Below are 57,671 nucleotides of genomic sequence, written 5' to 3' on the forward strand. Positions count from 1 at the left end.
AGATCGATGATGCCGATGTGCTCGGTCAGCTTCAACCGGTCGGCACCGGCGACCGGAACGCCCGCGTGCTTCAGCGCCTGGATCACGGCGTCGAACGCATTGCCGCGGCGGCGCACCAGGATCAGCATGTCGCCATAGCGCAGCGGCCGGCGCTCGCCCGCATGTCCGGTCAGCGTGCCGCTCTCGACCAGCCGCTTGATCTCGGCCTGGATGCGGCGGGCAAGCTTGACCTCGGGGCTCGTGGCGGCGACGCCGTCGAATGGCGCGCGCCAGCCCTCGATCTCCTGCCGGTCGTCGGCTTCCGCGAGATCCCAGAGCTCGACAACGCTCGGACCGGCATCGCTGAGCGAATTGTGCAGCGGGTGGCCGATGTCGATCGAATGGATGCTCTTGTAGATCTGGGGATCGCGGAAGACGTGGTCGACCGAGTGCAGGATCGTGGCGCCCGAGCGAAACGAATAGGTGAAGGCGACCGGGTCGAACTTGAGCCCGGCAGATTTGAACTTGCGGTCCAACTCCCGCTTGCGCGCATCGAATTCGTGCGGGTCGGCCCCCTGGAACGAGAAGATCGACTGCTTCTCGTCGCCGACGGCGAAGACGGTGCGGCTCAGTCCCTCGCGCGCGCCTTCTCCGGCGGTGAACTCGGAGATGATGTGCGCGACGATATCCCATTGCCGCGGGCTGGTGTCCTGCGCCTCGTCGATCAGGACGTGATCGACGCCGCGGTCGAGCTTGTAATGCACCCATCCCGAGGAGACGCGGTTCAGCATCGCCAGCGTCTTGTCGATGAGGTCGTCGTAGTCGAGCAGGCCGCGCTCCTGCTTCTCGCGGCGATAGTTCGCGGCGGCCGCGGTCGCGATATGCAGCAGGGCCGCGGTGCGGTCGCGCATGGTCACGGCGCGGCGCTTCTCGACCAATCCGCTGAGGCGCTGCGCCTCGTTCTCGAACAGGCGCGCGACCGAGGGATTGTGCTCGCCGAACTTCTTGGTCAGCACCGCCTTGCGCGGCAGCTTTTCGTCGGTGAGGAAGACGCCGAGATAGGCGTCGACCTGCGCCGCGCCCGAAAACACTTTTGCCTCGCGAAGTCGGCGCGCCTGGTCGTTGTCGGACTTGCTGCCGTCCTCGAGCGCAAAGGCGATGTCGTCCCAGCGCGAGCGCGGCAAATACGGGCCGTCGAGAATCTCTGTTTCGACGTCCTCGATGCGGTCGCTTGCGCTCACGCCCAGCGTCGCCGCCATCTGCGCGGCAGCAGCCTCCGCGTCGCCGGCTTCGTCGGTCCAGGCCATGAAATGGTCACGGCTCAGGCAAGCCTCGCGCACGACTTCCTTGAAGGTGACGTCGGCGGCGCTCGCCATCGCCGTCAGCAGTGCGCGGCCGGTGACGCTGTCGGGGGCGCGCGCGGCCTCCAGCAGCACCTTCAGATTGGCGCGCTCCATCATGTCGGTCTGGTCGCGCTCGTCGATGACGGCAAAGCGCGCGGGAACGTTGGCCTCGAACGGAAACTGCTGGAGCAGGCGAGTGCAGAGCGCGTGGATGGTCTGCACCTTCAAGCCGCCCGGCGTCTCCAGCGCGCAGGCGAACAGCTTTCGCGCTTCGCGGCGTATTTTTCGATCAGGATGGGGAATGCCGACCGCCTTGATCGCCGCGTCGAGCGCGGTGTCGTCCAGCGTCACCCAATGACCGAGCGTGGTGAACACGCGCTCGGCCATGTTGGCGGCGGCGGCCTTGGTGAAGGTGATGCAGAGGATCTTTTCCGGCGGCACGCCTGACAGCAGCAGGCGGATCACGCGCTGCACCAGCACGTGCGTCTTGCCCGAGCCGGCATTGGCCGACACAAAGGCCGACGCGGTCGGATCGGAGGCACGCGCCTGCCGCGCGCGCACCTCGTCCGGGATGGGGCGCGGCAGCTTCACCATTCCTCGATCCCCAATCCGCCGGCCGCAGACCATTCCTTGATCCGGGCGAGGTCGTCATAGGCGCCGTAGCGGTTCGTCCACATCGGCAGGTTCAGCGAGGTGTACGGCTGATTCTCGTCGTCGAAGGCGCGGATCAACGCTTCCAGCTTGGCGCGCGCCTCCGCGGCCGCCGTATCCGGCGGCTGCGGCTCGTCGCCCTGCTTGTATTTGAGCTCGAGGACGCGCTCTTCGCCGGGCGGATTGTTGCCGCTCAGCCGCACATAGACGAGCTGGCTCACGGAGGAGCCCGCGTCGATGTCAGGAAACCCGCCTTCGCGGAGGATGGCGGCCTCGAGCGTGAGCTGCGGTGACAGGCCCATGCGCACCTGCTTGCCGGTCGGCGGCTGCCCGGTCTTGTAGTCGAGGATGGCGTAGCCGCCGCCCTGGCGCCGCTCGATGCGGTCGGCGCGGGCGGAGAGGCGGAAGCTGCGCTCGTCGTCGAGCCTGATCGAAATCTCGCCGCGGGTCTCCGCATTGATTGCCTCGATCGCCGCGCGCCGCGCGGTCTCCCATTCGCCGAACCAGCGCGCGATGCGCTGGAACCGCGGCCACCACAGCGCCCGCGCCTCCGGACGTTCCATCAGCGGCGCAAAATGCTTTTCGCCGATCGCGCGCAACACGCGAGCGGGATCGTCGGGCAGCCGCGTCGCGTAGCTTTCGGTGAACTCGCCGATCGCCTCGTGGATCGCCGAGCCCCGGTCGGCGGCCGAGAGCGGCATATCGACGGGGTCGAGCGCATCCAGCCGCAGGATGTACTTTGCGTAGATCGTATAGGGATCGCGCAGCCAGTCCTCGATTGCGGTGACCGACATCTTCAATGGCCGCGTCGCGCGCGGCGGCCGCGGCTCGGGCTGCTTGATCGGCTCGACCTTGTCGGGCTGGTCCAGCGCACCCGCGAACTGCGCGTATTTTTCGCCGGCGCGAACCGCTGTCTTCCAGAGCTCGTCGCCCGCGACCGCCTCCAGCCGATGCAGGAAGCGCGAAGCCACTGCCGGCGCGCCGCCGGCCTTGGCGGAATGGGTGAGGATCACCTCGCCGCCACCGAGCAGCTGCGCGAAGTCATGGGCGGAAAGGCCGATGCGTCGCTCTGGCAGGTCGAGACCAAGCTCATGCCGCATCGGCCGGCTCAGCCAGGGATCGATGCGCGGCGCCGGCGGCCAGACGCCCTCGATCAAACCGCCGACGATGATGCGGTCGGCCTGCATCAGACGCGATTCCAGCGGGCCGTAAATCTGCAAGCGCGCGCCGGGCCTATCCCGCCGCCGCACGGCGCGATCGCCGAAGGCGGTCTGGAACAGGTCAGGATAGTCGGGCAGCGGCACCATCAATCCGCTGGCCGTGCCGCCGCGCAGGAGATCGTCGAAGGCGGCAGCGAGCGCAAGGCCTTCGCGCTCCTCGAAAGCGAGCGGGATGCCCTGCTCGTCGCGCGACAGCGCGATCATGGTCTCGCGATGCCGGTGCGCGAACTCGGCGAAGTCGTATGGCTTCGACGGCGGCAGGCTCTCGATCGGCGCAAGGGCCTTTTGCAAGGCATCGATCAATGCCTGGATGTGATCGAGATCCTCGGCCTTGAGCCTTGCGCGCGGTTCGGCGCGGTGCAGCGCGGAGGCCTCGCTGCGCCACAGCTTTGCCAGCTCCTCGCGAAAACGGTTGAATTCGCGCAGGAGACCGGCGGTCCCGGCAGGCGGACGCGTGCCACGCAAGACCGCGAGCTCGAGATTCTCGATCGCCGCCTTCCACGCGCCGGGCGCGCGGTCGAGCCGGCACAGCGGATGTTTCAGCATCGCCAGCAGCGTCGGCGGCTCCAACCCCTTCGCCGCGGCCTCTGCGGAGAGGCGTGCGAAGACCCCGGCGGAGGTTTCCATCAGCACGTCGCCGCCGGAATCGTCGAAACTGAGGCCCCATCGGGTAAGCGCAGCCATCACGCGTCGGGCCAGCGCGCGGTCGGGCGTCACCAGCGCGGCGGACTTGTCGAGATGCCGTGCTTCGCGCATCGCGATTGCGATCGCGAGCGCCTCCATTTCGGGATTGGGGGCCTCGACGACCGCGAGCCTTGTCATGCCGCCGGCGATCTTCGCGGCGACATCCGGCTGCTTCAGCCGGTCGTGCCAGACCTCGGTCTTGGCGGAAGGCCGCATCGATTCGGAGACAAGCAGATCGCGGCCGCCTTCTGCAGGCGGCTGGAGAATCTCGACATCGCCGCGCTTGATGCCGAAGCGCTCCAGCAGTGCGTGCATCGCGTATTGCGGATGGTTCGATGCCGGGTGCTCCACGAATTTGCCGAACCCGTCGCGCACGCCGCCGATGCTGCGCCAGGCATCGTCGTCGAGATCGGTGTCGAGGCCGGGCAGCACCACGGCGCCATGCGGCAGCGAGGCGACGGCATGCAGGAATTTCGCGGTGGCCGGCATCGAGCCGGTCGAACCCGCCGCGATCACCGGTCCGTGCGGATGCGCGGTCAGCCGTTTGGCTTCCGCCGCGATCAGGAGATCGCGCCGCGCCGCCGGTTCGATCCGGTTGATCTCGGCGAGATGCTGGGGCCAGGCGATGCGTGCGATGCGCAGGAATTCGAGCGAGTGCTGCCAATAGCGGTCGAGCATGTCAGGCACGAGGCCGTCGAGCGCGTTCCAGTCGACGCCGCGCGTGACCATGTCGTCGATCAGGCGCGCGAGATCGCCGGCCAGCGCCAGCGTCGAGGCGGGGCTGCCGACCACCAGCGGCGACAGCACCGGGCCCTTGGCCCAGGCGGCGACAAGCTGCGCCAGTGTCAGCCGGCGTTCGAGCTCGCCGAGCCGCGGCGGAATCTCGAGCGGCGTCGCGCCGGAAAACTGCTCGGCTTCATCGGCGAAGGCGAGCTCGTCCTCGTCGATGTCGCCGAGCGCGACGATGCGCGGCAGCACGACGGCATCGGTCTTCATCTCGTCGAGGAAGATCTCGCGCACGACGCGCATCGCGCGCCGCGTCGGCAGGTACAGCGTGGCGTCCGCCAGCCGCGCCGGCTCCTTGCGCGCTTCGAATCCCTCGACCAGCCGTCCCTCGAGCAGGGCCGCAACGACCGTGCGCAGGAATGGAACTGAGATGGGAACGCTGAAGACGCGCATGAGCTGCCTGATTCGAAGGATCAGGCAATATAGGGAGGCGAGGTCGAATGGTCATGGGTGGAGGGGAGATAGTCCCCGTTGTTCGACGGACTAGGCGAGGTGCCGTAGGGTGGGCAAAGGCGCACTTGCGCCGTGCCCACGACTTTTCCCCGACGGCATCAGGTGGTGGGCACGCTTCGCTTTGCCCACCCCACGGCACCGTCTTCGAGGCTGACCTTAAGCCACGCTCTCCAGAAACGCCTCTTCCGCGGCGTGCACGGCGTCGGGGGTGCCGACATGCATCCAGACGCCGTCGAGGCGGAGGCCGAACAGCCGCTCCTGCTCGCCCGCGCGGTCGAACATCTTGGTCAGCGAGAATTCGCCCTGCGGCGCGCCATCGAAGATCGACGGCGACAGGATCGCAGCACCGGCATAGACGAACGGAACGACCTCTTTTTCCTTGCGCTTGCGCAGCGCGCCATCGGGCAGCATGCCGTAATCGCCCCGACCGCTATAGCCGATGCTGGTTGCGGTCGGCGCCATCAGCAGCAGGATGTCCATCCGCGCGGGGTCGAAGTTCTCGGCCAGCCGCGTCAGGTTCGAGCGCACGCCGTCGATCCACAGCGTGTCGGAATTGACATGGTAGAATGGCGCATCGCCGAGCAACGGCAGCGCCTTGACCACGCCACCGCCGGTGCCGAGCACCTGGTCGCGTTCGTCCGAAATGGTCACGCGCGGATGCTGGCGCGAAGCGGTGTGATCGATGATCTGATCCGGCAGGTAATGCACGTTGACCACCGCGTCGGTCACGCCGGCCTGGCCGAGCTTGTCGAGCACGTGGTCGAGCAGCGGCTGGCCGGCGACCGGCACCATCGGCTTCGGCATCTTGTCCGTCAGCGGACGCATGCGCAGGCCGAACCCTGCGGCGAGCACCATGGCTTTGGTCGGTTTGACGGACATCCTTCGCTTTCTCAGACCTTCGCGTTCGCAGCAATCCTAACACGAGGTTCGATCAGCCGCACCGCATCTCAACCGCCTTAACCACCCGCCGTGACGGTTGTACGACGGGTGTTGCCGTCATGCCCCGACGGCTGTGGAACGCGCCTTTTTCTTCTTGTCGCCGACCTTCAGGAAATTGACGCCGATCTGGTCGCCATTGACCCAGGCGAGCTCGCAGCGCCGGTAGGCCAGCCCGGTGGACGACAGCAGCAGGAAGAATTCTTTCAGATGCAGGCCCTCGACCGAGCCGTCGATGGTCAGCTTGGCGCCGCTGTCGGAGACGTCCTCCATGGTGCATTCGCGCCGCCAGGTCCCGTCGATACCCATCATCTGGGCCGGAATCCCACGCTCGAAAACGACCCGGCTGTTGCCACGCTGGTCAGTCTTTACCGCCATCTGCCCGCTCCAGCCCCGTAATCTCCCGGCTGCCTCGCCGCCAGAATACCGCCGTCTTGGCTAACAGCCGGTAAATCGGGGTCCGAATCAGGCCTATGGCGAACTTTGGGGCGGAGGGACGTTGGCGAGATACCAGTCGCGCAGGAAGCTCAGCGCCGGGTGGGCCAGCGAGCGCTGGAGATAGGTCCAGATCCGCGGCTGGTGGCGCAGATAATGCGGCTTGCCGTCGCGGCGGTTGAGCCGGGCGAAGGTGCCGAGCAGGCGCGTGTTCCGCTGCGCCGACATGATGGCGTAGAGCTCGGCAAAGCCGGGCGGATCGAAGCCTGCATCATTGGCGCGGCGTGCCTTGATGTAGCGCGACAGCAGCGTCAGCTCGATATTTTCAGGCACGTCGATGCGGGCGTCCTGGAGCAGCGAGACCACGTCGTAGGATTGCGGCCCAAGCACGGTGTCCTGGAAATCGATCACGCCGACTCGCGCGATGCCGGTGCGATTGCCGAGCCAGATCAGATTGGGCGAATGATAGTCGCGGATGATCCACGTCCTCGGCGCAGCCAGCGGCTTCTTCAGCAGCTCGCGCCACATCGCGAAGAACTCCGTGCGCGCCGCCTCGCTCAGCGGCGCATTGCGATCGGGCAGATACCATTCCGGCATCAATCCGATTTCGATCAGCATCGCCTCGACGTCGAAGATAGGGATTTCGTAAGTCTGTCCGTCCAGCGGCAGCGTCTCCGGCAGCGTCTTGCCATGCAAGGCGGCCAGCGCGTCGGTCGCGGCCTCATAGCGTTCGGCGATCGGCCGCGGCGGATCGCCTTCGATCACGCCCTCGCTGCCGAAGTCTTCCGAGATCAGGAAGCCATGGTCGAGATCGAAATGATGGATCACAGGCGCCGACAGTCCCTGCGCGCGCAGGCCTTCGTCGATGGCGACGAAGGGTTTGATATTCTCGGCGAGATGCACCGCGGCGCTGTAGGATTTTCCGTTGTAGACGGCCGCACCATCGGGCCGTTGCGGAGAATTCATCAGGATGACGACGCCGTCGCCGCGCAGCAGCCGTGCATAGGAGCGCGTCGAGGCATCGCCGGCCATGCGCTTGCGCGTTGCATCCATGTAGCCCGATGCGTCGAGGAAGTCGCGCAGCGCCTTCAGCCGCGCGACGGTGACTGCGCTCTTGCCGTAACCGGTGATGTCGGCGGCGCGCGCGTTCGAGCCCAGTGCGGGACGGTGCGTCAGCGCGATGTCGATACGATCGGCGGGCAGGGCCGACGGTGCGCGCTCCGGCCATTCGATCAGCACGAGCGCGGCTTCGGGCAGCGGCGACAGGCCGATCTCCTCGAGCTCGCTTTCGTCCTCGACGCGGTAGAGATCGGCGTGCAGCACCGGGAAGGGCGGCAGCTCGTAGCCCTGCACCAGCGTGAAGGTCGGGCTCGGCACCTCCAGCTCCTCGTCGCCGGCGAGATAGCGGATCAGGCTGCGGGCCGCCGCGGTCTTGCCGGCGCCGAGATCGCCGGTGAGGGTGATGACATCGCCGGGGCCGACCAGCAGGGCGAGATCAGCCATCAATTGTGCGGTGGCCGTCTCGTTGTGGAGCGCGACGGAGAATGTGGTGGGCGCGATCATTCGGCGGCGTCGCGATGCGCCGCCTGGTCGGTCGGGAAATCACAGATCACGACCGTGCCGCGGCCGACGATCGAATCCACCCGCACCTTGCCGCCATGCAGCTCGACGAAGGAGCGCACCAGCGACAGGCCGAGCCCGGCGCCGCGGTGACGCGAGCCCTGCGAGCGGCTTTCGAACCAGTTGAACACCTTGTCCTTCATGTCGGCAGGTATTCCAGGCCCGGAATCTGTCACGGTGAAGACCACGCTGCGCTCGGTGCGGCGCGCGCTGATACCGACGGTGGAATCCTGTGGAGAAAACCCGACGGCGTTGGCGAGGAGGTTATAGAGCACCTGCACCACGCGTTTCTCGTCGCCGACGAAACTGCCGACATCGGGCGCGATCTCGACCTTGAGGCGGATGCGGTCGGTGGCGAGCCGGTCCTGGATGCCCTCGGCGGCGAGCTCGATGGTCTTGCTGACGTCGACGGGCCCGAGTTCCAGCTTCATCGCGCCGGCGTCGATGGTGGCGAGATCGAGGATGTTGTTGGTGAGCGCGAGCAGCGCGTTGGTCGACTTGGTGACGTAGTCGAGATATTCGGCCTGCTTCGGCGTCAGCGGCCCGGTGGAGGGGTCGCTGAGGAAATGCGCGAAGCCGATGATGGTGGTCAGCGGCGAGCGCAGCTCGTAGGAGACGTGGTGGACGAAATCCACCTTCATCTGGTCGGCGGTCTCCAGCGCCTCGTTGCGCTCGCGCAGCGCGCGCTCGACATTCTCGGTGTCGGTGATGTCCTGGAACGTCAGCATGGTCGCGCCGTCATGCAGCGGCCGGATCATGCCGTCGAGCACGCTGCCGTCCTTGCGCTCCAGCTTCAGCGGCACGTCGGCGCGGCTCTCGATCGAGGTGACGGCCTCGCGGATCTGGCGCCAGACCGCGGGGTCGTCGAACAGCTGATGGCACCAGCCTTCCACGGTCTGGATGTGCGGCTCGTCGCGCATGGCATCGCTCGACAGCTTCCACATCCGCACGAAGGCCGGGTTGAACAGCTGCGCCTTGCCGTTGCTGCCGAACACCGCGACGCCCTCGGCCAGGCTGTCCAGCGTCTCGCGCTGGACGCGGATCATGCCGTCGAAGCGGCGGGCCAGCTCGAGGCTCTCGGTGACGTCGTCGAACAGATAGGTGACGCCGCCTTCCGGATTCGGCGTGGTGACGACCGAGAGCGCGCGGCCATCCGGCAGGTACCAAGTGTCCTTGGCAGCCTCGACCGCGCGATAGGCTTCGTGCAGTTTTACTTTCCAGGCCCGGAAGTCCGGCTGCTCCGGCAGTTTCCGCGCGGCACGGAGCTGGTCCAGAACGCTGGAATCATCGGGATTGGCGTCGAGGAAGGTGCGGTCGAGGTCCCACAGCCGGCGATAGGAATCGTTGTAGAAGGCAAGGCGACGCTGGCCGTCGAACACGGCAACGCCCGAGGAGAGCTGGTCCAGCGTACGGCGATGCGCCTCCGCCATCCGCACCAGCGCCGAGCTCAGCGCATCGGCCTCGCTGGCATCGATGGCGACGCCGACGCTGCCGCTGCCGACATTGACCGCGCGCACGTCATAGATGCGCCGCTCGCCGCCGATCACGATCGGCAGCCGCGAGGTGAAGCTCGCGGCGTCCTTCAGGCCCCGCTCCATCGCGGTGCGGTCGGCGCTGTCGAGCAACTCGAGCTTGCGCTCCTGCGCGTCGGTGACGCTGGCCGCCTCGGTCGCGCGGACATAAGCCGGGTTGGCGAACGTAAGCGCGCCATTCTCGCCCTTGGCCCAGATCGGCCACGGCGCGGCGGCGGCGAAGCCGCGCAGCATCTCGGTCTCGTCCGAGAGCGCCTTGTAACGCAGATTGGTCTCGGCCAGATCGCGCCGGAGACCGGAGAGCTCGCGAATCCGGACGATGGCCTGGCCGCCGATGGCGCGGCCGATCGCTTCCAGCGTGTGGCCATGCGCGGTGGTCAGCGTCAGCTGGAACCCGTCGCCGCGGTCACGCAGCGCGTCGACCGCGTGGTCCATCTGCAGTGCCGGTTCCGGCGGCAGCCAGGTTCCGAAGGCCAGCACGCGTTGCGGCGAGGAGTCGCGCGACAGCACCATGGAGATGTCGCCGGAAATCTGCGCGCGATTGTCGCCGGCCGGCCAGGAGATCAGGATCTGCGGCTCGGCGAACAGCAGCGCGCCGAAGCGGTCGGCTTGCAGCTGTAGTTCCCCGATCCGGGCGCGCAGCCGCGCCTCGTTCTTCGCGGTCCGCACCCGCGTCCGCATCAGCAGGATCGCGGCCATCACCGAGAAGCCGAGCAGCGCCAGCGCGGTGGCGAGCACCGCGAGTTCCTGCCGGTTGAAATCCAGCATGATGGAGAGGGTGTCGATGAGGTCGGCGGCCTCAGCCGGCGCAGCCGGCAGTAGCGCTGCGAGAGCGCCTCCCAACAGGCCGTCGCGCGCAAGCGATGTGCACGACAGCAGCGTCCGACGCATCGACACGATCACGCCTGACATAGTTGCCCCAAGACCGCACGAATCTACGCGCGGCGACCCCCGTCGCGCGCGAATCAAAAGACAATACCCTCACCGTGACTCCGCCGGTAAGAGTCCAGATCGTGAACGTAAAAAGCGGTCCCTAAAAAATGCCGGGCGGGGTGTTCCAGCGCACGTCGTTCTTCGGGATGATTCGGCTGGGATTGCCGCGTGTTAGCGTCCGGTCGAGCCGAAGCCGCCGGCGCCGCGGTCGGTGGCCGACAATGTCGCCACCGGAACCAGCGTGGCCTGCACCACGGGCGCGACCACCATCTGGGCGATGCGTTCGCCGCGCTTGATCACGAAGGGTGCCGCGCCGTGATTGATCAGGATCACCTTGATCTCGCCGCGGTAGTCCGCATCGATCGTGCCCGGTGAATTCAGCACGGTGACGCCGTGCTTGGCCGCAAGCCCCGAACGCGGCCGCACCTGGGCTTCAAAGCCGGGCGGCAAGGCGATGGCAAGCCCGGTCGGCACCAGCGCATATCGACCGGGTACGAGTGTCATCGGCTCGCCCTCCGGCACGGCCGCCATGAGGTCGAGGCCGGCGGCCTCCGTGGTCTGATAGGCCGGCAGTGGCAGGCCTTCGGCATGCGCCAGCTGCTGCAGCTCGACAGTGACCTTCGTGCTCAAGATGCCGGCTCCAGGGATTTGTCGGTCACGCTCTTGACGATATGCGCGACCAGTTCGATGGCGACTTGTTCCTTGGTCATCACCGGCCAGGAATCAACTGCAATCTCGCCGTCCTTCTCGCCATTCTTGCGGCTTATCAGGTGAACCGTGTTGCGGTCGCCGCCCATCACGCCGGTGGCGGGAGAGACGTCGTTGGCGACGATCCAGTCGCAGCCCTTGCGGGCCAGCTTCGACTTGGCGTTGTCGATGAGATGCTCGGTCTCGGCGGCAAAGCCGATCACCAGCGGCGGACGCTGGTCGGTCAGCTTGGAGATCGTCGCGAGAATGTCGGGGTTCTCGACCAGCTGAAGCGGCGGCATGCCGGCCGAGGTCTTCTTCAACTTCTGCTCGCCCTCGTTGGCGACGCGCCAGTCGGCGACGGCGGCGGCGAAGATCGCGATGTCGGCGGGCAGCGCGGCCTGGACCTGCTCCAGCATCTGCCGGGCCGATTCGACATGCTTCACCGTCACGCCGGCGGGGTCGTCGAGATCGACCGGCCCGCTCACCAGGATCACCTCGGCGCCCGCGGCCTGCGCGGCGGCGGCAATGGCAAAGCCCTGCTTGCCGGAGGAGCGGTTGGCGATGTAGCGCACCGGATCGATTGGCTCGTGGGTAGGCCCTGCGGTGATCAGCACGCGCGTGCCGGCGAGGGGCTTGGGCACCGGCGGCCGCAGCAGGCGTTCGGCGGCAGTGGCAATCTCGATCGCTTCCGACATGCGGCCGACACCGGCTTCGCCCGCCTCGGCCATCTCGCCGGAATTCGGGCCAATCAGCACCACGCCGTCGCGCTGGAGCTGGGCGACGTTGCGGCGTGTCGCGGCATTGTTCCACATCAGCGGATTCATCGCCGGCGCCAGCAGGATCTTGCGGTTGGTGGCGAGCAGGATGGCGCTGGCGAGGTCGTCGGCGTGGCCGTTCGCCATCTTCGCCATCAGGTCGGCGGTGGCCGGCGCCACCACGATCAGGTCGCAGTCGCGCGCCAGGCGAATGTGGCCGGCGTCGAACTCGCTCTGGGGATCGAACAGGTCGGTATAGACGCGCTCATGCGACAGTGCGCTCGCGGCCAGCGGGGTGACGAATTGCTGCGCCGCCTTGGTCAGCACGCAACGGACCTCGATGCGCCGCTCTTTCAGCCTTCGGATCAGGTCGAGCGATTTGTAGGCCGCGATACCGCCGCCGATGATCAGGGTGACGCTGGCCTCGGGAAGGGCGCCGATGCGCTGGGGCGTGGTGGCGGCTGATGGTGCCGGCGGCGCCGAAAACGGCGTCAGCGGCTCCTCGCGGCCCTCGATCAGCTCCCGCAGGATGACCCGGACCTCTTCCTCGACCGACCTGTGGTTCTTGGCCGAGCGCAGGCGCAGATAGGTTTTGACGCCTTCGTCGAGCTTGCGGATGGTCAGGCTTGCCATGACGCCTCTCCAGCGCGGAATGATAGCGATGCTATCATTCGTATGATTGCAGTGCAATCATAAATTCCGGACGGCGATCAGGATTCCGATGAAGGTCGCGGCGATGATCCACAGCGCGACGGTGCGCCAGCGGTTCTTGCGGCCTTCGCTGCGGCCCATCGCGGCGATGCTCTCCGGCGACAGCCGGATGCCCTCCCGCGTCATGGTTTCGAGCTGCTCCAGCACCTTCACGGACCGCTCGGCGATCTCGGGCAGGCGCATCAGCACGCGCGCGATGTCTCCGGTCCCGGCGAGTGCGCCCTCCACCCGGCCGATCGGGCCGAGATTGCGCTCGATCCATTCGCGCACCACGGGGTCGGCGACCTTCCAGATGTCGAGCTTGGGATCGAAGCCGCGCGCGACGCCCTCGACCACCACCATGGTCTTCTGCAGCAGGATCAGCTCGGGCCGCGTGGTCATGTCGAACAGGCCGGTGACCTCGAGCAGCAGCGTCAAGAGCCGCGCCATCGAGATCTCTTCCGCCGTGCGGTTGTGAATCGGCTCGCCGATGGCGCGGATGGCTTGCGCGAAATTCTCGACCGAGTGATGCGCGGGCACGTAGCCCGCCTCGAAATGCACCTCGGCGACGCGGCGATAGTCGCGGGTGATGAAGCCGAGCAGGATCTCGGCGAGGAAGCGACGCTCCTTCATCCCGAGCCGGCCCATGATGCCGAAATCGACCGCGACGAGTCGTCCCGCGTCATCCAGGAACAGATTGCCCGGATGCATGTCGGCGTGGAAAAAGCCGTCGCGCAGCGCGTGCCGCAGGAAGCTCTGGATCACCTTGCGGCCGAGATCGGGCAAGTCGACCTGTGATTCCGCCAGACGCTTGTGATCGTTCAGCGCGATGCCGTCGATCCACTCCATCGTCAGCACGTTGTGCGTGGTGCGGTCCCAATCGACCTCAGGCACGCGGAAATCGGGATCGTTGCGCGTGTTCTCCGCCATCTCGGACAGCGCCGCGGCTTCCAGCCGCAGATCCATCTCCATGGCGACCGAGCGCGACATGGTGTTGATGACCTCGATGAGGCGCAGCCGCCGCGCTTCCGCCGAATAGGTCTCGGCCTTGTGCGCGACGAAGAAGAAGTCGGAGAGATCGCGGCGGAAGCGTACGGCCACGTTGGGCCTGAGCACCTTGACCGCGACCGATCGCCGGATCCCATCATGCGAGACCTCGGCGCGATGCACCTGCGCGATTGAGGCCGCCGCAACGGGAGGGCCGAAGCTCACAAACACGTCCTTCAGCGGCCGCTCCAGCGACGTCGCGATCGCGGCTTCCGCTTCGTCCTGCGGAAACGGCGGCAAGCGGTCCTGGAGGCTTTCGAGGTCACGCGCCATGATGACGCCGACGACGTCGGGGCGTGTGGCCAGGAACTGTCCGAGCTTGAGATAGGCGGGGCCCATCCGTGTCAGCGCGCGCGCGATCCGCGGGCCGTGCTTGACGCCTCGCCGTTCGACCAGGCGCGCCAGCTTCAGCGCGAGCTGTCCCGGCGGCGGCACCAGGCTCGGGTCGACCGAACCGAACACGCCCTCGCGCGCGAACACGAACGCGGCGCGGATCAGGCGCGAAATGTGGGTGAAGGCAGAGATCACAAACGCCAGCCCGAATGCAGTGCGACGATGCCGCCGGAGAGTGTCTGCCAGCTGACGCGGGAAAAGCCGGCCTCGCGGATCATCTCGGCGAAGGCGTTGGGCTTCGGAAACTTGCGGATCGATTCGACGAGATATTGGTAAGACTCGGCGTCGCCCGTGACCATGCGCCCGAGCGGCGGGATCACCTTGAACGAGAACAGATCATAGATCCGGTCGAGCCCGGGCATATCGACCGTGGAGAACTCCAGGCAGAGGAAGCGGCTGCCGGGCTTCAGCACGCGATAGGCCTCGCGCAGCGCAAGGCCGATCTGCGGCACGTTGCGGATGCCGAAAGCGATCGTATATGCGTCGAAGCTGCGGTCGGCGAAGTCGAGCGCTTCGGCATTGCCTTCGACGAAATCGACCTGGGTCTCGAGATGGCGCTTGGCGGCGCGCTCGCGGCCCACGGCGAGCATGTCGGAATTGATGTCGCAGACGGTAGCATGGAAGCCCGGGCCTGCGGCCTTGGCGGCGCGGAACGAGATGTCGCCGGTGCCGCCTGCGACGTCGAGCAATGCGAATGGCCGGTCGCCCCTGGGCGGGTCTAGCGCGGTGATCATGATGTCCTTCCAGACCCGGTGCAGGCCACCGGACATCAGGTCGTTCATCAAATCATAGCGCGACGCCACGCTGTGAAACACGTCGTTCACCAGCGTCTGCTTGTCCCCCAGGGGAACGTCCTTGAAGCCAAAATGCGTGGTTTCGCCCGGCCGATCCATTACTCTACTCCACTGGGCGGACCATAGCGCGCCCGCCGCAATGGCGCTATCACACCGCCCTCATAAGGTGAATGCCTGACCATGCCTGAATTGCCCGAAGTCGAGACCGTTCGCCGCGGCCTTCAGCCTGTCATGGAGGGTGCGAAAATCCTGGTCGCGGAGGCCCGCCGGCCGGATCTGCGCTTTCCGTTCCAGCCGGATTTCGTGGCCCGGCTCAAGGGCCAGGTCGTCACCGGGCTCGGCCGGCGCGCAAAATATCTCATGGCCGACCTCGCCTCCGGCGATGTGCTGCTGATGCATCTGGGCATGTCGGGCTCGTTCCGCGTCATCAAGCCGGATAACGAGGCCGCCCCCGGCGAGTTTCACCATCCGAAGGGCAAAGATTCCACGCACGACCATGTGCTGTTCCGGATGTCCTCCGGCGCCGATATCGTCTTCAACGATCCACGCCGCTTCGGTTACATGAAAGTGATCGCGCGCAACGCGCTCGAAGACGAGCCGCTGCTGCGCGGGCTCGGCCCCGAGCCGCTCGGCAACGAATTCGACGCCGCGATGCTGGCGCGGTCCTGCGAAGGCAAGACCACCAGCCTGAAGGCGGCGCTGCTCGACCAGCGCGTGGTGGCGGGGCTTGGCAACATCTATGTCTGCGAAGCGCTGCATCGCTCGCATCTGTCGCCGCGCCGGATCGCCGCGACCCTGTCGACCAGGAAGGGCGAGCCCACGGACCATGCAAAGCGATTGGTCGGCGCGATCCACACCGTGCTGAACGATGCGATCAAGGCCGGCGGCTCCAGTCTGCGGGACCATCGCCAGACCTCGGGCGAGCTCGGCTACTTCCAGCATTCGTTCAAGGTCTACGATCGCGAAGGCGAGAAATGCACGACGCCCGCTTGCGGCGGAATCGTGAAGCGCTTCACCCAGAACGGCCGGTCGACCTTCTGGTGCTCGAAGTGTCAGAAATAGCAGACCATGCGGACGCCCCAGCTTGAAACCGAACGGCTGATCCTGCGTCCGCTGGCGCTAGCCGACGCTCCGGCGATCCAGCGCCATTTCGACAATTGGAATATCATCCGGCATCTCGCTGCCGTCGTGCCTTGGCCGTATCCGCCGGACGGCGCGGAGAGCTTCGTTCGTCTGCAGCTCGACAAGATCTCAGCGGGCGAGGAACTCCACCATTGGGTCCTGGTGCTGAAGGGCGGCGATGGCGAGGCGATCGGCAACATTCATTTTCGTCCCTATGCCGACGGCGCCAAGGGCAATCGCGGCTTCTGGCTCGCCGAACCCTATTGGCGGCTTGGCTTGATGACGGAAGCCATCGGCGCGGTGAACGATTTTGCCTTTGTCACGCTCGGCCTCGAACATTTCCACGTCTGCAATGCGGTCACGAACGAAGCCTCACGCCGCGTCAAGCAGAAGACCGGCGCGGAATTCGTCGGCTTCATCGAGCTCGCCCATCACGGCGGGCAGACGAAGTCCGAGAAATGGATCGTTCGGAGAGAGACCTGGCTGCGCTCGCAACGACGAGGATAGCGTCGTCCCCGGAAACGCGATGCGAAGCAATCCGGCCGGGCTGGTGGCCGGATTGCTTCGTCGCTGGGGCCCTTCCGGATGGTGAAGGGCCGACTGCCGTCTGAGCGATCGCCCCGCTCAGGACGCCAGGGTCGTGGTCTCGTCCGCCGCAAGCTCGGCGGCGGCGTGCAGCATGCCGTCCGCAACCGACATCACCTGGTCGATCAGGACATTGGTCGTGGCTTCGAGCTCGAGCCGGGTCTCGATCCAGCGCCAGAGGCCGCGGATCTCGTCCGCCGATTTGCCGTTCGGCGCGAACTCGCTGACGGCGAGCCCGCTCGCGAGCGAGTCCTGGTGGTCATTGCGCATCACGATCAGCGGGCGCGCGAGCACTTCTGCGAGATCAAGCGAAGCTTCCTCGGCGAGCGTATTGGCGGCGTTGTCGATGCGCTGGCCACGGATCGGCGTCTGGTTGAGCACGAAGCTGTAGGGCCGCTTCCAGGCGCGGGCGACGCTGAGCGTCGAAACCGTCGCCTCGATATCGGCAACGCTCGGGCGGGCCGGGATCAGGCAGAGATCGGAATGGCGGATCGCCGCGGTGGTGGCGGCGGAAAGGCCGGCCGCGGTGTCGACGATCGCGAGCTGCAGTCCGCCGTCCGCCAGCATCTTCAGACGCGGCTCGATGTCGGCGGCATGGTAGATCGGCTCGACGACGACATCGTCGTTGTTGCGGCGGCGGGCCCAGTTGGACAGGGTGCCCTGCGGGTCGGTTTCGATCAGGCGAACGGTGAAGCCAGCCTGCTTGGCTGCCAGCGCGAGGCCGATGGCGAGCGTGCTCTTGCCGCTGCCGCCCTTTTGGGTGGCCAAAACGATCGTGTGCATTTGAAGATCAATCCTTTGGAGTGCTTGGGTCAGGAATACGCCACGCGAACGTGCATCGATTTCGATGCTGAGCTCTTCTCGCTCAGGACGTGCCGGCCCGATCCAAAGGGGATCGCGGAGGTCCGAATCAACGGCAATGATGATGGCGGAATAGGGAATGCCAGCTAATCCGTACCATTACTGGACCAGTAGTCGTACGTATGATGTGCTCGCTGCCGTGCACGGAAAGGGCAAGCGAGATGAGCGACAACTGGCGCGACCGGACGGCAACCCATTTTGACTGCCAGAAGATGCCGGCGGTCTCGAGCCGCGGCATGGTGGTCAGCAACCATCCGCTGGCTTCGAGCGCGGGCGCCGAGATGCTGGCGGCCGGTGGCAACGCCATCGACGCCGCGATCGCAACACTGTTCACGCTGACGGTGGTCGAGCCGATGATGGTCGGCATCATCGGCGGCGGCATGGCGCACATCCGGCTGGCCGACGGCAGCCATCGCATCATCGACGGCCAGAGCACCGTGCCCTCGGCCGTTCGTGACACCACCTACACCTCGAAGCCCGGCTCGGCGCATGACGTGTTCGACACCGTCGGCAACGAGAATCTCAACGGACCGAAGGCGGTGGCGACGCCCGGCTCGCTCAAGGCCTGGTGTGAGACGCTGCAAAGGTTCGGCACCATGGGCCTCGCCGACGTCCTGCAACCCGCCATCAAGCACGCCGCCCGCGGCTATGCGGCGACGCCGTACTTGCACGAATGCATCAGCGAGAGCGCTGCCGAGATGCTCAAGGACAAGCCGATTTCGGCGATCTACTTGCCGAATGGTGAACCGCTCAAGGTCGGCGAGCGCGTGGTGCAGGCCGAATATGCCGAGACCCTGCGCTATATCGCCGACCACGGCGAAGCCGCGCTCTACGAGGGGCCGCTTGGCGACATCCTCGCCGACTATATGGAGAAAGCCGGCGGCTTCATCCGCCGCAACGATCTCACGGCTTACAAGACGGTCGAGCGGCAGCCGATCCGCGCTGACTATCGCGGCTGGACCATTTTAGGCCCGCCGCCCCCCGCCGCGTCCGGCGTGCACATCGCGCAGATGCTCAACATTCTCGAGGGCTACGACATCGGCGGCCTCGGCTTCGGCACGCCAGAGACCATCCACTATCTCGCCGAGGTGCTGAAGATCGCCTTCGCCGATCGTGCCGCTGCCAGCGGCGATCCCGATTATGTCGGCGTGCCCGTGGAGAAGCTGACCTCGAAGGCTTATGCCGAGGAGCGCCGCCGCGCCATCGACCCCGCGCGCGCCCAAGCCTTTGGCGCCGGCGTGTCGCAGCTCGAAGGCGCGCATACCACGCACATGACGGCAGCAGATAGCTTCGGCAACGTGGTCGCGACCACGCAGACCATCAACAATCTGTTTGGCGCCAAGATCATGATCCCGGGCCTCGGGGCCATCGCCAACAACTACATGAATTTGTTCGATCCGCGACCGGGCCACGCGCTGTCGCTGGCGCCGGGCAAGCGCGTCACGACCTCGATGTCGCCGATGATGGCGCTGCGCGAGAGCAAGCTGCGCTATGCGCTAGGCCTGCCCGGGGGAAAACGCATCTTCCCGAGTGCGATGCAGGCGCTGGTCAACCTGATCGACCACGGCATGAGCCTGCAGGAAGCGGTGGAGGCGCCGAGGGTCTGGACCGAGGGCAATGCCCTCGAGGTCGAGCAGAAGGTGCCGGAGAACGTTCGTGCGAAGCTCGCGGCGCTCGGCCACACGGTGCAGCCTGTCGCAACGGTCGCCGGCGGCATGAACGGGATCGCCTTCCACGACGACGGCACCATGACCGGGGCTGCCTGCTGGCGTGCCGACGGCACGCCGGTGGGGATTTCGGGCGGGCTTGCGAAGAGCGGGATCAGGTTCAGGCTGAGCTAGGTCTCGTGCCCCGGACGCGGCGCAATGCGAAGCAGTGCGCCGCAGAGCCGGGACACGCGAATTGTGTTTGTGGCTCGCCGTTATTTCCGCACGCAGATCACGCGGACCACGGCGGCCTTGGCGTCGGCCGATGTGCCGTTGGCGGTCACGCCATTCGCCTTCAGGAAATCACGCACCGTCTCCGCCGAGACCATCACGGCTTGCGAGGTCGGCGCCGATGTCGCGGGCCCTGCCACCATGGCCGGCTTCAACAGCGCAACGCCGGCAAACTTTCCGTCGCCGTCGATGGCCGGGCCGCCGGAGAATCCAATTGCCGGCGGCGGCGACAGCGCAGAATCGCTCGATGTGACCGGCGCCAGCGCGGCCTTGACGACCGACACGCCGGCGGCGCCGCCCTGGCTCTGGGGATCGGCAATGCCGACGACATCCACATTCGTCTTCGCCACGCCGCCGGCGAGGCCGAGCGGCTTCAGGCCGCGTGCGCCGTAGATGTGCAGCAGGGCAAGACCATGCTCCTTGTCCTCGGCGAGACGGTCGGCGCTGCCGTGGCCGGCGATCGTGATCGCGAGGCAGCCGTCGGTGACGAGGCGGTCGGCCAGAATCGCGCCGTCATCGCTGACGACGACGCCGGTGCCGTATTCGACGGTCTTGCGCGGCGGCGGCCCGGCTTGCGGGCCTGCCGGGAATGGATTGAACGCGCTCGACATTGCGATCACGACCGGCTCGACCGTGTTCTCGGTCGCCTGGTCGTAGAGGATCGTCATGGTGCGGACCTCGTCGCCCTTGAAGGCACCGCGGACGTAAAACTTCTTCAGGCCCTGCAAGCCCGACAGCACGAAGAAATCGGGCTTCACCACGGTGTAGTCGACCTTGCGCCCGGAGGGCTCCTTCTCCAGCTCCGCGAGCTTTGCCGTGGTCGGGTTCGCCTCCTTGCGGCGGCTGAGCAGGACCTGCACGGTTCCCGTCGGCGACGTCCATTTCGAGCCGTTGGCATCGCTCGCCTGCTGAGGCACGAGCTTGGAGGGGATGCCGAGCCGCGCGCCGCTGGTCGGCTCCGTCACGATCTTCCAGCCGACGCCGTCCTGCTTCTTCCGCGCCGTCTCGGCGAGCGCGGCGCGCTCCTGCGGATTGAGCACGCCGGTCGGCTTGCCGCCCTTTGCCTTCTGGTATTCCTTGATGGCGTTGACCATGCGCTCACTGACGTCGCCGGTGATGGCGCCGTTGTACTGGCCGACCCAGGCGAGGTCGGATTGCAGCGCCTGCCGCTCGGCTTTCGCCATCGCATCCGCCGTTGCCGCCGGCGTCTGCATCGCGGGAGGCTGGATCGGCACGGTCTGCACCGTCTTCGGCTTGGTGCCGCCGACCTGCGAGGTCGTCATCTGGGCGTTTGCACCCGTGGCAGCCGTAAACATCAAGGTTGCCGCAAGCATCGATCTCATGACAAATCCAACCAGCCCATTGAACGCAATGGTATTGAAGCACATCTCGTTGGTCGCGAACAATCTCGGGGTGGTTCAGGAGAAGATCAGGTGCTGAGCCCGGACGAACTCGAACGTTATGCCCGCCATATCGTGCTGCGCGATGTCGGCGGACCGGGCCAGGCCGCGTTGAAGCGGGCCTCCGTGCTGGTGATCGGCGCCGGTGGCCTCGGCGCGCCAGCCCTGATGTATCTGGCCGCGGCCGGCGTCGGCACGCTCGGCGTGGTCGACGACGACGTGGTGTCGCTGTCCAATCTCCAGCGCCAGGTGATCCACACCACGCCCGATATCGGCCGGCACAAGGTCGAGAGCGCCGCCGAGCGGATCGCGGCGCTCAATCCGCATGTCCGCTTCGTCGGCCATGCCGCCTGGCTCAACGCCGACAATGCGCTCAGCCTGATCGGCGATTACGATCTCGTGCTCGACGGCTCCGACAATTTCTCGACGCGCTACCTGGTTTCGGACGCCTGCTTCTTCGCCAAGCGGCCGTTGATTACCGCTGCGCTCGGCACCTTCGACGGCTCGCTCACCACCATTCGCGCGCATGAGAAGAACGAGCAGGGCGAATTCAATCCGACCTATCGCTGCCTGTTTCCGGAAGCACCGCCGCCCGGCACGGTCCCGGCCTGCGCGGAAGCCGGCGTCATGGGTGCGCTGGCGGGCGTGCTCGGCTCGATGATGGCGCTGGAGGCGATCCGCGAGATCGTCGGTTTCGGCGACGGCCTCGTCGGCCGTCTCCTGATGATCGATGCGCGCGCGATGCGCTTCGAGACGCTGCGCTATGCGCGCGATCCCGTCAATCCGCTCAACGGCGACGGGCCTGTGGTTGCCGACCTCAGCGCCCATCGCAGCTGATTGCGGCGGCTACGCCGAGACCGGCTTCTCGCTGTCGAGATGCGCCATCTGCTCGGCCGCATAGCGCGTGCCGGACGCGACGTTCGGCGGAAAGGCCTTTGCCAGCGCCGCGAGATGCGTCGGGGTCAGCGCCACCTTGGTTGCGCCGAGCGCTTCGGCGAGACGGTTGCGGGTACGGGCGCCGACCAGCGGCACGATCGCCTTGTCCTGTGCGGACACCCAGGCGATTGCGACCTGCGCCGGCGTTGCGCCGATCTCCGCGGCGATGATGCGCAGCCGATCCACCAGCGCCAGATTGGCATCGAGATTTGTACCCTGGAAACGCGGCGTCATCAGCCGGTAGTCGCGGCCGGTCTTGCCGGATTCCTTCGACCAATGACCGCTGATCAGGCCGCGCGCGAGCACGCCGTAAGCCGTGATGCCGATGCCGAGCTCGCGGCAGGTCTTGAGGACGTCGCGCTCGATGCCGCGCTCGATCAGCGAATACTCGATCTGGAGATCGGCGATCGGATGCACCGCATGCGCGCGGCGGAGCGCGTCGGAGCCGACCTCGGACAGGCCGATATGCTTGACGTAGCCGGCCTTCACCAGATCGGCGAGACCTCCGATCGTCTCCTCGATGGGGACGTTGGGATCGAGCCGTGCAGGGCGATAGATGTCGACGTAGTCGGTGCCGAGCCGTTGCAGCGAATAGGCGAGGAAATTTTTGGTCGCGGCCGGCCTCGTGTCCATTCCCGCAAATTCGCCGGCCGGTCCACGCAACGCGCCGAACTTCACGCTGACCTGCACTTTGTCGCGCGGCACGTCCTTCAGCGCCTCACGGACCAGCATCTCGTTGTGGCCCATTGCGTAGAAATCGCCGGTGTCGAGCAGCGTGATGCCGGCATCGAGCGCCGCATGCACCGTGGCGATGGCCTCGCCGCGATCGGCGGGACCGTAAACCTCGGACATGCCCATGCAGCCAAGGCCGAGGGCTGAGACGGTGGGGCCGCTTGAACCGAGTTTGCGCTGTTCCATGATGGCTCTCCTCGAAGAAGCGGCGGATGGCGCCGCGTGACAAGGCCACATATGCGCCAGCGCGATTGCGCCGATAAGCTGGACAATCGAGAAAGGCTTGTTCAAAATAATAAACAATGGCCGATCCCGATCTGCGCGATCTCGACGCCTTCGTGGCGGTTGCCCGCACCCGCAATTTCCGGCGGGCGGCGGTCGACATGCGCGTGTCCGTGTCGAGCCTCAGCCAGCGGCTGCGCGACCTGGAGGAGCGCCTTGGCGTCCGCCTGATGAACCGCACCACCCGCAGCGTCGCGCTGACCGAAGCGGGTGAGCTGCTGCTGTCCCGCGTCGGCCCGGCGCTTCGCGATGTCGGCGATGCCCTGAACCAGGTCCGCGGCCTTCGCGAGGTCGCCTCGGGCCGCCTGCGCATCAACGCACCGCCGCCGGCGGTCGATCTCGTGCTGGCGCCGATGGTCGGTCCGTTTCTGGGCGCGCATCCGCAGATCGATCTCGACATCGTCTCCGAAAGCGGCTTCGTCGATATCGTCAGCGGCGGCTTCGACGCCGGCGTGCGCTATGGCGAGCATCTCGCGCAGGACATGGTGGCGGTCCCGCTCAGCGGCCCGCAGAGTTACGTCGTCGTCGCCTCGCCCGACTATCTCGCGCGCCGCGGCAGGCCGAAGCATCCGAAGGATCTGCTCGACCATGATTGCATCCGCGCGCGCTACTCGAGCGGCGTGATGCACGATCTGGAGTTCGAGAAAGCGGGCCATGTCGTCAAGGTCGATCCGCCCGCAAAGCTGATCTCGACCAATATGAACCTTGCGATGCGCGCCGCTCTCGACGGCGTCGGCATCTGGGCGACGCTCGATGGTTATGTCGGCGAAGCCGTGAGGTCCGGTGCGCTGGTCAGCCTGATGGAAGATTGGTGTGAGCCGTTCCCGGGCCCATTCCTGTACTATCCGAGCCGGCGCCAGACGCCGCCGGCGCTGCGCGCGTTCATCGATTTCGTCGGCGATCGGCGCAAGCGCGAGACGCGCCGACAGTAGTCTCTACGGGCAGGAGATGACGTTGTGGCGCGCGAAAGCCGAGGCCTCAGAGCATGCTCGGCAGCACGCGATCCGGCGGCTTGTGGGCGTCGAGGAAGGTGCGGATGTTGATGATGACCTTCTCGCCCATCTCGACGCGGCCCTCGATCGTGGCCGAGCCCATATGGGGCATCAGCGTCACCTTGCCGGCCTTGGCGAGACGCACCAGCTTCGGGTTGACCGCGGGCTCGTGCTCGTAGACGTCGAGGCCGGCACCGGCGATCTCGCCGCCTTCGATCAGCTTGATCAGCGTGTCCTCGTCCGTCACCTCGCCACGCGCGGTGTTGACGATGTAGGCGTCTTTCCGGATCAGCTTCAGCCGCCGCGCCGAGAGCAGATGATAGGTCGCCGGCGTGTGCGGACAGTTCACCGAGATGATGTCCATCCGCGCCAGCATCTGGTCGAGGCTTTCCCAATAGGTCGCGCCAAGCTCTTCGGCGATCTTGGGCGCGACGGGACGGCGGTTGTGATAGTGGATCTGAAGGCCGAAGGCGCGGGCGCGGCGCGCCACCGCCTGACCGATGCGACCCATGCCGATGATGCCGAGGCGTTTCCCTCCGATGCGATGACCGAGCATCCAGGTCGGCGACCAGCCCGCCCAGGGCTTGCCTTCGGTCAGGATCGAGGCGCCTTCGATCATCCGCCTGGGCACGGCCAGGATCAGCGCCATGGTCATGTCGGCGGTGTCCTCGGTCAGGACCTTTGGCGTGTTGGTGACGGTGATGCCGCGGGCATGCGCGGCCTCGACGTCGATATTGTCGACGCCGTTGCCGAAATTGGCGATCAGCCGCAGCTTGCAGTCGGGCTGGTTGACGATGTCGGCGCTGATATGGTCGGTGACGGTGGGAACCAGAACGTCGGCGGTGCGCGCGGCTTCCGCGAGCTGCTCGGCCGACATCGGCGTGTCCTCGAGATTGATCCGCGCGTCGAACAATTCGCGCATCCGCGTCTCGATCGAATCCGGCAGCTTGCGCGTCACGACGACGAGGGGCTTTTTCTTCACCGACATGTCCTGCTCTCATGAGGCGTCGCAGGCCGCCTCTGTCGCCAAAGGTCGGTCGTTGAGGCCTCATTAACCCGGTTGTTCGACACTGCCCTTGCCGTGTCCGTCCCCGGCGTTTCCTTCAAGCTCTCCCGAGATTTCCGGCCGGAAAATCGGGGCAAACTGGTTGTTCAAGTGCCCGTCCTCTCTAGCAGAAGGCCGGGCCAAGACAAGAACCACGGGTTTAAGGCTTTGGGAACACCCGCGTGGGGCGGGAAAGGGCTGACGCGGCAGGTTTTGGATTTTGGAGTGAGGACCCGGCTCGGCCGGGTCGTCGACGGGAGACGGGTTGATGGCGTTGGGGCGTTTTTGTTCGGTGATGGCGCTCGTTTGCACCTGGTTGAGCGCCTCGGTCGGCCCCTCGCATTCGGCCAAGGACAGCACTCCGCAGACCGCCAGCGGCCTGCCGGTGCCGCGCTACGTCAGCCTCAAATCGGATCACGTCAACGTCCGCGCCGGCCCGACCAAGGACAATGACGTGGCCTGGGTCTATACCCGCGCCGGCCTGCCGGTCGAAATTACCGCCGAGTTCGAGAACTGGCGCCGGGTGCGCGATTCCGAGGGCGCCGAAGGCTGGGTCTATCACTCCCTGCTCTCGGGCCGCCGCACCGCGGTCGTCACCATGAAGCACAAGGACGAACTCGCCCCGATCTATGACCGCGCCGATCCCGACAGCGCGGTGGCGGCAAAGCTCCAGGCCGGGGTCGTCACGCAGGTGAAGAAGTGCACTGCAAACTGGTGCCGCGTCACCGGCAACGGCTTCGATGGCTGGATCCAGCAGGAACGCCTCTGGGGCGTTTATTCGGACGAGCAGGTCAACTGACGCCGCAGGCGTCATCCCGGGATGACGGCGCAAAACGACGATGGCCGGGGCTAAGCCCGGCCATGACGATCAATTCAGTGATTTCAGGCTGATCTCAGCGCTTCTTGCGCAGGCGCACGACCATGTCGATGCGCGCGATCTCGTACCCCTCCGGCACCTCCGGCATCTTGGACAGCGCCAGATGCGGATCCTCGATATCGACCAGCTCATGGCTGTTCTCGAGGTAGTAGTGGTGGTGGGTGGTGACGTTGGTGTCGAAATAGGTCTTGGTACCGTCGACGCTGACCTGGCGCAGCAGGCCGGCATCGGTCAGCTGGTTCAGCGTGTTGTAGACGGTCGCCAGCGACACCGGGACCTTGGCCAGGGTCGCTTCCTCGTAAAGCATTTCAGCCGTCAGGTGACGCGCACCCTTGCCGAACAGCAGCCAACCGAGCGCCATGCGCTGGCGCGTCGGACGGAGCCCGGCGGACTGGAGCATTTCGTTGACATCGTGCCAGGGGCAGCCGGTCAAAGCCGGCTGGCGGCCGGACAGGAGGGCCGCGGCGTGGACGTCGTCGTCGTGATGGGGCGCGGTATTCTCGCTCATTTCCAGATTTCGGGCACGCGTGAACAATATCTCTCCGCAATATAGGAAGAGAAAGATGCAGATGCAAGTTTCTCGCAACTAGAGAGGTTCTAATCAGCCTTGAAGGTTCTGAGCAGTCTTGGAACCGAGCCCGGATCGCGTCATTTTACCTTCATGGATGCGCTTTGCCACCCGAAAAGGCCTGTGTTAGAGAGCGCGCGGTTCCGCTTAGCCGATTTTGGCGCAGCCGGGCATGGAGGCCCGGTCGGCAGTCCATCCGGGGCATGCGGGAGCCGCGCCTGACGGTGGCAATCGGCGTTGCTCTCCGACCGAGACGGGGCCCATTTTCGCCAAAAAACGCCGCTCAACCGGAATTCAAACAGAGGCTCGTGCATGCTGAACAGGCGCAACGGTTACGAATACGAAGATCTGCTGGCCTGCGCTCGCGGCGAGATGTTCGGCCCGGGCAATGCCCAGCTGCCGCTGCCGCCGATGCTGATGTTCGACCGCATCACCGAGATCAACGACGATGGCGGCGAGTTCGGCAAGGGGCTGGTGCGTGCCGAGCTCGACGTGAAGCCCGATCTCTGGTTCTTCGGCTGCCACTTCAAGAACGATCCGGTGATGCCCGGCTGCCTCGGCCTCGACGCGCTGTGGCAAATGGTCGGCTTCTATCTGGGCTGGACCGGGGGCGAAGGTCGCGGTCGCGCGCTCGGTCTGAACGAGCTGAAGTTCAGCGGCCAGGTACTGCCCGAGGCGCGCAAGGTTGTGTACAACGTCGATATCAAACGCGTGATGCGTTCAAAGCTGGTGCTCGGTATCGCCGACGGGTGGCTTTCGGTCGATGACCAGATTATTTATCGCGCCAAGGACCTGAAGGTCGGCCTGTTCAAGCAGGGCACGAGCCTGGGCTGAGCGCATCATCACGTAGACAAAGAGCAAAGAAGACAACGAGCAGGGCGAGGCTGTCATGAGGCGGGTTGTGGTCACCGGGATGGGCATCGTCTCGTCGATCGGAAACAACACCCAGGAAGTGCTTGCGAGCCTTCACGAGGCGAAGTCGGGCATTTCTCGGGCTGAGAAATATGCCGAGCTCGGTTTTCGTTCGCAGGTGCAAGGCGCACCGACGCTCGATCCCGCGACGGTGGTCGACCGTCGCGCCATGCGTTTCCTCGGCCAGGGCGCGGCGTGGAATCACGTCGCGATGGAGCAGGCGATTCAGGACTCCGGTCTGAGCCCTGAGGAAGTCTCCAACATCCGCACCGGCATCATCATGGGCTCCGGCGGTCCCTCGGCACGCACCATCGTCGAATCCGCCGACATCACCCGCACCAAGGGCCCGAAGCGCGTCGGTCCGTTTGCAGTGCCGAAGGCGATGTCGTCCACGGCCTCCGCGACGCTTGCGACCTGGTTCAAGATCAAGGGCGTGAACTACTCGATCTCCTCGGCTTGCGCGACCTCGAACCATTGCGTCGGCAATGCCTATGAGACGATCCAGATCGGCAAGCAGGACGTTATTTTCGCCGGCGGCTGCGAAGAGCTGGACTGGTCGCTGTCGGTGCTGTTCGACGCCATGGGCGCGATGTCCTCGAAGTACAACGACACGCCGGCCACGGCCTCGCGTCCCTATGACGTCAATCGTGACGGCTTCGTCATCGCCGGCGGCGCCGGCGTGCTGGTGCTGGAAGAGCTCGAGCATGCCAAGGCGCGCGGCGCCCGCATCTACGGCGAGATCGTCGGTTACGGTGCGACCTCGGACGGCTACGACATGGTGGCGCCCTCGGGCGAAGGTGCCGAGCGCTGCATGCGCATGGCGATGTCGACGGTGAAGACCAAGGTCGACTACATCAATCCGCATGCGACCTCGACGCCGGCCGGCGATCCCCCGGAGATCGATGCTCTCCGCCGCGTGTTCGGTGCCGGCGAAAAATGCCCGCCGATCTCGGCAACCAAGGCGCTGACCGGCCATTCGCTGGGCGCGACCGGCGTGCAGGAGGCGATCTACTCGCTGCTGATGATGAACAACGGCTTCATCTGCGAGAGCGCCCATATCCAGGAGCTCGACCCTGTGTTCGCCGACATGCCGATCGTGCGCAAGCGCATCGACAACGTGAAGATCGGCACCGTGCTGTCGAATTCGTTCGGCTTCGGCGGCACCAATGCCACGCTGGTGTTCAGCCGGATGGATGTGTGAGGCCAGCACGCTGTCATGCCCCGGCTTGACCGGGGCATCCAGTACGCTGCGGCCTCTCGACCTAGCACAGCTGTCTCGGAATACTGGATGCCCCGCCTTCGCGGGGCATGACCTCGGAATAATGGAGTTACGAGGCAATGGAAGGTTTGATGAAGGGCAAGCGCGGTCTGATCATGGGCATCGCCAATGATCATTCGATCGCCTGGGGCATGGCCAAGACGCTGCATGCGCATGGTGCCGAGCTGGCCTTCACCTTCCAGGGCGAAGCCCTCGGCAAGCGTGTCAAGCCGCTGGCGGAGCAGCTCGGCGTGGATCTGGTGCTGCCCTGCGACGTCGAGGACATCGCCAGCGTCGATGCGACCTTCGAGGTGCTTCGCGAAAAATGGGGCAAGCTCGACTTCGTCATCCACGCCATCGGCTTTGCCGACAAGAACGAGCTGAAGGGCCGCTACGCCGACACCAGCCGCGAGAATTTTTCGCGCACCATGGTGATCTCCTGCTTCTCGTTCACGGAGGTCGCAAAACGCGCCGCCGAGCTGATGACCGACGGCGGCAGCATGATCACGCTGACCTTCGGCGCCTCCGAGCGATCGATGCCGAACTACAACGTGATGGGCGTCGCCAAGGCGGCGCTGGAAGCCTCGGTGCGTTATCTCGCCTCCGATTTCGGACCGCGCGGCATCCGCGTCAACGCGATCTCCGCAGGTCCCATCCGCACGCTCGCAGGCTCCGGCATCGGCGAGGCGCGCGCGATGTTCGCCTTCATGCAGAAGCATTCGCCGCTTCGCCGGGGCGTCACGCTCGAAGAGCTCGGCGGCTCGGCGCTGTACCTGCTGTCCGATCTGTCCGGCGGCGTGACCGGCGAGATTCATTACGTCGATTCCGGCTACAACATCGTTCTGATGCCGCGGCCGGACGATTTGAAGGCCGAATAGGCTTCCGTAGCCCGGATGAAGCGCAGCGAAATCCGGGACAGGCTCATCCACTGATCCGATCGCCCCGGATTGCGCTGCGCTCCATCCGGGCTACTGGCCTTTCCTCCCGCCCCACGATCATGGGGCTGACTCGCCGATAGAACCGTGCTTGGTGCTCCGCGGTGGCGCCGCAGGCTTGTATCTTCCTGCGGTGCGGGAGGGGTGATCGTGCCAAGGCTGCATGCGATGTGCCGCGCGAGCGCGCTGGCGTCCGTTGCGGGCGCGATGCTGCTGTGCGGCGGTTCGCGTGCCCAGGCGCAGTCGGCGATCTGGGACACGACCCTCTCCAACACAAACTGGTACGTCCCGACGGCGCAACTGCTGGCCTACGCGTCGCCCAAGACCGGTTTCTCCAACCCGGTCCCGATCGGCGACCAGACCCTGTGGTCGCTCGCGACCGCGACCAATGGCGCGTTCACGGGAACGAGCGTTGCGCAGCTCAAGATCGGGCCCGCGCTTCTGACCGATACCTCGACCATCCAAGGCTTCGTCACCACGGCGGGGCAGATCACGATGCTGTTCACGCCGACCGCCGGCGGCGCAGCGACGGTTGGTCTCGGACACATGAGGACCGTGGGTGGCGTGACGTCGATGGAGATGCAGATGATCACGGGCGACAGCGTGCTCGTGACTCATTGGGCCTACATGCTTCCCTACGATCCCGCGACCTTCACGCCGCCGGCTTCGCAGCCCGTGCCCGCCAACTCCGTGCCGCAATGGGCGTGGACCTCGGGCACGCCGTGGCGGATCACGAGCAATTCCTTGTTCGGCACCTCCGCGCCCGGCCGCTTCGTCATCACGAACTACCAGAACGGATATTTCTGGGGCGCGGGTGTCGCACCCGCGGGCAGCAATGCCGCCAACTTCACGCTGCTGGGATCTGTGACGCCGGAGGGCAACGTGCTTTTCAACACGCTCTCGAAGGGCACGCTCGCCAGCCTCTATGGCGCGGCCAGCGGCGACGCCTCGGGTGCGCAGATGCTCGTCAGCACCTATGATCTCTCCGGCAATCCGACCGGCGGCATCGCCGCTCTCTCCCTGGTCCGCCCCTATGCCGAGACACTTCAGGCGCAGAACAGCCGCGTGGGCTTGGGGGCGGCCGACATGCTCTATCGCTTGTCGGCGACCTCGCTCGGCTGGACCGGCAGCATGGCGTCAGGCTTCACGACGCTCGATAATCTCAGCGGGTCCGGTCTCGTCAATGCGGTCAACCAGACCTTGCCCGTTCTCACCGGTGCAGCATCGCAGGCGACCTATGCCACGCAGCGCGTCTTCCAGCAGACGATGGCGGGGCGACTGGACGATATGCTGGGGCTGAATGCCGGCATCACGCCCGAGCGACATTTCTGGATGAAGCCGCTCGGCGGCAGCACTCGGCAGAGCGGTGTCGATGGCGTCCCCGGTTATAATGCCTCCGGCGGCGGCATTGCGGTCGGTGCGGACGCGACGATCTCCGCGCGCGCAATGCTCGGCGGCGTGTTCGCCTATTCGCATCAAGCGATCACCGGCAGCGACAACGCCGTCCCGAACCGACTGGCCATCGATTCCTATACTGCGGGTCTCTACGGCGCTTATGCACTCGGTCATGGCATCCAGCTCGATGGCCAGCTCGACGGCGCATTGAACGAGAATGGCGGGAGCCGCTCGCTGACCTTCATCAGCAGCACGGCTGCGGCCGGCTATCGCTCATACAGCGGCCATGCGGGCGCCGGCCTCCGCAAGCTGATTCCGATCGAGCCGGGGCTTATGATCGCGCCGTCGCTGCGGCTGGACTATGGCCAGGTTCGCTCGCCCGCCTATCAGGAGGGCGGCGCGGGTGGCTTCAGCCTCAACGTGGATTCGCAGACCTATCGCGAGCTGACGCTGACGGCAGGATTGAAGAGCGCCTACCAGATCACCAAGCAGGTCCATCTCACCGGCGAGATCGGCGTCGGCTACAACACGTTGAGCCAGGGACTGCAGATCAAGTCGGCGTTTGCCGGCGGCGGCGATGGCTTCGTCACCAACGGCCTTGCGCTATCGCCCTGGATCTACTCGACCGCGCTGGGCCTCGTCGCGGCCGACGGCAAGGGGTTCGATCTCGGGCTCCGCTACGGTGTTGCCGCGACATCCTCCGGGCTGCTTCAGCAGTCCGGGCTCGCCGTCCTGAAGATCAGGCTGTAGGCGCCGCGGGACGGCTTTAGCCGGCCGCGATCTTCTCCGCGCGCTGGAATGCCGGCCGCGCCGTACAGCGCGCCAGATAGGCATCGAAAGCGGGGCGCGACGGCACCATCTTGAACTGGCGCACCGCGAAGTTCAGGCCCGACCCGATCGTGACGTCGGCTGCCGAGAATTCCTCGCCGAGGATCCACGGCCCCTTGGCGAGTGCGGCCTCCAGCACGTCGAACACCTGCGTCGCGCTGCCCTAGGCCGCGGTCGAGGTCGGGATTTCGATCTTGGTGAAGATCTGGATGATGGCGGGCTCGATGCAGCCAGGGGAAAAGAACAGCCATTGCAGATACCGTCCGCGGCGGGGATCGCTCACGGCCGGCGCCAGCCTGGTCTCCGGATAGCGATCGGCAATGTAGGCGCAGATCGCAGCGGCCTCGCCGAGCGCGACGTCGCCGTCGGCGAGCGCCGGCACTTTCCCCATCGGATTGACCTTGAGAAAGTCCGGCGCCTTCTGCGCGCCGGTCGAGATGTCGGTCAGCACGCGCTCATAGGGCAGGCCGCTCTCTTCCATCAGCCAGAGCGTCGTGAACGAGCGCGAGCGGGGCGACCAATAGAGCTTGATCATGGCGCGGAACCTTTCGAAGGCGAGAGGCGAACAGCGCGCAATTCATGCCGCGTTTGTCCGGCATTCGCAACGCACTACGTCTAGGTAGAAGCCAAGCCGCGTGAACGACATCTGGGTCAATGTGCTCCGGTGTCGCTTTGGCGTGCTGCGGGTCGACGTCCAAGCAAGAGCGGCAACGTCTTGTCGAGGCTTTCCGCCAGCATGGCGCGCACGCCGTCGCGCAGTGCGGGATTGTCGGCGGCATCTTCAGGTCGCGTTGGAAACGATTCTGCGGGCAACTCGCGATAAGGGCCGCCGACGAGCTTGCCCAAGAACTTCTGCACCGCCAGCGAATGATCCAGGTTGATCAGCGCGGAGCTCTGTCTGACGATGGCAAAGGTGCGCCCGTCAAAGATACGGATAAACGCCAGGGCGTGGAGAAAGATGCGACGCCCGAGCACCACATCCTGGTTGAGGATGCCGAAGCCGCGGACCGTATAGCTTGATGACCCGATCGGACTGATTGCATTGAGGATCTGGATGTAGTGCCGGCAATTCGTTCCTTTCACGGCCTCGCGCATGTATCCGGCCAGCTCCGCGTTGGGGTCGCGGACCAGCCTGTCTTTCCACGTGTCCTTTGACTCATCGCGGGGAGGAAATTTCGCCGGGTTGTAGGGGATTCTCAGAACGGACGCGCCGGCAGGGATCGCGGCGCGAGTCCGCGCGTAGATCAGATCGCTCAGTCCCCAGCCCGGGATCGGGACCACCGTCTTCTTGTTCTGAAATATGGTCAGGCCGGTGGTCTGCACGGTGAACTCATCGCCGGTGGTGACGACGACACCGAAGTCGCATGAGCTGCCGGCGACGGGAGCGGGCTTGCCCGTCGCTTCACGCCGCGTGGTCAGCTTGCCATTGGCTTGTTTGACGATTGGTTGTGCCGTCTCCGGTTGGGCTTGTGCCGGCGCCTGAGTTGAGAAACACCACGAGATGATCGTAATGACGAGCAGCCGGGCGACGATGCTGAACGCGGCTGTGTTCGCAGGCGCAGCCAAGCTTGATCCTTTGGCGCGTCGTGTCGGCAAAGGCGCTTACTCTTCCTTTAGATAGCCCGGGAGGTTGCGGTCGAGCCTTTCGACGACGAGCGCACGCGTTCTCTCGCGCAACGCCGCGTTGGTCGAAGCTGTCTCGGGCGGATCCGGGAACAGCGAATTGTCGAGCTTCGTGATCGGGTCTTCAAACAGACGCATGCTTGTGGCGAGGTTCGCGCCGATATCCGTAAGGGGGCGCTTGATCTGTTCGTAGCTGCGGCCGTCAATCAGCGTGATCGCAACATTGGCGAAAAGGTGTGAGTGCCGGATCAAGTTGCCGAGCCCCTGGTTGTAGGTGCCGATGCCGTTCAGCGTCATGTTCGAGTTCGGCAGCTTCGTCTTGAAAGTGGTTGCGACGAGATAGCGATCGCAATTCGCATTCGCGGTGAACCCCTTCACGATCACCGGCAGAGTCTCTTTGGGGTCCGGGATGAAGATCGCCTTCGCATGATAGAAGGGATCGAAGGCGCCCTTCGGATAAGCGATCCTGCGTATCGAGGAATCGTTGTTCGTTGCCGCGCGCACGCGCGCGAAAACGAGATCATCGAGGCCCCAGTCGATCGGGACCTCCTTTGCTTCCGCCTCGAAGATTGTCACGCCGAACTTCTGTACGGAGTAATGCTCGCCGATTGCCGAGATTACGCCGAGACGGCACGGACCGCTGTTCACCTGCTCGGCCGGTTTGACTGCCGCAGCTTTCGGCTTCGTCGCCGCTTTCTTGACGGTCGGCTTTGAGGGAGGCGTGGGTGGCGCAGTGGTTGCAGGAGGAGTTTGAGCTGCTGCCAGAGCGAGAGAAGACAGCAAGACGATTGCGGAAGCAGCAAATCGAATCATGGATTCCAGGGCATCAGCAGCGCGAGAATATCGATCACCCACCCTAGATTAGGACGGTGACAACCGCAAGCTGCACCCGCGTGTTGCTGCCTATCCGGCCGGCCGTTGCCGCTTCCACCGGTAGTACTTCATCATGAACCCGTTCGACGGTTCGATCTCTTCCCTCTCGTACACAAAGCCTTCGCGCTCGTACCAGCGCCAGGCCTTTTCGTTCTCGCGCACGCAACGGAGATGCATTTCGTCCGGCATTTGCGTGCGGGCGAACGCGAGCAATTGCCGGCCGACCGAGCGGCCCTGATAGCCGGGCGCGACGAACAGCATGTCGAGGTAGAGTTTTGGCACATGCAGCGCCAGCATGGCGGCGATGGTGCCGCGATCGTCGGCGACGAACAAGCTCCAGCCATCCGCGATCTCGCGCCGGATGCGTGCGCGCAGGTCTGCCAGCAGGGTGTCGCTGTGCTCGCCGAGGCCGGTCGAGACCCAGCTCTCCATCCAGACACGGCCGACCTCGTCGTATTCGTCGGAACGCGCGGGGCGGATGACGATAGGCTCCGGCATCGGCGGCTCAGGCGCGGTTGCGCGCAGCCGGCCGCGGGCGCGCCTTGCCGGCCGACAGGCACACCACCTCGGAGATCTGCAACAGCTGCCGCGCCAGCGGGCTGGTCTTGCGCCAGACCATGCCGATGGTACGCGACGGCTCGGGGTCGCGGAAGCGCGACAGCGAAACCGATGCGGACCGTGTCTCCACCGGCACCGCCATCTCCGGGATCAACGTCACGCCGATGCCGGCGCTGACCATCTGCACCAGCGTCGACAGTGAATTGGCATCCAGCATCTCGCGCGGCGGCGCCGACTGCATGTTGCAGAACGACAGCGCCTGATCGCGGAAGCAGTGTCCCTCTTCCAGCAGCAGCAGCCGCATCTCGCGCATCATCTCGCGCGAGGGCACCGGCGTGCCTTCGTCGGATCCCGGACGCACCAGCAGAAACTTTTCGTCGAACAGCGCGACCTCGGTGAGCGAGGGCTCGGACACCGGCAGCGCCACGATTGCGGTGTCGAGCCGGCCTTCCACCAGCTCCTGGATCAGGCGGGGCGTCATGGTCTCGCGCACCCGGATGTCGAGTTCGGGATGCATGCGCGTCAGGTTCTTGGTGATCTTCGGCAGGAGATAGGGCGCGATGGTCGGGATCATGCCGATGCGCAGGCGTCCCGCGAAACGGTCCTGCGAGGCGCGGGCGAAATCGCCGAGCTCATCGACCGAGCGCAAAATGTCTCGGACGCGCTGTGACAGTTCCTCGCCGAACCGGGTCAGCGCCACCTGGCGCGCGCTGCGCTCCAGCAGCAGGCCGCCGAGCGCCTCCTCCAACTCCTTGATCTGCATCGACAAGGCCGGCTGCGAGATGGAGCAGGCCTCCGCCGCACGGCCGAAATGACCATGACGGGCCAGCGCATCGAAATACCGGAGCTGACGCAGCGTGACGTTGAGCATCAGAAAATCTTATTGCAGCGATCATTAAAGTCAACTTCCCCTGATCGACCGTGACGCTTAGAGTGGTTCTACCTGGTCAAAAGGCGCGAGTTCGACGCCACCAGAGGAGGTATTCATGGACGACTCTTCGAAGTGCCCGTTTTCGGGCGGAAAGCCCACGCGCGTGAACCGCGACTGGTGGCCGACGCAGCTCAATATCGAGGTGCTGCACAAGAATTCCGGTAAGTCCGATCCGATGGGCGAGGATTTCGACTATGCCAAGGAATTCAAGACGCTCGACCTGAATGCCGTGATCAAGGACCTGACTGCCCTGATGACGGATTCGCAGGAGTGGTGGCCAGCCGATTTCGGTCATTACGGCGGCCTGATGATCCGCATGGCCTGGCACAGCGCGGGCACCTACCGCACCACCGACGGTCGTGGCGGCGCCGGTGCTGGTCAGCAGCGTTTCGCCCCGCTCAACAGCTGGCCCGACAACGCCAACCTCGACAAGGCGCGCCGTCTGCTCTGGCCGATCAAGCAGAAATACGGCCGCAAGATCTCCTGGGCCGACCTGATGGTCCTCGCCGGCAACGTCGCGCTGGAATCGATGGGCTTCAAGACCTTCGGTTTCGCCGGCGGCCGCGCCGACGTGTGGGAGCCGGAAGAGCTTTATTGGGGTCCGGAAGGCACCTGGCTCGGCGATGAGCGCTACAGCGGCGAACGTCAGCTGGCCGAGCCGCTCGGCGCCGTGCAGATGGGCCTCATCTACGTCAACCCGGAAGGCCCGAACGGCAAGCCGGATCCGGTCGCCGCGGCCAAGGACATCCGCGAGACCTTCGCCCGCATGGCGATGAATGACGAGGAAACCGTCGCGCTGATCGCGGGTGGCCACTCGTTCGGCAAGACCCACGGCGCGGGTGATCCGTCGCTGGTCGGTCCGGAGCCGGAAGCGGGCGCGCTGGAGGATCAGGGCCTCGGCTGGAAGAGCAAGCACGCCTCGGGTCACTCGGGCGACGCCATCACCAGCGGTCTCGAAGTGACGTGGACCACGACGCCGACGAAGTGGAGCAACAACTTCTTCGAGAACCTCTTCAACTTCGAATGGGAGCTGACCAAGAGCCCGGGCGGCGCGCAGCAGTGGACGGCCAAGGGTGCCGACGCGATCATTCCCGATGCCTTCGACAAGTCGAAGAAGCATCGGCCGACGATGCTGACGACCGACCTCTCGCTGCGCTTCGATCCGGCCTACGAGAAGATCTCGCGGCGCTTCCTGGAGAATCCGGCACAGTTCGCGGACGCCTTTGCCCGCGCCTGGTTCAAGCTGACCCATCGCGACATGGGTCCGATCCAGCGCTATCTCGGCCCGCTGGTGCCGAAGGAGACGTTGATCTGGCAGGATCCGATTCCGGCCGTGAATCACGAGCTGGTCAGCGATCAGGACATTGCGGCGCTGAAGACCAAGATCCTGGCTTCGGGCCTGTCGGTGTCCGAGCTGGTCTCGACCGCCTGGGCGTCGGCTTCGACGTTCCGCGGCTCGGACAAGCGCGGCGGCGCCAACGGCGCGCGCATTCGCCTCGCTCCGCAGAAGGACTGGGAGGTGAACGAGCCGGCGCAGCTCAGCAAGGTGCTCGGCAAGCTCGAAGCGATCCAGAAGGACTTCAACGCCTCGTCAGGCGCCAAGAAGGTCTCGCTCGCGGATCTCATCGTCCTCGGCGGTACCGCCGCGGTCGAAAAGGCTGCGAAGGATGCCGGCGTCGACGTCAAGGTCGGCTTCACGCCGGGCCGCATGGATGCCTCGCAGGAGCAGACCGACGCGGCGTCGTTCGCGCCGCTCGAGCCGCGGGCCGATGGCTTCCGCAACTATGTCAGCAAGCGGCATCAGTTCATGCAGCAGGAAGAGGCGCTGGTCGATCGTGCGCAGCTCCTGAGGCTGACCGGACCTGAGATGACGGTGCTGGTCGGCGGCCTGCGCGTGCTCGGCGCCAACGCGAACGGGTCGAAGCACGGCGTCTTCACCTCGAAGGTGGGCACGCTCAGCAACGACTTCTTCGTCAACCTGCTCGGCATGAGCGCGCAGTGGACGCCGGTCGCCGACGGCAGCTACGAGGCGCGCGACCGCAAGACCAATGCGGTGAAGTGGACCGGCACGCGTGCCGATCTGATCTTCGGCGCGCATTCGCAGCTCCGCGCCTACGCCGAGGTCTATGCGACGTCGGATGCAAAGGAGAAGTTCGTGGCTGACTTCGCCAAGGCCTGGACCAAGGTGATGAACCTCGACCGCTACGACATCGTGGCGTGAGCAGGTGCGCCTCTCCCGCTTGCGGGGGAGGTGACTTCCCGTAGCCGGGATGGAGCGCGGCGCAATCCGGGACAGCGGTCCCGCATTCCGCGTCGCGTCATGCAGGCTACGGGTTGCGGCGAGGCGATACGTCGAACACAAACAAAAAGGGCGGCCTTGCGGCCGCCCTTCGTGTTTCTGACGTGGCTTGAGCGTTTACTCGCCGGCCGCTTCGCGCGGGGCCTTCTCGCCTTCGCCGCCCTTGTCCTTGCCTTCGAGGTCTTCGCCGGTGGTCTGGTCGACGACCTTCATCGACAGGCGGGTCTTGCCGCGATCGTCGAAGCCGAGCAGCTTGACCTTGACCTTGTCGCCTTCCTTGACGACGTCGGAGGTCTTCTGCACGCGCGCCGAAGCGAGCTGGCTGATGTGAACGAGACCGTCCTTCGAACCGAAGAAGTTCACGAAGGCGCCGAACTCCATCACCTTGACGACGGTGCCGTCATAGATCTGGCCGACTTCCGGATCGGACGCGATCGACTTGATCCATTTGATCGCGGCCTTCATCGCCTCGCCGTCGCTGGAGGCGACCTTCACGGTGCCGTCGTCCTCGATGTTGACCTTGGCGCCGGTCTTCTCGACGATCTCGCGGATCACCTTGCCGCCGGTGCCGATCACTTCGCGGATCTTGTCGGTGGCGATCTTGAAGGTCTCGATGCGCGGCGCATACTCGCCGAGCTCGGCGCGGGCGTTGGTGAGCGCCTTCGCCATCTCGCCGAGGATGTGGATACGACCTTCCTTGGCCTGGCCGAGGGCGACCTTCATGATCTCCTCGGTGATGCCCTCGATCTTGATGTCCATCTGGAGCGAGGTGATGCCCGCTTCGGTACCGGCGACCTTGAAGTCCATGTCGCCGAGATGGTCCTCGTCGCCGAGGATGTCCGAGAGAACCGCGAAGCGCTTGTCTTCGAGGATCAGGCCCATCGCGATGCCCGCGGTCGGCCGCTTCAGCGGCACGCCGGCGTCCATCAGCGCGAGCGAGGCGCCGCACACCGAAGCCATCGACGAGGAGCCGTTGGACTCGGTGATCTCGGAGACCACGCGGATCGTGTACGGGAACTCGTGATGCGGCGGCAGCACCGGGTGGATCGCGCGCCAGGCCAGCTTGCCGTGGCCGATCTCGCGGCGCTTGGTGCCGCCGAGGCGACCGGTCTCACCGACCGAGTAGGGAGGGAAGTTGTAGTGCAGCAGGAACGTCTCTTTGTACGTTCCCGACAGCGCGTCGATGTACTGCTCGTCCTCGCCGGTGCCGAGCGTGGTCACGACCAGGCCCTGGGTCTCGCCGCGGGTGAACAGCGCCGAGCCGTGGGCGCGGGGCAACACGCCGACTTCGGCGACGATGTTGCGGACGGTCTTGCTGTCGCGGCCGTCGATGCGCTTGCCGGTGTCGAGGATGTTCCAGCGAACGATCTTCGCCTCGAGCTCCTTGAACACCGCGCCGATGCGCAGCTTGTCGTATTTCGGCTCCTGCCCTTCGGGGAAATAGTGGGCGATCACCTTTTCCTTGACCTTGCCGACCGCGGCGTAGCGATCCTGCTTGACCGGAATGGCGTAGGCGGCGCGCAGCTCCTGCTCGACGAGGCCGAGCATCTCCTTCTCGAGCGCTGCGTTGTCGATGACGGTGACTTCGCGCGGCTCCTTGGCGGCCTTCTCGGCGAGCTCGATGATCGCGTTGATCACCGGCTGGAAGTGACGGTGACCGAACATCACCGCGCCGAGCATGATGTCCTCGTTCAGCTCCTTGGCTTCCGATTCCACCATCAGCACGGCGTCGGCGGTGCCGGCGACGACCAGGTCGAGCTGGGTGTCGACCATCTCGTCGAGCGTCGGGTTGAGGATGAACTCGTCATTGGCGAAGCCGACGCGGGCGGCGCCGATCGGGCCCTTGAAGGGCGCGCCGGACAGGGTCAGCGCAGCGGACGAAGCCACCAGCGCGACGATATCAGGGTCGTTCTCCATGTCGTGCGACAGCACGGTGGCGATCACCTGGGTCTCGTTGCGCCAGCCGTCGACGAACAGCGGACGGATCGGACGGTCGATCAGGCGGGAGACCAGCGTCTCCTTCTCGGTCGGACGTCCCTCACGCTTGAAATAGCCGCCGGGAATGCGGCCAGCTGCGTAGGTCTTCTCCTGGTAGTCGACGGTCAGCGGCAGGAAGTCGACGCCCTCGCGCGGCGCCTTCGCCGCGACGACGGTGGCGAGCACCACGGTTTCGCCATAGGTGGCGACGACGGCGCCGTCGGCCTGACGGGCGATCTTGCCGGTTTCCAGCTTGAGAGTGCGTCCACCCCAGTCGATCTCGACCGAATGCTTATTGAACATAGATGTCTTCTTTCATGGGTTCTCGAAAGAAGGACGGCTCGAAAAACAAAAACCATGCGCAAGATTGCGGGGCGCTGATCGAAGCGGGTGATCAGCGTCCTGCGATCCTGCCATGGTTTTTGGATTTCGGATGGCGTCCATCCTTTCGGGTCATACGGGCGCCTTGCCCGTTGTGCCCAGCCGCCGGATTGCTGCTGGACTGTCAGTCGGCACGAACGCGAACACCGAACCTTAGGTCTTCGCTCATCATGCCCCGGATCCGGATCGTCGACGATCCGCATCCGGCGTGCGCGCAGCTTCGATCAAAAAGCTTTAAATAAACGCTCTCGCTCGAAACCACGCACGAAAACGCGCGCCGGTGGCGCGCGTGGGAACACTTAGCGACGAATGTTGTGCTTCTCGAGCAGCGCCTTGTAACGCGCCTCGTCCCGCTTCTTCAGGTAGTCGAGCAGCGAGCGGCGGGTCGAGACCAGCTTCAAGAGGCCGCGACGCGAATGGTTGTCCTTCACGTGGGTCTTGAAATGGTTGGTCAGGTTGTTGATGCGTTCCGACAGGATCGCGACCTGAACCTCCGGCGAGCCGGTGTCGCCGGCCTTGGTGGCATTCGTCTTGATGACTTCCGCTTTGCGTTCTGCGGCAATCGACATCGTCAATTTCTCTCGTTGCGACCGGGGCTGGCAGTCAGGCCGGTCAGGTTGAACACACGCTTGGGGATGATTTCGCCATTGCCAACTTCAGCAAGCGCCAAAAGACGGCCTGCCACCGTGACATAGACTGTGCCGCTACAAGTGGGCGCATCCCGTCCGCGCAACAAAACGGCCTGGCCCCGGTGGAGCCTTGCCGCATCAGCCCGAGTGACGGCCAGTGCCGGGATGTCGTCCAGCGCGGTCTCAACGGGCATAAGCGCGTCCGCGAGGCTACCCTCGCCGGACGCGGCTCTATCGCACAAAGCCTCCAGCTGATCCAGCGGAATCATGTCATTTTCGCCAAATGGGCCGACCAGGGTCCGCCGAAGCGCGCAAATATGGCCGTAAGTGCCGAGAATCCGGCCCATATCGCGGGCCAGCGCGCGGACATAGGTACCCTTGCCGCACTCGGCCTCGAACACGGCGTGGTCGTTATCCGGTTGATCCACAAGGGTTAAATGGTGAATTTCGACCGGACGGGGGGCCAGCTCCACAACCTCGCCGTCGCGGGCGAGGTCGTAGGCGCGCTCGCCCTGGACCTTGATCGCGGAATAGCGCGGCGGGATCTGTTCGATCACCCCGGTGAAACGGGGCAGGAGCGCCAGGATGGCCTCCCGGGTCGGCCGCTGGTCGGAGGTCGCCGTCGCACGGCCTTCGATGTCGTCGGTATCACGCTCCTCGCCCCAGCACACGGTGAACTGGTAGCGCTTGCGGCCGTCCATCACGAAGGGAACGGTCTTGGTGGCCTCACCGAGCGCGATCGGCAGCCCGCCCGAGGCGAGCGGGTCGAGCGTGCCGGCATGGCCGGCGCGCTTGGCGTTGAACAGGCGCTTGAGCACCGCAACCGCCTGCGTCGAGGTCATGCCGATCGGCTTGTCGAGCACGACCCAGCCGTGGACGTCGCGCCGGTCGCGGCGAACCTGGTTGCCCTTCTGCTGCTTGTTGGCGCGCGGATCGTTGTTGACGCGGCGCAGCTCCTGATGCGGCTCGGACGTGCCGCCCATCTCCGCAAAATTGTTCTTCTGCACGTCGCGCTGATCGGCCTGTTCGCCGGTGATCGTGTCGTGAGCCGGGTCCATCGTCATCGCTCTTCTTCCCGATCCGTCTCCGGATCCTGTTCCAAATCTTTCTGCACCGCAGGTGTTCGCAAAAGCTTCTCGATCCGTTCCGCTTCGTCGAATCGTTCGTCGACGCGGAAACGAATGTCAGGTGCAAATTTCAGGTTAACGCGCCGCGCGACTTCGCCGCGCAGGAACTTCTTGTTGCGTTCGAGCGCAGCGATGACGATCTCGGTGTCGCGGCCACCGAGCGGCATCACATAGACGGTCGCGAGCTTCAGGTCGGGCGACATCCGCACCTCCGGCACGGTGATGATGTGACCTTCGAGGTCCGCATCATGCACATTGCCTTGCGCCAGAATATCGGCCATCGCGTGGCGAACCTGCTCGCCGACGCGCAACTGACGTTGCGAGCCTCCGCCGGGTGCGGAACTCTTCTTCTGATGATGCCGTGGCATTCTCGAAAATCACCTCGCCATGCCCGTGTTCGAGGCACGGGCATTGTCATGTGTCCTGTTGAAACGAAGAGAGGTGGATGGCCGGAAAAAATCCGGCCATCGCACTCCCGCAATTTCAGTTCAAAAAGATCCGGACGCTTCGGTAAGATTTGGACTTACAGGGAGCGTTGGATCGTCTCCACGCGATAACACTCGATGACATCGCCTGCGCGCATGTCGTGGTAGTTCTCGAAGGCCATGCCGCATTCCTGACCGGACTGGACTTCCTTCACTTCGTCCTTGAAGCGCTTCAGCGTCGACAGCTTGCCTTCGTGCACCACGACGTTGTCGCGGATCAGGCGCACATTGGCGCCGCGTTCCACGGTGCCGTCGGTGACGCGGCAGCCGGCGACCTTGCCGACCTTGGAGATGTTGAAGATCTCCAGGATCGCGGCATTGCCGAGCATGGTCTCGCGCAAGGTCGGCGCGAGCAGACCGCTCATCGCCTTCTTTATGTCGTCCACGAGGTCGTAGATGATGTTGTAGTAGCGGATCTCGATGCCGTTGCGCTTGGCGGCCGCAGCGGCCTCCTTGTTGGCTCGAACCGAGAAGCCGAGGATCACGGCGTTGAAGCCTTCCGCGAGCGTCACGTCCGATTCCGAGATGCCGCCGACGCCGGCATGCAGGATGCGGGCGGCGACCTCGTCGGTGCCGAGCTTCTCCAGCGAGCCGAGGATCGCTTCCAGCGAGCCCTGCACGTCGGCCTTGATGATCAGCGGGAATTCCTTGCGGCCCGCCGTCTTCAACTGCGACATCATCTGCTCGAGCGAGCCGCGCATGCCGGAAATCGAGGCAGCCGCGTTCTCGCGCTTCTGGTGGGCGCGGTAGCTCGTGACCTGGCGGGCGCGGGCTTCGTTCTCGACCACGGCGAGACGATCGCCGGCCTCCGGCGGACCGTTGAAGCCGAGCACTTCGACCGGCACCGAGGGACCGGCTTCCTGCACGGTCTCGCCCTGATCCGAGATCAGCGCACGGACGCGGCCCATTTCGGCGCCGGCGACGATGATGTCGCCGACCCGGAGCGTGCCGCGCTGGACCAGCACGGTCGCGACCGGACCACGGCCGCGATCGAGCTTGGCTTCGATCACGGTGCCTTCGGCCGGACGCTCCGAATTGGTCTTGAGGTCGAGGATTTCCGCCTGGAGCGCGATCATCTCGAGCAGCTTGTCGAGGTTGGTCTTGTTCTTGGCGGACACTTCGACGTCGACGACGTCGCCGCCGAACGATTCGACCTGCACCTCGTGCTGGAGCAGCTCGGTGCGCACGCGCTCAGGCTTGGCATCGGGCTTGTCGATCTTGTTGATCGCAACGATGATCGGCACCCGCGCCGCCTTGGCGTGGTTGATGGCTTCGATCGTCTGCGGCATGACGCCGTCATCCGCCGCGACCACCAGCACGACGATGTCGGTGACCTTGGCGCCGCGGGCGCGCATCGCGGTGAACGCGGCGTGGCCGGGCGTGTCGATGAAGGTGATCTTCTTGCCGCTCTCGGGCGAGACGACCTGATAGGCGCCGATATGCTGGGTGATGCCGCCGGCCTCGCCGGAGACCACGTTGGCATGACGGAGCGCGTCGAGCAGCGAGGTCTTGCCGTGGTCGACGTGACCCATCACGGTCACGACGGGCGAACGCGTCTCGGTGTCGGTGGAATCGTCGACCTGGTCGAACAGACCCTCCTCGACGTCCGAGGCGGCAACGCGCTTGACGGTGTGGCCGAGCTCTTCGGCGATCAGTTGCGCGGTGTCGGCGTCGATCACGTCGGTGATCTTGTGCATCGCGCCCTGCTTCATCAGCATGCGGATGACGTCGACCGCGCGCTCGGCCATGCGGTTGGCGAGCTCCTGGATGGTGATCGCTTCCGGAATCACCACCTCGCGGATGAGCTTTTCCTTCGGCTCGTTCGAGGCGTGGCCCTTCAGACGCTGGGTGCGGCGGCGGAACGAGGCGATCGAACGCTCGCGCACCTCGTCGGCATTGAGCGCGGTGACGACCGTGAGGCGGCCGCGCTCTTTCTGCGGGCCGGGCTTGTGGGTGGTCTTGGGGGCCGCCGCAGGACGCGCAGCGCCGCCGGGACCGCGTCGGATCTGACGCGGACCATCGTCCTCGTCCGGTCCAGCTGCGACCGCGGGCGCGCGGCCCAGCGGGCCGCCGGCCGGCCGTTGCGTCGTGGTTCCAGGGCGAGCTGTCGTCGTTCCCGGGCGTGCCGTCGGGGCGCCGGGCCGCGGCGCGGGCGCGCCAGGCCGCGATGCGGGAGCCGCCGGGGCGGCTGCGGCGGGACGTGGCGCGGATGCCGGCTGTTCGCCTTCGCCAAAACGCTTCTTGGCCTCGGTCTCGGCCTTGCGCTTGGCTTCGTCCTCGTGACGGTGGCGCTCTTCCTCGGCCTTGCGGCGGGATTCGGCGGCTTCGCGCTCGGCGCGTTCAGCGGCTTCGCGGACTGCGCGGCGCTGAGCCTCTTCCTCGGCCTGGCGGCGCTCTTCGACTTCGCGAACTTTCGCATCGGCCAGCGCGCTGGCGCGGGCGGAGCGCTCGTCCTCGGTCAACGTCCGCAGCACCACGCCGGAGCCGGCATTGCGCGGCGGAGCAGGCGGCGCCGGGCGCGAGGGTGCCGGTGCGGGCGCGGCGGGTGCCGGCTTCGCCACCTCGGCGGCCTGCGGCTCAGGAGCGCCGGGGTTACGGCGCTTGCCGCGAGTCTCGACCAGCACCTGCTTGCTGCGGCCATGGGCGAAGCTCTGGCGCACAGTGCCCGTTTCGACGCGCGGCTTGAGCGATAGCGTCTTGCTCGGAACGCTCAGCTTCTTGTCGCCAGGGGTCTTGGTATCAACCATTCAGCAGTCCTAATCCTGATTTATCAGTGTTGTGCGTTGCCGCACCGTCCAATCGGGTCGTCGTTGTCTCTCAGAAATCCTGGCCGGGCTCTTCGGCAGTCTTGTCAGCGTCCGCCATCCGGTATCGGACCAGCATCTGGCTACGTGACAGGAATGACTTGCTCGCCGGGCCCGCGAGCACGGCAGCATGTATCACATTTGACCGGGTCAGTGCCAAATCCAATTCTACCGATTTCAGGGCGGTGATGACGGGAATCTGCGGCTTGGCGCCGCGATTTCCGGCATTTTGACGCGCCAGCATGTCCAATTTGCGGATTCCGTCCGGGGCCCCGTCGCTGGCGTGGATCAGGACCTCGACCGTGCCCTCCCCAAGGGCGCTTTCGACCTTGCCGAAGCCGGCGACGACCTGGCCCGCCTTGGCGGCGATCCCAAGGGCTTCGGTCACGCTCCGAACCAGGAGCGCTTCAATGTCGGCAGGAAGCGTCTGAGGGATGCGCAGCTCGCGCTTGAAGGCCTTGCTAAATTGGTGACGCCGCACGGCTTCCGCAACCACCTCGCGTGAGGCAGTCACCCACATGCCGCGCCCGGGCAGCTTGCGCTTGAGATCGGGAACTATCTCGCCTTGGGGGCATACGACGAAGCGAATCAGCTCGTCGATCGGCCGGACCTCGCGGCTGACCGCGCACATCCGCATGGTCGCGGACCTTTCGGTCCGCGGGCCATGGTCGAGATCGTGGTCAGTGTCTGCAAGCATCCGGGCGACATTCTCCTTCGTCCTTAAGCCGGCTGATCTTCGGTCGCCTCAGCCTCTTCGGCGGGCTTGGCGAGATCGGCCTCGGTGATCCAGCCGGCCTTGACGCGGGCCTGCATGATCATCGCTTCGGCATCGTCGCGGGAGATGTCGATGCCGTCGAGCGCACCCGGGAATTTGGTCTGCTCGCCGCCTTCCTTGCGCTCGGTCCAGCCGACCAGATCGTCGGTGGCGCAGCCCGCGAGGTCCTCGACCGTCTTGATATCGTTCTCGCCGAACTTCACCAGCATCTTGGAGGTGACGCCGGGCACGTCCTTGACGGCGTCCTCGACACCGAGCTCCTTGCGCCTCGCCTCGATCTCCGCCTCCTGCTGATCGAGATATTCGCGGGCACGGCTCTGCAGCTCCTGCGCGGTCTCCTCGTCGAAACCCTCGATGCCGGCGAGTTCCTTGAGGTCCACCATGGCGAGTTCCTCGACCGAGGTGAAGCCTTCGGACGCCAGCAGCTGGCCGACCACTTCGTCGACGTTGAGCGATTCCATGAAGACGCGGGTGGAGTTCTCGAAGTCGGCCTGGCGGCGCTCCGATTCCTCCTGTTCGGTCAGGATGTCGATGTCCCAGCCGGTGAGCTGCGAAGCCAGACGCACGTTCTGACCGCGGCGGCCGATCGCCAGCGAGAGCTGGTTGTTGGTGTCGGGGACGACGACCTCGATGCGCTCGCGGTCTTCGTCGATGACGACCTTGGAGACTTCCGCCGGCGCCAGCGCGTTGACCACGAAGGTCGCGATATCAGGCGACCACGGGATGATGTCGATCTTCTCGCCCTGCAATTCGTTCACCACGGCCTGCACGCGCGAGCCACGCATACCGACGCAGGCGCCGACCGGATCGACCGAGGAATCACGGGAAATCACGCCGATTTTCGCGCGCGAGCCCGGATCGCGGGCGACCGCCTTGATCTCGACGATGCCGTCATAGATTTCCGGCACTTCCTGCGCGAACAGTTTCGCCATGAACTGCGGATGGGTGCGGGAGAGGAAGATCTGCGGGCCGCGCGTCTCGCGGCGGACGTCGAAGATGTAGGCGCGGACGCGGTCGCCGTTGCGGAACACTTCGCGCGGCAGCATCTCGTCGCGGCGGATGATGGCTTCGCCGCGGCCGAGGTCGACGATCACGCTGCCATATTCGACGCGCTTGACGACGCCGTTGACGATGTCGCCGATGCGGTCCTTGAATTCCTGGTACTGCCGGTCGCGCTCGGCCTCGCGCACCTTCTGCACGATCACCTGCTTGGCTGATTGCGCGGCGATGCGGCCATATTCCAGCGGCGGCAGCGTGTCGGCGATGGTGTCACCGACCTGGGCGCCGGGATTGGCGCGCTGTGCGTCCACCAGCGAGATCTGGTTGGAGTGGTTCTCGACCTTCTCGACCACCAGCATGTGGCGCGACAGCCGCAACTCGCCCTTCTTCGGGTCGATCTCGGCGTGAACGTCAGTCTCGCTGCCGTAACGGGCCCGTGCGGCCTTGGCGATAGCGTCCTCCATCGCCGCGATGACGATGCCGCGGTCGATCGATTTCTCGCGCGCAACGGCGTCGGCGATCTGGAGCAGTTCAAGTCGATTGGCGCTGACTGCCATGGCTAGTCTCCTTGGTCAGGATCGATCTCGCCGCGCCGCGCGCGTTCGGCGGCAAGGCGATGTTTCTTGGTGTTGGTCGGAGCCGGCTTCTTCTTCACCGGCTTGGTGTTCTTGGTGATTTTCGCGCTGATCTCGGCGTGCGGCGCCTGTGGCGGCTCAATGCCGAGATTCCTGCGCATCTGGCGCTCCTCGGCCTTGCCGCGGCGCATGGATTCCGCGATCAGCTCGTCGGTCAGCACGAGGCGCGCCTCGCCGATATCTTCCATGGTCAGGAGAACGTCGGGATTGTCGCCCGCCTTGACGTCGTCGCGGTGCAGATGCACGCGCTGGCCCTCGACGGCACCGAGGGTGCCGCGGAACCGCTTGCGCCCTTCATGGGCCACGGCCATGTCGATCTTCACCAGATGGCCGGAATAGCGTTCGAAATCGGAGCGGCGGACCAGCGGCCGGTCGATCCCCGGCGAGGAGATTTCCAGCCGATAGGCACGATCGATCGGGTCGGCGACATCGAGCACGGGCGAAAGCGCCCGCGAGATCGCCTCGCAATCCTCGAGTTGCATCGAACCGTCCGGCCGCTCCGCCATGATCTGCACGGTGCAGCCGGCTTCGCCGGAAATCCGGATCCGGACCAGGCGGTAACCCATGCCTTCCAGCACCGGCGCTGCAACCGCCGACACCCGTGCCGCCACGCCGGGCTCGACCACGAGTCTCGGCTCGGCCAGCAATTCGGCGTCCGTGGAACCAGAGTTCGGTTCGGTCATGTCCAGGATCAGGCGCTCGATGGTTAAGGCTTGGTTACGATTTCAAAGCCCGCTTCGGAACTCTCCCGACACGCGTCGGGCCGCATCTTCCGCCGAGCCGCACTCAGGTAATAAAAAAGAGCGGGTCCTTTCGGGCCCACTCTCACTACGCGGATCGTATGAGAAGATGAATTGGCGCTGATATAGCGCTTTCTCCCCTCCCGGACAAGGCCCATTGCGGGGGCGGAGGGCCTTTTTGCGCCGGTCTGCGGCTCCCCCTGGCGCAACGCTTCTTTCACGAAGCAGGCCTAAATTCGCTGATTGTGGGGCGGCTTGGATCAAGGGCGCGCCCGCGGCGTGCCCCCTTCGAGTTGCGTTTTCATGACCGTTGCCACGTCGCTCATTCCTGGACTGGACGATATCGTCAGACGCGGCGATCCGCGGCGACGCGGCGAGATCGCGCGCGCCATCTCCGAATTGTTCTTCCAGGATTCCGCCAATCTTCGTCCCGAGCTCATCGATCTCTTCGACAATCTCCTGATCGATCTCGTGCCGCATGCGGAGCTTGCCTCGCGCGTCGACCTCGCCGAGCGCTTCTCGCACCTGAACAACGCGCCGCCGCATCTGGTCAATCAGCTGGCGCGCGAAAACGAGATCATGGTGGCCGGCCCGGTGCTGCGCCGCTCGCCCGTGCTCGACGATGCCGCGCTGGTCGAGATCGCGCGGCTGAAGGGTCAGGGCCATCTGCTGGCGATGACGGAGCGCCCCGCATTGTCGACCGAGATCACCGACGTGCTGGTCGAGCGCGGCGATCGCGACGTGGTGCGCCGTGCCGCGGGCAACGCCGGCGCGGCGTTCTCGCCCGGCAGCTATTCCGAGCTCGTCAAGCGTGCCGCGCACGACGGCGTTCTGACGCTCAAGATCGGCCAGCGCACCGATCTTTCGGGCGAGAACCTGAAGCAGCTTCTCGACGGCACGCTCGACGTCATCCGCCGCCGCCTCTCCAGCGTGGTCAATCCCGCGCGCCAGGTCGAGATCAAGCGCGCGATGGCGGCGATCGAGGAAGCCGCGCTGCCGCCGGGACCGCGGCGCGATTTCTCAGGGGCACAGCGCACGGTGCTCACCTTGCATCGCGAGGGTCATCTCGGCGAGAGCGCGCTGCTCGGCTTCGCCAAGGCGAACAAATACGAGGAATCGATCGCCTCGCTCTCGGCGATGTCCGGCGTCCGCCTCTCGGTTCTCGATCGCCTGATCTCAGGCGACCGCTACGATCCTCTTCTCATCGTCGGCCGCGTGCTGAATCTGGGCTGGCCCACGGTGCGGGCGCTCATCCTGCTCTGGTACGGTCCGCACCGCACGCCTGCTGATGCCGACATCGAGGCCGCGCGCGTGAACTTCACGCGCCTGATGCCGACGACCGCCGAGCGCGTCGTGAATTTCTGGCGCAACCGGCAGACGATCTAATACAGGTCTCGTCATGGCCGGGCTTGTCCCGGCCATCCACGTGCTTCGTCCCACGGCAGAAAGTGCGTGGATGCCCGGGGACAAGCCCGGGCATGACGACTGCGGATGGATCGCGCGCGAAAATCTACACCCGCCTGAACCGCAAATAGGCCGCCTTGCGTCCTTCGCGCGCCGCCTTGCGGCCGTAGCGCGTCATCGTGTAGCCCGCCCATGGCTGCCTGAAATCGTCGGCGCGTTCGGCAAGCCAGACGAAGTCCTGCGAGCGCGCAAGATGCGACAGCGTCCAGGCACAGTAATCGTCGATATCGCAGACGAAGCGGAATTCGCCGTTCGGCTTCAGCACGCGCGCCATCGCGGCGATCGTGCGATCCTGAACGAAGCGCCGCTTCCAGTGCCGCCGCTTCGGCCAGGGATCGGGATGGATCAGGTCGATCCGTGACAGCGAATTCTGCGGCAGCCAGGCCAGCAGCTCGGCGGCATCGCCGGCGAACAGGCGGATGTTGCCGATATTGGCCGCCTCGATCTGCGCGAGAATCTTTGCCATGCCGTTGACGTAGGGCTCGCAGCCGATGAAGCCGGTCGTGGCGAAGGTCTGGGCCTCGGCCGCGAGATGCTCGCCGCCGCCAAAGCCGATCTCGAGCCGCACGTCTTCGATTGCGGTGCCAAATATCTCGCGTGCGTCCGCCGGCGTCTCACCGTCGATGTCGAGCGCAAGATGCGGCAGCAGATGATCGATCAGCTCGGCCTGGTGCTGCCTGAGCTTGTGGCCCTTGCGGCGCCCGAAGAAGGCGCGCTCGCTGTCGTCGCGATCTGGATCTGATTTGCGCTCGCTCATCGCAGCGTCTGATACAGGCGATGGAGCAGCCGCGCACGCGGCGCGAGCGAGGAGATGTAGAGCTGCTCATAATGGGTGTGAGCGCCCTTGCCGTCGACGCCGAGCCCGTCGAGCGTTGCAGTATGCGGCGCGGTGAAATTGCCGTCCGAGCCGCCGCCGGTGTGGGTGTCGATCAGCTCGAAGCCGATCTCGCCGGCGAGCGTCTTGGCGTGGTCGAACAGCGAGGCGCCTGCGTTGCTCTTCTCGTAGGGCGGACGGTTGAGCTCGCCCGCGACGGTCACGGTGACGCCGTCGGTCTTCGAGGTCAAAGCGAGGATCTTGCCGACGAACTCGTCTGCGTCCTTGAGGCTCACGACGCGCAGATCGACTTCGGCATAGGCCTCCTCCGGCGTGACGTTGGGGCGCGTGCCGCCGCGCACGACGCCGACATTGACGGTGACGCCGCGCTTCAGGTCGTTCATCCCTTCCAGTGCCAGGATGATATTGGCGATCTCGCGCACCGCGCTGCGGCCGTCTTCGGGCCGCGAGCCGGCATGCGCCGGCACGCCTTTGACGAACACCCGGAAGCGTCCGACGCCCTTGCGTCCGGTGACGATCTTGCCGCCGTCGCGCGCCGGCTCCGTCACCAGCACATATTTGGCCTTGCGCCCTTCCTGCTCGATCAGCGCGCGCGAGGTCGGGCTGCCGATCTCCTCGTCGGAGGTGAACAGGTGGGTGATGCCGAGCGGCGAACGATCGCCGTCGGCGCAGAGGGCACGAAACGCGTGATGGGCGATGTAGGCGCCGCCTTTCATGTCGTAGATGCCGGGACCGAACGCGACGTCGCCTTCGACCTTGAACGGCAGGCGCTCGATGAATCCCATGGGATGGACAGTGTCGAGGTGGCTCAGCACCAGGATGCCCGGCTGGTCCTGGCCCCAATTCGAGCGCGCCACGAGATGATCGCCGCAGCCATCGACGCCTGCGACGCGCTCGAGCGTGACCGGCAGATCGCGGTATTGCTCGGCGACCACCGAGACCAGCTTGTTGACCTGTTCAGGTGCTTCCGTCGGCGTCTCGATCTCGACCCAGCGGCGGATGCCATCGAGAATAGTTTGGGAATCGAACCAATTGGAGCTGGTCATGGGCGCATCTGTGCCTTTGAATCGCATCATCGAAGCGGACGCGCATCAGATCGCGGCCACAAATGACGACATAGGCCAGATTTGGCGCAGTCTCAAATCGCCGCCGGGATGGCGCTTCAGCGCTTGTCGGGACCTTCGCGAGCTGCGATCTGCTCGACGAGATCGACGATCGAGCGGCGCATCTTCGAATCGGTGATTCGCGTGAACGCCTTGGTCAAGGCCAGGCCCTCGGAGGTCGCGAGGAAATCCGAGACGTAAGACGGCGAGGCGCCTTCGCTGAAGCCATCCGGCCCGGGCACGCCGCTCGGGCCGCCCTCGAACAGGAATGACACCGGCACCTGCAGAATCTCGGCGATCTGCTGGATCCGGCTCGCGCCGACCCGGTTGGTGCCCTTCTCGTATTTCTGGATCTGCTGGAAAGTCAGGCCCAAAGCTTCACCGAGCTTTTCCTGGCTCATGCCCAACATGATGCGGCGCATACGCACGCGACTGCCGACATATTTGTCAACAGGGTTGGGCGCTTTCGACATTTCCTCAGCCCTCCAAACACCACCTTCAGCGCAATCAATTGGAGTGCCTCAGGTGCAAGCAACGTCAAATCAAACCCTGTTATTGGGAAACATTGCGGAGAAATTTAGCAATGCACCACTGTCTTTTGCAGTCGGTGCAGAATGGGGAGCCTGCGTGCAGTCTGTCAACCGTGGGAGTACGGTTGTCAAAAGCTTCCGGCCGCGCTGGCGGCGAAGCTGCGATCAGCGCTGCGACTGGGCGACACGCCGGCGAACGGCCAGAAACACGGCCAGCGCGACGAGCATGGCGGCGGGCACGTCGCCCACGCGCGCATAGAGGGTTGGCGGGATCGCGGCGGGCAGGCTTGCATCCAAAATGCCTTCGATTCCAAGTCCGAGGCTGGCAACGGTGCGGCCCACCGGATCGATCACCGCGGAGACGCCGGTGTTGGCAGAGCGGACAAGCGGCAATCCGAGCTCGATCGCGCGCATCCGCGACTGCTCCAGATGCTGATAGGGGCCTGTCGAGATGCCGAACCAGCCGTCATTGGTGAGGTTCACGATCCAGCCCGGACGTTCGTTGCGTCCCGCCACTTCGCCGGGAAAGATTGCTTCGTAACAGATCAGCGGCAGCGCGGGCGGTGCACCGGGTACCGGCAATGCATGGCGCACCGTGCCGGGAATGAAGCCCCCGCGCACACGCGTCAGTTGCTCGAAGCCGAGTTTCTCCATCAACGCCTGATAGGGAAGAAATTCGCCGAACGGCACCAGATGGAGCTTGTCATAGACCGCAAGCACGCTGCCGTCATGATCGATCACATAGATCGAATTATAGGCACGCGTGATCGGGGTACCCCGCGGCAGATCGGGCGCGCGGACCGAGCCCGTGATCAGCACGGTGCCTTTCGGCAGGAGATCGGCGATCTCTGCCATCGCGTCGGCTTCGCGGGTCAGGAAGAACGGAAAGGCGGATTCGGGCCAAATCAGGATCGTGGCATCGCGCACGCCGGTCGATTGCGGGCCGGAGGCACGGTCCGACAGGGCGAGATACTTCTTCATCACTTCCGCCTTGGCGGCGTAGTTGAATTTCGCGTCCTGCTGGAGGTTCGGCTGCATCAGGCGGAGCTTGGCGCCCGATACCATCGTGGTCGGATGCAGCGACAGGCGGATCGCGCCGAAGATGCTCATGACAATCAACAGCGCAATTGCCGCCGCCGGCACGCGCCATTGCAGGCGGCGATCGGGCGCGCGATCGATCAGCGTCGCGGGGCTCGCGAAGATCGCAACGGTCAGGAAGGTCATGCCCCACAGGCCGATCAGCGAGGCGGTCTGCGCCAGCGGCAGCGGCTCGGACAGCGCATAACCGAACGCGTTCCAGGGAAAGCCGGTCAGTGCGTGGCCGCGCAGCCATTCGCTGACGGTGAGGCTTGCCGCGAGCGCAAGCACGCGGGTGGCGTTCTTGGTCCAGAGCAGCCGCGCCAGCGCAAAGCCGATGGCTGTGAAGATGGACAGATAAGCCGGCAGGCCGAGCACGGCGAACGGCGTCAGCCAGGCGAACACGTCGGCATCGACGAAGAAAGCGTAGCCGATCCAGTACAGGCCGGGGACGAAATAGCCGAGCCCGAACCAGTAGCCGGTCAATGCTGCGGCAGGGACGCCGCCATATCGTCCGGCGCCGGTGCCGTCGATCAGCCAGACCAGCACTGGAAAGGTGATGAACAGCACTGGAAAGACACTGAACGGCGCCAGTGCCAGCACCGACAGCGCGCCGCACCCCATCGCGACGACGGCGCGCTTCCATCCCCAGGTGAGGATGATGGCAAGCGCAATCTGCCGAACGCGCTGCAGCGGGCTCACTGTTGGCTGGTCCCGTCGCTTGGCGGCGGGCTCTGCGTGTCGCTGGCGGGCGGTTGACCGCCGTCCGGCGGGGCCTCGCGGCGGGTTCTCTCACGCTGGGTTCGCGGCGCCGGCCGTTCCTTGCGCGTCGCGATGCGCAGCCGCTTGACGCGGCGCGGATCGGCATCGAGCACCTCGATCTCGTAAGTACCGGGGCCGGAGATCACTTCGCCGCGCACCGGCAGGCGTCCGACGAAGCTGACGAGATAGCCGCCCAGCGTCTCCACCTCCTCGCCGGCTTCGCCGGTGACGAAATCCTCGCCGATCACCGAGCGGACGTCGTCGAGGCTGGCGCGCGCGTCGGCGATGAAGGCGTTGTCGGGCAGGCGCACGATCGACGGCGGCTCGTCGCTGTCGTGCTCGTCGTCGATCTCGCCGACGATCTGCTCGACGATGTCCTCGAGCGAAACCAGCCCGTCGCTGCCGCCATATTCGTCGACGACGAGCGCAAGGTGAATGCGCGTGGCCTGCATCTGCGCGAGCAGGTCGATCGCCCGCATCGACGGCGGCACGTAGAGCAGTTTGCGGATGATGCGCGCGTCCTCGAGCGGCATCGCGAGATCAACGGCACGCAAATCGAGCCCGGCCGGCAGCGGCTTCTTGCGCTTGGTCTTGGTGGCTTCCGAGACGCGGGCGCGCGCGGTCATGAAGGCGAGCAGATCGCGGATGTGGACGATGCCGACGGGATCGTCGAGCGTCTCGTTGTAGACCACGAGGCGGGAATGGCCGGCGCTCTCGAAGCGATCCATCAATTCGCCGAGCGGGATGTCCCGCTTCACCGCGACGACGTCGGCACGATGCACCATGACGTCGGCGATGCGGCGCTCGTGCAGACCCAGGATGTTGCGCAGCATGGTGCGCTCGACCGCCGAGAAGCCGGTGTCGTCAGGCGTCGTCGCGTCGAGCACGACCTGAAGGTCGTCGCGCACCGATCCCGCCTTCCAGCCGAACAGCGTGCGGATGGCGCGCAAGAGCCAGCCATCGGCGGTCGGGCGCATCACCTCGCCCTGTGTCACCACGGCCGGCAGGTTGGCCGTGTTGCGCGGATTGTCCTGAATCGGGTCGGACTCCGGCATTTCAGTGTGCCCCCGCGCGGTCTGCATAGGGATCGGGGATTCCAAGGTGAGCCAGGATCTGCGTCTCCAGCGCTTCCATCTCCTCGGCGTCGCCGTCGTTCTCGTGGTCGTAGCCGACCAGGTGCAGGAAGCCGTGCACGGCGAGATGGCTCAAATGGTGGTCGAAAGGCTTGTGTTCCTCGTCGGCCTCGCGCCGCATGGTCTCGTAGGCGATCGCGATATCGCCGAGCATGCGTGGGGCATCGCCGGGCTTCCACTCGCCCTCCGGCTGGAGTGCGGGAAACGACAGTACGTTGGTCGGCTTGTCGATGCCGCGCCAGTTGCTGTTGAGGGTGCGGATGCCGGCATCATCGGTCAGCATCACGGCCACTTCGGCGTCGGCAACGTCTTCGTCGACACTCTCGGCGGCGGCTGCAACCGCGCGCTGGATCACGGCTTCGGAATCGGGCTCGCGCTGCCAGCAATCGGCAACGATGAGAACCTCGGTCATGGGAAGATTGGGATGTGACATTGTCTTTGTTCGGAACGATGGGCGCCGTGTCTGCGCCCCTATGGTCCGGCTGTTGTTCCGTCAGGATTTATCGGCGGCCGGCCGCTGCGGCGAACCTTCATAGGCGGCGACGATCCGCGCCACGAGCTCGTGGCGGATCACGTCCTCGGCTTTGAAATGAACCTGGGCAATGCCTTCGACCCCGCTCAGGAGCCGCGTTGCTTCGGCCAGGCCCGAGGTCTGGCCGTTCGGCAGGTCGATTTGCGAGGGATCGCCCGTCACGATCATGCGGCTGTTCTCGCCGAGGCGGGTCAAGAACATCTTCATCTGCATCGACGTGGTGTTCTGAGCCTCGTCCAGGATGATGGCGGCGTTGGTCAGCGTGCGGCCGCGCATGAAGGCGAGCGGCGCGATCTCGATCTCGCCGGTCTGGAGCGCACGCTCGACGATGCGCGCGTCCATGAGGTCGTAGAGCGCGTCGTAGATCGGACGCAGATAAGGATCCACCTTCTCGCGGAGATCGCCGGGCAAGAAGCCGAGCCGCTCGCCGGCTTCCACCGCCGGACGCGACAGGATGATCTTGTCGACCTCCTTGCGCTCGAACAGTTGCGCGGCATGCGCGACCGCGAGCCAGGTCTTGCCGGTGCCGGCGGGGCCGATGCCGAACACCAGCTCGTGGCGCTTGAGAGCGCGGATGTAGGAGTCCTGCGCGGCGGTGCGCGCCCGCACCGGGCGCTTGCGCAGATTGATGCTGTCGAAGCTGGATTTGCTCGATTTGGCGTCGAACTCGAACAGCGAGCCCTGCGCGATCACGGCGCGGATCGCGCCCTCGACCTCGCCCTGGTCGAGGTCCTGTCCCTTCACGGCTTGCGCGTACAGCATCTCCAGCACGCGGCGTGCGGCGTCGCAACCGTCGCGCGTGCCGCCGATCGTGATGTGGTTGCCCTTGGAATCGACGACGACGCCGAGCCGCCGCTCGACCTGCGCCAGGTGCTGGCCGTACGGGCCGACCAGCGCGGATGCGGCGCGGTTGTCGTCGAAATCGATGACGACCTGGGTCTCGGGCGGAACTTGCATGTCGCGGTCAAATTTGCGGCTGGGAGCGATAGAAGACGAATCCGATGCGCTTTTTGGCAAGGGTTCAGGCTCCAGTGGCTTGCGATAAAGCGGGCTCGCGCGCAGTGGCGAGCTCGCCGAGGAAGCTGTAGCGCTCGAGGCTGTCGATCCTGACCGGCAGGATTCGTCCGATGATGTCGGGCGAGGCCATCACATGGGCGGGCTGGAGAAAGGCGGTGCGGCCGACGATCTGGCCGTCCTTGCGGGCGGTGCGTTCGAACAGCACATCGACCGTTGAGCCAATCGCAGCCTTGTTGAAGGCCGATTGCTGGCTGTCGATCAGTTCCTGGAGCCGCTCCAATCGCTGGTCCATCTCGGCGGGGGACACCGTCTCCTGCATGTCCGCGGCCGGCGTTCCCGGCCGGGCGGAGTATTTGAACGAATAAGCCGCAGCGTAGCCGATTTGCGTGACAAGCGCGAGAGTGGCGAGAAAATCTTGCTCGCTCTCGCCGGGGAAGCCGACGATAAAATCTGATGAAAAAGCAATGTCTTGGCGCGCCGTGCGGAAACGGTCGACGACTCGCCGGTAATCATCGGCGGTATGTTTCCGGTTCATGGCGGCCAGAATCCGGTCCGAGCCCGACTGCACCGGCAGGTGCACGAACGGCATCAGGGCACCGAGGTCGCGATGGGCGGCGATCAGGCTGTCGTCGACGTCGCGCGGATGGCTGGTCGAGTAACGCAGCCGCGCAATGCCGGGAATGGTCACCAGATGCTCAAGCAGCCGGCCGAGCGGCCAGGCTTTCCCGTCCGGTCCCTCGCCATGATAGGCGTTGACGTTCTGTCCGATCAGCGTG

The 57,671-nt window shown here is 65.5% G+C and carries 47 protein-coding genes and 1 pseudogene (2 of these 48 only partly in view); 12 read left to right on the plus strand and 36 right to left on the minus strand.

Features of this window, described 5'->3' with window-relative positions; genetic code table 11:
* From addA to ubiE, 10 genes are all read right to left on the minus strand, one after another.
* Window positions 1-1,916, minus strand: partial view of a double-strand break repair helicase AddA gene (gene addA / locus CO669_RS28970; protein ID WP_198964315.1) — the 5' portion only. It extends 1,594 nt beyond the left edge of the window; the window shows 1,916 of its 3,510 coding nt (coding positions 1-1,916); the start codon lies at window positions 1,914-1,916; its stop codon lies off the left edge, out of view.
* The gene (gene addB, locus CO669_RS28975) at window positions 1,910-5,056 is read right to left on the minus strand and encodes a double-strand break repair protein AddB (RefSeq protein ID WP_097663343.1); all 3,147 of its coding nucleotides are present in this window, start codon (window positions 5,054-5,056) and stop codon (window positions 1,910-1,912) included. Before addB ends, addA begins: the two co-directional genes overlap by 7 nt.
* Window positions 5,057-5,272: 216 nt before the next feature.
* Window positions 5,273-5,995, minus strand: coding sequence for a nucleotidyltransferase family protein (locus CO669_RS28980; RefSeq protein ID WP_097663344.1), 723 nt, complete (start codon window positions 5,993-5,995; stop codon window positions 5,273-5,275).
* Window positions 5,996-6,112: 117 nt separating this feature from the next.
* The gene (locus tag CO669_RS28985; RefSeq protein WP_063198916.1) at window positions 6,113-6,430 is read right to left on the minus strand and encodes a PilZ domain-containing protein; all 318 of its coding nucleotides are present in this window, start codon (window positions 6,428-6,430) and stop codon (window positions 6,113-6,115) included.
* Between the two features lie 93 nt (window positions 6,431-6,523).
* Window positions 6,524-8,050: a tRNA (adenosine(37)-N6)-threonylcarbamoyltransferase complex ATPase subunit type 1 TsaE gene (gene tsaE, locus CO669_RS28990; RefSeq protein ID WP_097663345.1), complete on the minus strand. Its 1,527-nt coding sequence runs from the start codon at window positions 8,048-8,050 to the stop codon at window positions 6,524-6,526.
* Window positions 8,047-10,551, minus strand: coding sequence for a sensor histidine kinase (locus CO669_RS28995; RefSeq protein ID WP_097663346.1), 2,505 nt, complete (start codon window positions 10,549-10,551; stop codon window positions 8,047-8,049). Before CO669_RS28995 ends, tsaE begins: the two co-directional genes overlap by 4 nt.
* A 192-nt stretch (window positions 10,552-10,743) precedes the next feature.
* Window positions 10,744-11,202: a dUTP diphosphatase gene (gene dut / locus CO669_RS29000; protein ID WP_097663347.1), complete on the minus strand. Its 459-nt coding sequence runs from the start codon at window positions 11,200-11,202 to the stop codon at window positions 10,744-10,746.
* Window positions 11,199-12,650 (minus strand): bifunctional phosphopantothenoylcysteine decarboxylase/phosphopantothenate--cysteine ligase CoaBC, encoded by a 1,452-nt coding sequence (gene coaBC, locus CO669_RS29005; RefSeq protein ID WP_097663348.1) that lies wholly within the window; start codon window positions 12,648-12,650, stop codon window positions 11,199-11,201. The genes dut and coaBC overlap by 4 nt, the downstream gene beginning before the upstream one ends.
* A 57-nt stretch (window positions 12,651-12,707) precedes the next feature.
* On the minus strand, window positions 12,708-14,282 hold the full coding sequence (gene ubiB / locus CO669_RS29010) for a 2-polyprenylphenol 6-hydroxylase (RefSeq protein ID WP_097663349.1): 1,575 nt from the start codon (window positions 14,280-14,282) through the stop codon (window positions 12,708-12,710).
* Window positions 14,279-15,040 (minus strand): bifunctional demethylmenaquinone methyltransferase/2-methoxy-6-polyprenyl-1,4-benzoquinol methylase UbiE, encoded by a 762-nt coding sequence (gene ubiE / locus CO669_RS29015; RefSeq protein WP_097663350.1) that lies wholly within the window; start codon window positions 15,038-15,040, stop codon window positions 14,279-14,281. The genes ubiB and ubiE overlap by 4 nt, the downstream gene beginning before the upstream one ends.
* Window positions 15,041-15,121: 81 nt before the next feature.
* Between ubiE and mutM the strand changes: the two genes are divergently transcribed.
* Window positions 15,122-16,003: a bifunctional DNA-formamidopyrimidine glycosylase/DNA-(apurinic or apyrimidinic site) lyase gene (gene mutM / locus CO669_RS29020; RefSeq protein ID WP_097663351.1), complete on the plus strand. Its 882-nt coding sequence runs from the start codon at window positions 15,122-15,124 to the stop codon at window positions 16,001-16,003.
* Window positions 16,004-16,009: 6 nt separating this feature from the next.
* Complete coding sequence (locus CO669_RS29025; RefSeq protein WP_097663352.1) at window positions 16,010-16,570, plus strand: GNAT family N-acetyltransferase; 561 nt, start codon at window positions 16,010-16,012, stop codon at window positions 16,568-16,570.
* A gap of 117 nt (window positions 16,571-16,687) precedes the next feature.
* Here CO669_RS29025 and CO669_RS29030 read toward each other — a convergent pair whose 3' ends face one another.
* A complete protein-coding gene (locus CO669_RS29030) occupies window positions 16,688-17,431 on the minus strand; it encodes a nucleotide-binding protein (RefSeq protein WP_097663353.1) in 744 nt (247 codons plus the stop codon).
* 239 nt (window positions 17,432-17,670) lie between these two features.
* Here CO669_RS29030 and ggt point away from each other — a divergent pair, with 239 nt between their 5' ends.
* Window positions 17,671-19,350 carry a gamma-glutamyltransferase gene (gene ggt / locus CO669_RS29035; RefSeq protein WP_097663354.1) on the plus strand — a complete coding sequence of 560 codons (1,680 nt, stop codon included), beginning with the start codon at window positions 17,671-17,673 and terminating at the stop codon, window positions 19,348-19,350.
* Between the two features lie 80 nt (window positions 19,351-19,430).
* Here ggt and CO669_RS29040 read toward each other — a convergent pair whose 3' ends face one another.
* Window positions 19,431-20,789 (minus strand): peptidoglycan-binding protein, encoded by a 1,359-nt coding sequence (locus tag CO669_RS29040; protein WP_198964316.1) that lies wholly within the window; start codon window positions 20,787-20,789, stop codon window positions 19,431-19,433.
* Window positions 20,790-20,879: 90 nt separating this feature from the next.
* Between CO669_RS29040 and CO669_RS29045 the strand changes: the two genes are divergently transcribed.
* Window positions 20,880-21,683 carry a HesA/MoeB/ThiF family protein gene (locus tag CO669_RS29045; protein ID WP_097663355.1) on the plus strand — a complete coding sequence of 268 codons (804 nt, stop codon included), beginning with the start codon at window positions 20,880-20,882 and terminating at the stop codon, window positions 21,681-21,683.
* A gap of 9 nt (window positions 21,684-21,692) precedes the next feature.
* On the opposite strand, the gene CO669_RS29050 is transcribed toward CO669_RS29045, so the two are convergent.
* Window positions 21,693-22,700 (minus strand): aldo/keto reductase, encoded by a 1,008-nt coding sequence (locus CO669_RS29050; protein ID WP_097663356.1) that lies wholly within the window; start codon window positions 22,698-22,700, stop codon window positions 21,693-21,695.
* A gap of 116 nt (window positions 22,701-22,816) precedes the next feature.
* On the opposite strand from CO669_RS29050, the gene CO669_RS29055 reads away from it, so the two are divergent.
* Window positions 22,817-23,728: a LysR family transcriptional regulator gene (locus tag CO669_RS29055; protein ID WP_097663357.1), complete on the plus strand. Its 912-nt coding sequence runs from the start codon at window positions 22,817-22,819 to the stop codon at window positions 23,726-23,728.
* 46 nt (window positions 23,729-23,774) lie between these two features.
* Here the strand turns inward: CO669_RS29055 and CO669_RS29060 are convergent, their stop codons facing one another.
* On the minus strand, window positions 23,775-24,776 hold the full coding sequence (locus CO669_RS29060) for a 2-hydroxyacid dehydrogenase (protein WP_097663358.1): 1,002 nt from the start codon (window positions 24,774-24,776) through the stop codon (window positions 23,775-23,777).
* A gap of 325 nt (window positions 24,777-25,101) precedes the next feature.
* Between CO669_RS29060 and CO669_RS29065 the strand changes: the two genes are divergently transcribed.
* Window positions 25,102-25,632 (plus strand): SH3 domain-containing protein, encoded by a 531-nt coding sequence (locus tag CO669_RS29065; RefSeq protein ID WP_097663359.1) that lies wholly within the window; start codon window positions 25,102-25,104, stop codon window positions 25,630-25,632.
* Between the two features lie 94 nt (window positions 25,633-25,726).
* Here CO669_RS29065 and irrA read toward each other — a convergent pair whose 3' ends face one another.
* Window positions 25,727-26,218, minus strand: a complete 492-nt coding sequence (irrA, locus tag CO669_RS29070; protein ID WP_008131763.1) for an iron response transcriptional regulator IrrA — start codon at window positions 26,216-26,218, stop codon at window positions 25,727-25,729.
* A 372-nt stretch (window positions 26,219-26,590) separates the two neighbouring features.
* On the opposite strand from irrA, the gene fabA reads away from it, so the two are divergent.
* From fabA to CO669_RS29090, 4 genes are all read left to right on the plus strand, one after another.
* Window positions 26,591-27,112, plus strand: coding sequence for a bifunctional 3-hydroxydecanoyl-ACP dehydratase/trans-2-decenoyl-ACP isomerase (fabA, locus tag CO669_RS29075; protein WP_097663360.1), 522 nt, complete (start codon window positions 26,591-26,593; stop codon window positions 27,110-27,112).
* Between the two features lie 55 nt (window positions 27,113-27,167).
* Window positions 27,168-28,391: a beta-ketoacyl-ACP synthase I gene (gene fabB, locus CO669_RS29080; protein WP_097663361.1), complete on the plus strand. Its 1,224-nt coding sequence runs from the start codon at window positions 27,168-27,170 to the stop codon at window positions 28,389-28,391.
* A gap of 137 nt (window positions 28,392-28,528) precedes the next feature.
* A complete protein-coding gene (gene fabI, locus CO669_RS29085) occupies window positions 28,529-29,326 on the plus strand; it encodes an enoyl-ACP reductase FabI (protein WP_097663362.1) in 798 nt (265 codons plus the stop codon).
* A 225-nt stretch (window positions 29,327-29,551) separates the two neighbouring features.
* Window positions 29,552-31,528 carry an autotransporter family protein gene (locus CO669_RS29090; RefSeq protein ID WP_097663363.1) on the plus strand — a complete coding sequence of 659 codons (1,977 nt, stop codon included), beginning with the start codon at window positions 29,552-29,554 and terminating at the stop codon, window positions 31,526-31,528.
* Window positions 31,529-31,544: 16 nt separating this feature from the next.
* On the opposite strand, the pseudogene CO669_RS29095 reads toward CO669_RS29090, so the two are convergent.
* The 5 genes and pseudogenes from CO669_RS29095 to CO669_RS29115 form a co-directional block, all read right to left on the minus strand.
* Window positions 31,545-32,141 (minus strand): annotated as a pseudogene (locus CO669_RS29095) (glutathione S-transferase family protein).
* A gap of 116 nt (window positions 32,142-32,257) precedes the next feature.
* Window positions 32,258-33,172 carry a hypothetical protein gene (locus CO669_RS29100; protein WP_097663364.1) on the minus strand — a complete coding sequence of 305 codons (915 nt, stop codon included), beginning with the start codon at window positions 33,170-33,172 and terminating at the stop codon, window positions 32,258-32,260.
* 36 nt (window positions 33,173-33,208) lie between these two features.
* Window positions 33,209-34,084, minus strand: a complete 876-nt coding sequence (locus CO669_RS29105) for a hypothetical protein (protein ID WP_245444555.1) — start codon at window positions 34,082-34,084, stop codon at window positions 33,209-33,211.
* A gap of 48 nt (window positions 34,085-34,132) precedes the next feature.
* Entirely contained in the window at window positions 34,133-34,600 is a 468-nt protein-coding gene (locus CO669_RS29110; RefSeq protein ID WP_097663366.1) for a GNAT family N-acetyltransferase, read from the minus strand.
* A 7-nt stretch (window positions 34,601-34,607) separates the two neighbouring features.
* Complete coding sequence (locus CO669_RS29115; protein WP_097663367.1) at window positions 34,608-35,531, minus strand: hydrogen peroxide-inducible genes activator; 924 nt, start codon at window positions 35,529-35,531, stop codon at window positions 34,608-34,610.
* Window positions 35,532-35,646: 115 nt separating this feature from the next.
* Between CO669_RS29115 and katG the strand changes: the two genes are divergently transcribed.
* Complete coding sequence (gene katG / locus CO669_RS29120) at window positions 35,647-37,812, plus strand: catalase/peroxidase HPI (RefSeq protein WP_097663368.1); 2,166 nt, start codon at window positions 35,647-35,649, stop codon at window positions 37,810-37,812.
* A 195-nt stretch (window positions 37,813-38,007) separates the two neighbouring features.
* Here the strand turns inward: katG and pnp are convergent, their stop codons facing one another.
* From pnp to rimP, 8 genes are all read right to left on the minus strand, one after another.
* A complete protein-coding gene (gene pnp, locus CO669_RS29125) occupies window positions 38,008-40,170 on the minus strand; it encodes a polyribonucleotide nucleotidyltransferase (RefSeq protein WP_097663387.1) in 2,163 nt (720 codons plus the stop codon).
* A 377-nt stretch (window positions 40,171-40,547) separates the two neighbouring features.
* Window positions 40,548-40,817 (minus strand): 30S ribosomal protein S15, encoded by a 270-nt coding sequence (rpsO, locus tag CO669_RS29130; RefSeq protein ID WP_018644188.1) that lies wholly within the window; start codon window positions 40,815-40,817, stop codon window positions 40,548-40,550.
* Between the two features lie 2 nt (window positions 40,818-40,819).
* Window positions 40,820-41,941: a tRNA pseudouridine(55) synthase TruB gene (truB, locus tag CO669_RS29135; protein ID WP_198964317.1), complete on the minus strand. Its 1,122-nt coding sequence runs from the start codon at window positions 41,939-41,941 to the stop codon at window positions 40,820-40,822.
* Window positions 41,938-42,372 carry a 30S ribosome-binding factor RbfA gene (rbfA, locus tag CO669_RS29140; protein WP_097663388.1) on the minus strand — a complete coding sequence of 145 codons (435 nt, stop codon included), beginning with the start codon at window positions 42,370-42,372 and terminating at the stop codon, window positions 41,938-41,940. The genes truB and rbfA overlap by 4 nt, the downstream gene beginning before the upstream one ends.
* Window positions 42,373-42,527: 155 nt before the next feature.
* Window positions 42,528-45,236: a translation initiation factor IF-2 gene (gene infB, locus CO669_RS29145; RefSeq protein WP_097663389.1), complete on the minus strand. Its 2,709-nt coding sequence runs from the start codon at window positions 45,234-45,236 to the stop codon at window positions 42,528-42,530.
* Window positions 45,237-45,306: 70 nt separating this feature from the next.
* A complete protein-coding gene (locus CO669_RS29150) occupies window positions 45,307-45,990 on the minus strand; it encodes an RNA-binding protein (RefSeq protein WP_097663390.1) in 684 nt (227 codons plus the stop codon).
* Window positions 45,991-46,013: 23 nt separating this feature from the next.
* Window positions 46,014-47,624, minus strand: coding sequence for a transcription termination factor NusA (gene nusA, locus CO669_RS29155; RefSeq protein ID WP_097663391.1), 1,611 nt, complete (start codon window positions 47,622-47,624; stop codon window positions 46,014-46,016).
* Between the two features lie 2 nt (window positions 47,625-47,626).
* Window positions 47,627-48,385 (minus strand): ribosome maturation factor RimP, encoded by a 759-nt coding sequence (gene rimP / locus CO669_RS29160; RefSeq protein WP_097663392.1) that lies wholly within the window; start codon window positions 48,383-48,385, stop codon window positions 47,627-47,629.
* A gap of 360 nt (window positions 48,386-48,745) precedes the next feature.
* Between rimP and CO669_RS29165 the strand changes: the two genes are divergently transcribed.
* Window positions 48,746-49,828 (plus strand): DUF2336 domain-containing protein, encoded by a 1,083-nt coding sequence (locus tag CO669_RS29165; protein ID WP_097663393.1) that lies wholly within the window; start codon window positions 48,746-48,748, stop codon window positions 49,826-49,828.
* A gap of 124 nt (window positions 49,829-49,952) precedes the next feature.
* Here CO669_RS29165 and trmB read toward each other — a convergent pair whose 3' ends face one another.
* From trmB to miaB, 8 genes are all read right to left on the minus strand, one after another.
* A complete protein-coding gene (gene trmB / locus CO669_RS29170) occupies window positions 49,953-50,663 on the minus strand; it encodes a tRNA (guanosine(46)-N7)-methyltransferase TrmB (RefSeq protein ID WP_097663394.1) in 711 nt (236 codons plus the stop codon).
* Window positions 50,660-51,817, minus strand: a complete 1,158-nt coding sequence (locus tag CO669_RS29175) for a M20 family metallopeptidase (protein ID WP_097663395.1) — start codon at window positions 51,815-51,817, stop codon at window positions 50,660-50,662. Before CO669_RS29175 ends, trmB begins: the two co-directional genes overlap by 4 nt.
* Before the next feature lie 86 nt (window positions 51,818-51,903).
* Entirely contained in the window at window positions 51,904-52,317 is a 414-nt protein-coding gene (locus tag CO669_RS29180; protein WP_018319423.1) for a helix-turn-helix domain-containing protein, read from the minus strand.
* Window positions 52,318-52,539: 222 nt separating this feature from the next.
* On the minus strand, window positions 52,540-54,153 hold the full coding sequence (lnt, locus tag CO669_RS29185) for an apolipoprotein N-acyltransferase (protein ID WP_097663396.1): 1,614 nt from the start codon (window positions 54,151-54,153) through the stop codon (window positions 52,540-52,542).
* The gene (locus CO669_RS29190; protein ID WP_245444557.1) at window positions 54,150-55,268 is read right to left on the minus strand and encodes a hemolysin family protein; all 1,119 of its coding nucleotides are present in this window, start codon (window positions 55,266-55,268) and stop codon (window positions 54,150-54,152) included. The genes lnt and CO669_RS29190 overlap by 4 nt, the downstream gene beginning before the upstream one ends.
* Window position 55,269: 1 nt before the next feature.
* Window positions 55,270-55,758, minus strand: coding sequence for an rRNA maturation RNase YbeY (gene ybeY, locus CO669_RS29195; RefSeq protein ID WP_245444559.1), 489 nt, complete (start codon window positions 55,756-55,758; stop codon window positions 55,270-55,272).
* 81 nt (window positions 55,759-55,839) lie between these two features.
* Window positions 55,840-56,835, minus strand: a complete 996-nt coding sequence (locus CO669_RS29200; RefSeq protein ID WP_097663399.1) for a PhoH family protein — start codon at window positions 56,833-56,835, stop codon at window positions 55,840-55,842.
* Between the two features lie 64 nt (window positions 56,836-56,899).
* On the minus strand, window positions 56,900-57,671 hold the 3' portion of the coding sequence (gene miaB, locus CO669_RS29205) for a tRNA (N6-isopentenyl adenosine(37)-C2)-methylthiotransferase MiaB (RefSeq protein ID WP_097663400.1). The gene runs 614 nt beyond the window's last position; the window shows 772 of its 1,386 coding nt (coding positions 615-1,386); the start codon falls outside the window, past its right edge — the gene reads right to left on this strand; its stop codon occupies window positions 56,900-56,902.

Source organism: Bradyrhizobium sp. Y36 (genome assembly GCF_002531575.1).
In the GTDB taxonomy this organism is placed as follows: Bacteria; Pseudomonadota; Alphaproteobacteria; order Rhizobiales; family Xanthobacteraceae; genus Bradyrhizobium.

Bases quoted from the DNA above. Each gene is read 5' to 3' on its own strand.
- addB (WP_097663343.1), bottom strand. From the start codon at position 5,056: ATGCGCGTCTTCAGCGTTCCCATCTCAGTTCCATTCCTGCGCACGGTC.
- CO669_RS28980 (WP_097663344.1), bottom strand. From the start codon at position 5,995: ATGTCCGTCAAACCGACCAAAGCCATGGTGCTCGCCGCAGGGTTCGGC.
- CO669_RS28985 (WP_063198916.1), bottom strand. From the start codon at position 6,430: ATGGCGGTAAAGACTGACCAGCGTGGCAACAGCCGGGTCGTTTTCGAG.
- tsaE (WP_097663345.1), bottom strand. From the start codon at position 8,050: ATGATCGCGCCCACCACATTCTCCGTCGCGCTCCACAACGAGACGGCC.
- CO669_RS28995 (WP_097663346.1), bottom strand. From the start codon at position 10,551: ATGTCAGGCGTGATCGTGTCGATGCGTCGGACGCTGCTGTCGTGCACA.
- coaBC (WP_097663348.1), bottom strand. From the start codon at position 12,650: ATGGCAAGCCTGACCATCCGCAAGCTCGACGAAGGCGTCAAAACCTAT.
- ubiE (WP_097663350.1), bottom strand. From the start codon at position 15,040: ATGGATCGGCCGGGCGAAACCACGCATTTTGGCTTCAAGGACGTTCCC.
- mutM (WP_097663351.1), top strand. From the start codon at position 15,122: ATGCCTGAATTGCCCGAAGTCGAGACCGTTCGCCGCGGCCTTCAGCCT.
- CO669_RS29025 (WP_097663352.1), top strand. From the start codon at position 16,010: ATGCGGACGCCCCAGCTTGAAACCGAACGGCTGATCCTGCGTCCGCTG.
- CO669_RS29030 (WP_097663353.1), bottom strand. From the start codon at position 17,431: ATGCACACGATCGTTTTGGCCACCCAAAAGGGCGGCAGCGGCAAGAGC.
- ggt (WP_097663354.1), top strand. From the start codon at position 17,671: ATGAGCGACAACTGGCGCGACCGGACGGCAACCCATTTTGACTGCCAG.
- CO669_RS29040 (WP_198964316.1), bottom strand. From the start codon at position 20,789: ATGAGATCGATGCTTGCGGCAACCTTGATGTTTACGGCTGCCACGGGT.
- CO669_RS29050 (WP_097663356.1), bottom strand. From the start codon at position 22,700: ATGGAACAGCGCAAACTCGGTTCAAGCGGCCCCACCGTCTCAGCCCTC.
- CO669_RS29055 (WP_097663357.1), top strand. From the start codon at position 22,817: ATGGCCGATCCCGATCTGCGCGATCTCGACGCCTTCGTGGCGGTTGCC.
- CO669_RS29060 (WP_097663358.1), bottom strand. From the start codon at position 24,776: ATGTCGGTGAAGAAAAAGCCCCTCGTCGTCGTGACGCGCAAGCTGCCG.
- CO669_RS29065 (WP_097663359.1), top strand. From the start codon at position 25,102: ATGGCGTTGGGGCGTTTTTGTTCGGTGATGGCGCTCGTTTGCACCTGG.
- irrA (WP_008131763.1), bottom strand. From the start codon at position 26,218: ATGAGCGAGAATACCGCGCCCCATCACGACGACGACGTCCACGCCGCG.
- fabA (WP_097663360.1), top strand. From the start codon at position 26,591: ATGCTGAACAGGCGCAACGGTTACGAATACGAAGATCTGCTGGCCTGC.
- fabB (WP_097663361.1), top strand. From the start codon at position 27,168: ATGAGGCGGGTTGTGGTCACCGGGATGGGCATCGTCTCGTCGATCGGA.
- fabI (WP_097663362.1), top strand. From the start codon at position 28,529: ATGGAAGGTTTGATGAAGGGCAAGCGCGGTCTGATCATGGGCATCGCC.
- CO669_RS29090 (WP_097663363.1), top strand. From the start codon at position 29,552: ATGTGCCGCGCGAGCGCGCTGGCGTCCGTTGCGGGCGCGATGCTGCTG.
- CO669_RS29110 (WP_097663366.1), bottom strand. From the start codon at position 34,600: ATGCCGGAGCCTATCGTCATCCGCCCCGCGCGTTCCGACGAATACGAC.
- CO669_RS29115 (WP_097663367.1), bottom strand. From the start codon at position 35,531: ATGCTCAACGTCACGCTGCGTCAGCTCCGGTATTTCGATGCGCTGGCC.
- katG (WP_097663368.1), top strand. From the start codon at position 35,647: ATGGACGACTCTTCGAAGTGCCCGTTTTCGGGCGGAAAGCCCACGCGC.
- pnp (WP_097663387.1), bottom strand. From the start codon at position 40,170: ATGTTCAATAAGCATTCGGTCGAGATCGACTGGGGTGGACGCACTCTC.
- rpsO (WP_018644188.1), bottom strand. From the start codon at position 40,817: ATGTCGATTGCCGCAGAACGCAAAGCGGAAGTCATCAAGACGAATGCC.
- truB (WP_198964317.1), bottom strand. From the start codon at position 41,941: ATGACGATGGACCCGGCTCACGACACGATCACCGGCGAACAGGCCGAT.
- rbfA (WP_097663388.1), bottom strand. From the start codon at position 42,372: ATGCCACGGCATCATCAGAAGAAGAGTTCCGCACCCGGCGGAGGCTCG.
- infB (WP_097663389.1), bottom strand. From the start codon at position 45,236: ATGGTTGATACCAAGACCCCTGGCGACAAGAAGCTGAGCGTTCCGAGC.
- CO669_RS29150 (WP_097663390.1), bottom strand. From the start codon at position 45,990: ATGCTTGCAGACACTGACCACGATCTCGACCATGGCCCGCGGACCGAA.
- nusA (WP_097663391.1), bottom strand. From the start codon at position 47,624: ATGGCAGTCAGCGCCAATCGACTTGAACTGCTCCAGATCGCCGACGCC.
- rimP (WP_097663392.1), bottom strand. From the start codon at position 48,385: ATGACCGAACCGAACTCTGGTTCCACGGACGCCGAATTGCTGGCCGAG.
- CO669_RS29165 (WP_097663393.1), top strand. From the start codon at position 48,746: ATGACCGTTGCCACGTCGCTCATTCCTGGACTGGACGATATCGTCAGA.
- trmB (WP_097663394.1), bottom strand. From the start codon at position 50,663: ATGAGCGAGCGCAAATCAGATCCAGATCGCGACGACAGCGAGCGCGCC.
- CO669_RS29175 (WP_097663395.1), bottom strand. From the start codon at position 51,817: ATGATGCGATTCAAAGGCACAGATGCGCCCATGACCAGCTCCAATTGG.
- CO669_RS29180 (WP_018319423.1), bottom strand. From the start codon at position 52,317: ATGTCGAAAGCGCCCAACCCTGTTGACAAATATGTCGGCAGTCGCGTG.
- CO669_RS29190 (WP_245444557.1), bottom strand. From the start codon at position 55,268: ATGCCGGAGTCCGACCCGATTCAGGACAATCCGCGCAACACGGCCAAC.
- ybeY (WP_245444559.1), bottom strand. From the start codon at position 55,758: ATGACCGAGGTTCTCATCGTTGCCGATTGCTGGCAGCGCGAGCCCGAT.
- CO669_RS29200 (WP_097663399.1), bottom strand. From the start codon at position 56,835: ATGCAAGTTCCGCCCGAGACCCAGGTCGTCATCGATTTCGACGACAAC.